Raw genomic sequence first — 57,671 nt, forward strand, 5'->3', positions numbered from 1 at the left:
CAGATGCACCAAGTGGTCTTACCATAGCGCCCAGTCCTGCAATTCCAAACAATTGCAATATGCTGTAGTAGATATCTTTTGCATAACAAAATTCTCTACTAATTATATTAACCAGATCAATAAAGAGCATATGTTCATACCATATTGCGATTCTACAGAGTATTGTTGCAATCAATACTCTTGTTTGTTGATTGTACACTTAGTTTAATTTGTAAATGTCTACTTATTTTTATTTTGGCTGCTTTTTAGAACTTTGCAACTCAAGCGTATGGCTTATATGTAAATATTATTAAAATTGGAACTTGCATAACCAGCCATTCTGGGATCAAATAAAAAAATCTGGTCATCCGCTGGAATGACATGGTGGAATGTCCTTCTTGTCATTCCAGTACTCCTTTTCTTGTCATCCCAGTGTATGAGCACTGGGATGACACCTCTCTTAAATTACTTTAGCTACAAATATCAAGAAATTTACCAAGTAGAAAAAAGACAAAAGAAAACCCCTATTAGCTAGCTCTAATCCTGAAAATTGGCCTGTCTTAAACAGCCCGTTTCAGCTTATATGGTTAAAAAACTGGAAGTTTTGTAAAGAAATAAGATGCACATAGTGCAAAAAATTAAAAATAAGACGACAACTGCGTTATGCTTTTGTCGTTTAATCTCCACAGACGAAGATAAATAGTATAGCGTTATCCTTATGGTAAGGGAGCTGAAAAAATTTATAAAGCAGGTTCTTTCATTAGTTTTTTTGCGAACATCAAACAATTACTTAGAAAAATTGGAAAGACCATTAAAATATTTTTTTACTTTTTATTCTATATATTTCAACATATTACCTTTAAGTACTAATAATTATGGCATTATTAATAGTTGAGTCGCCAGCAAAGGCAAAGACGATAGGTAAATATTTGAGTAAAGAATTCAAAGTGGCTGCATCTTTTGGCCACGTCAGAGATCTGCCAGCGAAGAATGGTTCTGTTGATCCTGATAATGACTTTGCCATGAAGTATGAGATTATTGAAAAAGCAGAAAAGTATGTAAAAGAGTTAGTCAAGGAAGCTAGTAAAACATCAGATATATACCTTGCAACAGATCCAGACAGAGAAGGAGAAGCAATAGCTTGGAATGTGATAGAGGCACTAAAGGAAAGAAAAGCAATCAATGATGAAAGCAACATTCATAGAGTAGTCTTTAACGAAATAACAAAAAGAGCAGTGCAAGAAGCTATAAAAAATCCACGTGAAATTAATATGGACTTAGTGCGTGCACAGCAAGCACGCAGAGCTTTGGATTATCTAGTTGGATTTAGCTTGTCACCGCTGCTGTGGACAAAATTGTCGGGAAGCAAATCTGCAGGGCGAGTGCAGTCTGTTGCATTAAAGCTTATATGCGAACGAGAGGATGAAATCAGTAAGTTTATAACACAGGAGTATTGGAGCATAAAGGCAGAAATGCAAAATAGCAAAGATGAGGCTTTTTTTGCTATGCTAAGCCACTATGACAATAAAAAGCTAGAAAAATTTGATATTAAGAATGAAGAAGAGGCAAAGAACTTAGTCAGGGAGATCGAGTCAAGGCAGTATGCTGTAAGCACAGTAGAACGCAAGCAAGTTAAGAGAAACCCGCTTCCTCCATTTATCACCTCAAGTCTTCAGCAAGATGCAGTGAATAAACTGTATTTTAATGTGAAAAATGTTATGCGAGTAGCGCAAAATTTATATGAAGGTATCAATATTGGTGGTGAAATCGTAGGGTTGATAACTTACATGCGTACAGATGGGTTTCATATTGCAGATGAGGCTATAAACTCAATTAGAGGGTCAATTAAGTCGTTATATGGTGATAAATATTTACCGCAGTCTCCTCGTAAATATGTAAAAAAGGTCAAAAATGCTCAAGAAGCACATGAAGCAATCCGGCCAACTGATATTAATAGAACGCCTGGTAGTATTAAGGATTACTTAACGCCAGAGCAATTTAAATTGTACGATTTAATCTGGAAAAGAACCATTGCAAGTCAAATGGAATCGGCGATTCTTGATCAAGTGGTAGTTGAAATTAGTTCTATTGACCAGAAAGTGATTCTGCGGGCAAGTGGATCAAGTATATTCTTTGATGGTTTTTATAAAGTCTATCAAGATAACATGGAAGCCGAAAATGAAGGCCTGCTACCTACCATGAAGGAAGGGGAAGCATGTAAGCTGATTTCAGTTGAGCCAAAACAGCATTTCACTCAACCGCCACCTCGTTATAGTGAAGCAAGTATCGTTAAAAAAATGGAAGAAATCGGTATAGGTCGCCCGTCAACTTATGCAACAATTATTTCAGTATTACAAGATCGTGAGTATGTTTCATTGGATAACAAAAGATTTATTCCAAGCAGCCGCGGTAAAATCGTTACTATATTTTTAGAAACTTTTTTTCAGCGTTGTGTAGAGTATGACTTTACAGCACAAATGGAAGAAAGGCTTGATTCAATCTCAAATGGACATGCAGATTGGAAAAAAGAACTAGGCTATTTTTGGGTGCCATTTTTTAATCATGTAAATTCTGTTAAGCAAATGACACATGATGAGATTTTTAGTGGTATTCATGATTTGGTAGTCAATTGGTTTTGCTCAGAGGAAGGAAAGGAAGAAATAGGTAAAAAATGTCCTAATTGCTCTGGTGGTATATTGAAATTAAATTTTGGAAAAGCCGGTGTGTTTCTTGGATGTTCTAACTATCCTGAATGCAACCATACAAAAGAAATTACGGGCAGTAATGACAATTCAGAATATCCAAAAAGTTTGGGTATAGATGATGTGACAGGCCAAGAGGTAATGATCAAAAAAGGTCCTTTTGGACTTTATCTGGAGTTTAATAGTGAGTCAGAAAAGAAAAAAAAGATTTCTGTACCAAAAGATATAAATGTTAATGATATTGATCTAAATACCGCCACTCGATTACTTTCCCTGCCGAAAATAATCGGAGAGCACCCTGAAACTGGAAAAGAAGTAAAAATAGGTCTTGGACGATTTGGGTACTATATTCTCTATGATGGTCGATACTTTTCTCTTAAAAAAAGCTCTAAGGAGGTATTAGACACACAATTAAACGAAGCTATACAAATTATTGAGAGCAGCCCACGCAAAGAGCTAAAATCTCTTGGTTTTAATGAAAAGGGAAAAGAAGTTTTTATCTGCAACGGTAGGTACGGATTCTATATAAAATGCGGTAAAACAAACGTTGCGTTGGGCAAGAATGCAGATATTGAAAGTATAGATCTGAAGAAGGCTTTAGAGTTAATTAAGAATAAAAAGTAGACTTCTTGCATAACCATATGCTTTTTATTGTTGTTCCAGCGCTACACGCTGGAACTGAGAAAAAAAGAGCCTTAATTACAAGAAAGAAAATATTCAGATAACGAGAAAGTTGTCACCTGGTTAGCAGCTACAGTCGTGTGACGCAGACGTGCTAACAGGAAAATAGTCTCTATCAGAGTTAAGCTTTGCTTGCAAAATGAAAAGTGAGTCCAGCTTCTATACCATGTGTGTGAAAAGAGCTGTTCTGTATGATAGTAGTCATTTTATCATTACCTGCTTGTTGAACCATTTTTTTTGCTTCATCATCAAACTTTAAAGTTTCTGGTTTGTATTCAATGCTACCAATAACACCAAAACCTCTATATCCGATATGCATATTTACATCTTCATTTATATGATAATCAAAGCCAGCCTTTAATTGACCTGCAGGTCTTATTGATGATTTTTCAAACATCGTCATTTTTGTTGCACCAATTCCAATACCGACATAGGGAGAAAAAGAGAAACTATCACTTTTCCAATAATGATAAACATTTGCCATTACAGATATGTTCTCAATTTTGTCATGGTTAATAGTTGATCCATATAGATTACCGCCTTCTATGTACGCTATTGTCATCTGGCCGCTTGTTAAACCAACATTATCCACTTTCACAGAAGAATACATTCCTTCTAATTCAGCTCTATAGCTATTATTACCTAATTCCCCTGTATAACCAAGTGATACATTTGCAGCAAAAGGTGGGTTATAATCTCCTTTATACTTACTTATTAACTGACCTTCTGTTTTCTGAGATTCTATGTCATTTATAGATACACGGTTATCATCTGTAGCATCCTTATCCCCAATTTTTGCTTTCAACTTACCCAAGTTAAAATATTGACCGTAATATCCACTACCAAAGTAAAATCCTTCCGTTTCACTTGCAAAAGATTGTTGTGACAACAATAAAGCAAGTGCTGTAACTGCTAATGTTTTTTTACTCATCATGACTATTCCTCTAGTTAAAATAGCTAATCTAGTACTAATTAATTAAAAATGACTTAATATGAAAAAACTAATTATTTTCTAAGCTAAAAAATAGGTAAAATTAACCTCTATCCTCGATTTTATTGCCTTCTAGTTTGTCCTCATCTTCAAATTTATCATCATCGTCAAATTCATCATTACTGTCTTCATCATCAAACCCATCACCACCTTCAAACTTATCATCAATATCCTCGTCTTCAAATCCATCTTCAATCTCTGGCTCATCGTATATTGCATCTTCAGTTTTAGCTTCAACAGGATAATCAGCAGCTTCAATAGCATTACTCTCTTCTTCATTACTAATCTTATCTTTGTTAGCAGCAGAAAAGACCTTGTTTGGATTATATGGCTCTTGTGTAGGCACACGTGTTGGTTTAATCAGCCTTCTTGTGAATGTGCTATCACTATAGTACAAAATTTTCTTTGACTTAATTGGATAAGTCGATTCTATCAAAATTATCTGATCATCACGTGGCAGCATAATAATTTCTTGAGGTAAGAGCAATGCTCTCTGTGTTTCAGAGATATGCAATGATCTTGATGCAGGATTCAAGTCTAAAAATTTAGGTTTGTTTAATGATTCTTGTTGTACAGTTTTGTTTCCTATAAGCTGAGATATCAAATTAGCCGTTTCAATATTATTGGCTGCAAAAGTTATTCTATAGGTTGAGTTTGATAAAAAGGAGTTCATTCCTGCTTCTTCATATATTCCTTTAAGCTGTTCAGTATCTTGAACAATTAAAAATAACCTTACTCGATAGCCACGAAAGTATGCGATGCCCGTTTGAAATTGCTCCATTTTTCCAAGTGTTGGAAACTCATCCATTAAAAATAATACGCCGTAAGGCTCGTCATCCGATGGCAATTTTCTACATAAAAACTCAGTTGCCTGTTGGTAAAAAACCTGCATTAAAGGCCTGAGCCTAGTTAAGTTATCAGGAGTTAAACCAACATAAACTGTAGTTTTCTTCTTTTTAAAATCCAAAATATTAAAATCACTTGATGCAGTTGCAGTATCGATCAATGGGTTTGCCCACAATTCAAGCGACGAGTTCATAGTTGACACAACACCTGATCTTTCTTTGTCAGCCTTTTGCAAAAAAGCTGCAATGTTCATATACGCTACCGGATGTATTATTTTACCCATTGTGTCCAAAACTACAGCAAGATTGTAAACTACGTCATCGCTACGCATCGTACGCACAACCTCACCAAAAGATTTAACTTTCTCTGGTGCAGCAAGTAAATATAGTACCACCCCAACAAATAAGCTTCTTGCTTCGTTTTGCCAAAAATCTTGTTCAGGCATGATTAGGTTAGCTATTTTTTGCACATCGTCAACCATCTGTCCAGGTTTTTCACTAATCCATTCCAGTGGATTATAACAATGGCTTACCCCATCTGGCTGCGCTGGGTTCCATACATATACTTTTTGTCCTTGTCGCTCTCGCCAACCACTTGTTATTTCATAGTTTTCTAATTTTATATCATGCACAATTACCGAATCATTCCAAAATAACAAATTAGGAATTACAAAACCAACACCTTTACCAGAGCCTGTAGGTGCAAAGAGCAATGAATGCTGAAACCCATCAGCAATAAAATATCCTCTCTTATCTTTACCAAGCAATAGACCTTTTTTGCTTCTTAATCCCGCTTTTCGTATGTCTTTCTCTGATGCCCACTGTGAATCTCCATGAAGTGATTCTTTCTTTTTAAATGGCCGCCACTCAATTAGTCTTTCTCTCACATTCCACAAAATAATCATCAAAACAATTTGAGGCAGTAGAGAAGATACAACTAATTTAATTTTGAGCTCAAAGCTATATAGCTCTGGATGATGCCAACAATATTGTATATGATCAAAAATTGTCGGCCAGAGAGCTTGAGGAAAAGGTGTCAAGCTAGGATTAATTGCTCTAAAATCTACACCATCTGGACCGTCAACAAACAGGTAGAATAATATACCAGACAAATAGAAGCAAAATTCAAGTATGCTAAAAGATACTACACCTCCTATGAGAATATTGCGTAGGTGATTTCCATTACTCATAAACTACTTTTTCTTAACTTAGTATAAATTTAAGTATTTTCATTTGAAGATCTAGTAAATAATATTTCAGAAATGCTTCTTTTTCCACCACTGGTCCTTTTGAGTTGAATAACAATGTCAATTACATTTCTAATGTATGGTATGATCTGATCTGGGGGAATGCCAAGATTTGCTTGCATAACCATAAGTTTTATTTGCTCAAGAGCCATTGCCGGACTATCCGCATGAAGAGTTGATATTGACCCTGGGTGGCCAGTGTTTATTGCCCTGATAAAACTAAAAGCTTCCGCTCCACGGAGCTCACCAACTATTATTCTGTCTGGTCTTAAACGTAAGCACGCTTCTATCAAATCTTGAGTGGTTACTTTTGCTCTGCCCTGCCCTCCTTTAGAAGCAATAAGATGTACTCTATTCGGATGATCATTCAAAACTATCTCTCTTGCATCTTCAACAGTAATAATTCTTTCTTCAGATGGAATAGCACGCAAAGTAGCATTAGTAAAAGTGGTTTTACCAGTGGAAGTTCCACCACTAATTATGATATTTTTCTTATTTATTACAGCATATTCTAAAAACTCTTTTATTTTTTTTTGTTTCAGTAGCAAATCTAGGTGACGATCTACTGTATTATCGTTCACTCCTATAACAGTTTCAGAAAAAGCCCCCATTTTTTCATAATCATCCAATGCCAATTGCATAGAAGAAGGTTTACGAATTGAAATGACTACTTTATCAGGCTCACATGCTGGAGGAAACACTATCTGTATACGATAACCATTTGGTAATGTAGCTGAAAGCAGCGGTGTCTCTTCGCTCAGTTTTTGTTCTGTAGCTTGAGCAATCAACCTGCTAAGAGATTTTAAATGATTAAGATCAAATATTTCTAACTTTTCGCATCTTATTTCACCGCGATTTTCAATCCATACTTCCTTCGGTTTATTTATTGATATTTCATTTACACCTTCCTCTTGAAATATCCCTTGTAATGGCTCCAAGTATGTATCAAGTGCAGCATAGTTCATTTCAGTTATTTAATATTGACTGTGGAGGAAATACTATATCTTGGTTAACAAATACTTTCAATGCAGTTCCTTGATTAACATAAATAGTTGGTTTTTTATCTACACTCCTATCAACTATATCTCGCATGTCTTTGGAAAAATCATTGATTGACTTCCCAATTGCTTCATCATAAACAGATTTGCTTCTTTTCTGAGTTTGCCTCAACAGTTGACGTACATCGTCTAAAGTTATACCGATATTGTCACTAGTAATTGTATCAACTCCACTAGCTCCAGAACTTTTTATCACACTTACTATTTCTTCCTTTATTATTCTCAGCAAATCCTGATCACTTTTACCATTTCGAATTTTTTCAATAGCCCTAACACCCAATTTCCATTTTTCGTCTCCTACCTTCCCAACTTCAGTTTTTATAGAATTCTCCAATCTCTCAACAATATCCCCTTTGAGAGAAGAAATATCTATTTCAGTTGCAGTAATAGACTTCACTGCATCCATGGCAGTTAGCGCATCGATAAGATTAGAGGCTTTTTCTCCTACAACAGCTGAACCAATCGAAACACCAGCAAGTGCCACTGAAGAGAATAATGCACTTGCTATTTTATTATCAACTATTCCAGCTATCCCTGCCCTTCCAAGCTCATCGGTACCAGATGATGCAATAGCAACATCTATACCATGAGGAAGAATGATCCTATTCCAATTTATGTTCACGCGGGCTTTTGCAACGTTTGAGTCAAATGAATAACCACCTATTAACCTTGAACCTTTTGGTATTAAAATTGTATCACCAGTTTCTGCATAAACGTCTCTACTAACAACAGCACGGAGCATTCCTTGTAAGTCAGAACTTATTGCAGTTTCAAGAATAGCGTCAATAACTTTACCTTGAATAATCATTAAACCAAGCTTTTCAGCTTTGGTAGCTTTGCTCGATTGTGCTGAGGTATTGGATAAAACAGCATCTGTAGCTTTACCTTCCCCACTACTACCTGAAATTGCTAACATTTGTGCACTACGTCTGTCTCTAGGATAACCGCCACCCCCTATTGTAGGAAATGAAGTAGGCAAATTGCTAATAACATTACCAGAAGGAAAATTTTGCTTTGGTAAAACAGGTATATTTGACAAGGGAATTTCTTTTAGTTGATCTTCTTTTTTTGTCACTTCCTCTTTTTTGATTTGTTTTACTTCTGGTATGACTTGTGGAATAGGAAGAGGAGGTAAGGGTGGCAAGAGATCAGTTGCTATCCTCTCGGAAACTACTACATTATCTGGAACTTGTTCTAACTTTCCTTTCAATTCTTGAATGTTTTGCTTTGTTTCCTCTTTTTTAACAATCTCTGGACCCTCTTTATTAGAAGGACTAAAATAAAGATAGTACACTCCACCAACTAAGAGCGCTACCATAACTACCATCAATGCCTTATAACCTTGATTATAGCCAACTGTTACTACCTTGCTTTCTATCTCTGATTCATCTTCTACAATATTATGCCTTTCTTTACTCATATTATATGTACCACAACTAAAGTGACCTATTTATAACTTCAACTTCACTACCTTCATAACGCATTAATAGCTTTTTATGTACTCCTTTTATTACAACATAATCATCAAATAACAGCCTTTTACAGGATTCGCCTTCTATAAAAATCTGAGGAATTTTATTACTATTTCTAAACTTTAAATAGGTTAAATAACCATCATCGAATAACTCAATTGGAACTATATCTACGTTACCACCTTCATCAATATATGTATAGTTGTACCTCGTATTATTTTCTTGTATTATTTTTTCTGGCTTTTCTGTAATGTATTGCATTTGAGTAGGTAAAGAAACCTCATCTAAATCAACATCAAATTCATCTTCTTCTTGAGGATAATAAAAACGTATTACGTAAGATATATCCTTTTCAACGGAATAATCATGATCCACTTTTTTAGCATCATTATCTGGGTATTTATCGTAATTTGGTCTTGAAATTAGATCAAAAATGTAATTTCTCTTTTTAGTTGTCGTAATAATCATGTTAGTGCGACTACTGACTTCAAATGGCATGACAAGCAGTTTATTATCATAAGGATTAATTTTCCAACTTGATGCATCACCAACAGCAATATTTTTGACTTTTTCCCCTGCTGCAAACTCAATATAAGAATAGTAACCTTGACTAAAAATTACTGTAAACACCTCATTAGGGCTATATACAAAAGTCTTTATTCTACTATCTACAGAAATAGGTTTATTATTAATAGATGCATTTAAGTTGCCACTTATTAGTAAAGCTAAAACTAACAATATCCTACACATATTCATCATCTACTCTATATGAAATAACTTGAAACCCTAACGGGTTAATATATCTTTGCTGACCATTCATTTCAAGCGATGCATATTTATACGACATCACAACTATCTTATTTTTCCTTGAGGAATTTCCATCTTTTCGTGTAAATTCTATAGAAAATCTCACTTGAAGAGCATCGTTACCTAATTTTTGAATTGAACGAATTTTCAACTCACCTTTAGCATATGAATATAAATTAAAAAGGTCATTCATATTCTGCGATTTTATATAATTGCTAAATTCACTATATACACTAGGCGAAGAAAACAACCTTACTTTTGTATAATAATTATAATTATAATTATACGGGTCAAAAACTTCCCTTGCTTTTATATACTCTGAAATAAAATAATCTCTCAGAGTTTCATTTGCAGAATATTGTTTTACTGTAACAGGATCAACCAACTGCACTATTCCTGACTTTTTGTCAATTTCTATAACGAATGGCTCAATAGTGCTACTTGTGCTAATTTTAAATATAGCTAATATGCTTACAGAAATTGCAACTAGTAATATTAATGTAAATAAAAATAAAGTATTTCTCTGAGCAACAACTGTGCTATAGCGACTTGAATTCCAATTTATATCCTTATCTAATGACTCATTACTTTTTTCTTGTTTTAAAAATTTCAGCATCTCAATATTCTTAAAAATCTTAACTTATATTAATTAACATAGCAAGCTAACAAAGTAGTTATAACAAAAAAGCTAATAAACCCTTAATCCATGGCCTAACTTGCCAAATTTTGTTTCCATATATGAATCATTATATTCATTGCGTTCCATAATAAGTGGTATACAATTTGTAACTTCTATATCGTTATTTTTCAACTCTGATAACTTTCTACCATTGTTTGTAAGTAATTGTATTTTGTTAATGTTCAATTTCTTAAGTATTTTAGCTGCAACAGCAAAGCTCCTTTCATCATCTTCAAAACCCAATACTCTATTTGCATCAACAGTATCAAGATTATATTTTCTTTGCATACTGTATGCTCTTAGCTTATTAGTCAAACCAATACCTCTCCCATCTTGCATCAAGTATAATATAATGCCATTCCCAAAGTCAGTCATTATTTGAATCGCTTGATGTAACTGGCTTCTGCAATCACATGATAAGCTGTCTAATAAGTCTCCTGTATAGCATGAAGAATGAATTCTCACTAATGGCTCATTATCTTTATCTGGATTGCCAATGATAATTGCATAATGTTCTCTTCCGCCACTTTTGGTTCTATAAGATATGATATCTACTTCTTGAGTCTGCTTTAAAAATAATGATGTTTTGCACACTTCATACACACTATGATTTCGTTGAAAATCATTCACAAGTAACGTATTTAGTGCAATAATGTCATTTTCTTCACACCAATTTTGCATTTCATGTTTATTCTCAAAAGTCATATCAGCCACTAATGCGTATGGCAATAACTCTGAGAACTTAAGCAAGGCAACAGCATACGCATCTATTGTCTTTGAGAATTGCAATTCTTTTATGCTATCTTCCTTTGAACAGTTTATTAAATGGAGCAGTTCATCAAAATTGCTTATCAATAGACGTTTGCTACTATGTTCTTTACTCTGACATATGTATTTTACCTTACTTGCAGTCAAAGTAACATATACATTACCTGATATAAGCTTATATTGACTAAATAAATTTTTTTCTAAAGTTTCAGCAGCAGCAAGCAATAGATAGTTATTTTCATCATCATATATTAAAATTGGAAGACCACGCCTGATTTCGCTGATAGCTCTTTCTACCTTATTGCTACTTTGATTTCCTATAAACATTTCACCTACACCAAACAACTTGGTGCGGTCGAGAAGACTTGAACTTCCAAGGCTTTGTGAGCCACAGCGACCTCAACGCTGCGTGTCTACCAATTCCACCACGACCGCACTTTATTCTAGTTTCTATATAATTACTTTAAATTACTTAATCATTTTAGGATTTTTCATCTAAAGTGTCAATCTGGTACTAGGATAATTTAGGAAATACCTGTATAATTTAACTATGAATTTTATGGTTACAAACTTTAATCATTTAAGATAATCTTGCTACTAATTCTTAATTTAGGTCTTTATACAAATGAAAATAGCTAATATCTTCATTTTTTTAATTCTATCTCTTACAATTAGCTTTTACCCCACTCATGCACAAATATTGTATACATGGTCTCAAATCATTCCAGAAAATAAATTAAGCATACGTGCGATTATAGACAATAACATGTGTCCCATTGCTTACGTCGATAATAAGGCAGTAGAAATGCTAAGTCGCAGCTCAATTAACAATACCGAAACAGTTTGTGAACTGATAGTAGAAACAAATGCTCAAAATATAAGCATTGATAATATAAAAGTTCCCGTATTAGCAGAAAAGATCAGCAAAATTGCCTTCATTGGCGATACAGGATGTAGAATAAATATGCTATTTCAGCAAGAATGTAATTCTGTAGATAACTGGCCTTTGAAAAAAAATCTAGATTCAATCTCTTTTCATAAACCAGATTTAATTATCCATGTTGGTGATTATCATTATAGACAAACAAAATGTAGAAACACAAAAAAGTGCGGCGATATTTACGGATATAGCAAAGAAGCTTGGTACGCTGATTGGTTTGAGCCTGCAAAAGATATTTTAACACAATCTCCTTTTCTTTTTGTTCGTGGAAATCATGAGAGTTGTAATAGAGCTTATGAAGGATGGTTCAGATATTTAGATTCATACCCCTTTTTCCCTAAAAAATGTGAAGATCTTATTTCCAGTTGGTTCTTAGATGCTGGGCCGATGAAGTTTTTTATCTTCGACTCTTCATCCGGTGAGGAAATTTTTACAACCCAAAGCACAGTTGATGCTTTTGAGAGGCAGTTTGATAAATTGATACAAGATAAGCCCACGTGGTTTTTGACTCATAAACCGCTTTGGAGATCTCCAAAAAAAGAATTTTTGACATTAAAAAGCCATGGTAATCTTACACAAATTGAAGCTTTTGGAGATAAATTTCCAAGCAATGTTACTACCGTAGTTTCTGGCCACATTCATATAGCCCAGATTTTATTAATGGATAATGTTCCAGATCAGATTATAGTTGGAAACGGCGGTGCATTATTACACGCTCAAGATCAAGAACCTGTTTATCAAAATGTAGAATTTAACTATCCAAATAGTAGAAATTACTTAGCACACGAAGTTAGAAATTTTTTCGGCTTTGGCTTTGCAATATTAAGTTTAGATGATCACAAATTTACTTTCTATAACCAAGATAATAAGGAAATGTATTATGCAAACTTAACGAAAGACTTTAAACTCAAAACAAATTTAAATTAGGACTATTTGTTGTTATCGATTACTGACCTTACCGAGAAAAAGTAGAGAAGTAGAAATGTGAGTTGACAAAATAAGAGAAATATAGTATGTTAATGGTAGTAAGAGTATTTAAAATTAATTATGCCAGTAGCAGTAAATACACCATATAACATACAAAGAACGTAGAAATTTAAAAAGGCAAGAGATATTTTACTAGCCCCTGTGAGATGGCTAGTCATTGGTTTAGCTGTAGTATTACTCATAGCATTTATTGTTTTTGTCATAGCGTTAACTCTAGTCGCTCAAGCATTGAGTAAGCTATATGTTCTTGCAGGAGGAAAATTACCAGAATGGTTAGAGCAAAGAACTGAAACATTTATGGAGGCAGTGCGTGTCCCACAAACAACGCATGATACTAATGTAAATGATGCAATTAATATTAACGTTCAAAAGCTAAAAGAAAACTATGGCGAGCCTGATGTTGATGATAAGTTTATAGAGGAAATAGAAGGATTTATTGATCAGTTAGAGTGCATAGCAAATGGCATAGAAAAAGCTGTGGATAAAGATCAACTCACAGAAGATGAGAAAAAACATGCACTTAAGTGCTTGTAGCGTATAAAAAACAACCCTGATACACATAGTGGAAGCGGATTAACATTGAAGCAAGTTTTAAATTTGGTTTGGAAAGCTTGTAAAGATGAAAATAAAAAAAGTGCTGATGATAATATAGATATTAATACCCGAATATCACAGAGAAAATATCAACTGGTTAAACATTTAGTAGAATCGCAAACAGAATATGGAGTACTTGTTGGCAGTGCATGTTTTACTGGTACCTTTAACAATATTGTCTCTTCCTTGTACACTTTTGAAGAATTTTTCTTCTTGCAAAGAGCGGATAAGGCTACTGTAAAACAAGAATTTGAAAATGATCTACAAAAAAAAAGGTGAAGAATTATTTAATCGGCTTTCCAATGATAAAGAAAAAAAAGAAGTTGCAGAAGCTTTAAGTAATCCTTCTACAAATTTCTTTATTAGCTTTATAGAATCATTTAAAAATCACTCTGCACGTGCAGTTTTAGGCGATAAAAGATGTGATGAACTAATAAAAGAGTATTTTGGTAATCTTCAATATAAACCAACAATATCTTACTTTATAAAGTAATCACTTCACCATCGGCAAAGTGATTCCACACTGATTCATATATTTTCCTTTCATATCATCATATGACTTCTCACACTCACTTTCGCCGCTTAAAAACACAAATTGGCATGCTCCTTCATTAGCGTAAATTTTTGCAGGAAGTGGAGTAGTGTTAGAGAATTCAAGTGTGACGTGACCTTCCCATCCAGGTTCTAAAGGGGTGACATTTACTACAATACCACATCTTGCATAAGTTGATTTGCCAACACAAATTACCAGTACATTCCTTGGTATACGAAAATATTCCACCGTGCTGGCAAGTACAAAACTATTTGGTGGGATTATACATACATCTGTTTCCTTATCTATGAAACTATTATCAGAAAAATTCTTGGGGTCTACAATAGCTGAATTAACATTAGTAAAAATCTTAAACTTATTACTAACTCTTGCATCATAGCCATAAGATGATAATCCGAAAGATACAACACCCTTACTGCTTTTATGATTCACAAAAGGCTCTATCATTCTAGAGTTTTCAGCCTTTTCCCTTATCCATTTATCTGGCATAACTGCCATAATTGTCCTTTAAAGTTTTGTAATACTTATAATAATATGTAATAGAATTTAAATGTAAACCTGAATTAGCGTTACACTCTGGAATGGCAAAGTTTCCAGTATAAACTACCTATACAAAAATAAATTGGCAATATTTCAAGCCTGCCAAGCAGCATCAAAAACGATAGAAATAGCTTTACTCCACCACTAAAGGAGGAATAATTACCTGAAGGACCTATGAGGTTACTAAATCCTGGGCCAGAATTTGTAAGCATTGCAGAAACAGAGCTGATGCTAGTTATAAAGTCTGCATTGCTCAAGTAAGACATCACTATTGATGATATAGTGAACGTTAACATGTAAATCGCAAAAAACGTAAAGACGGATTGAACTTCATCATTTTCCAGTATTTTACCATTGAGTTTTACTCTATCGCTTTCACTTGGATTTAATAAAGAGCTAAAGTAATTCCTTATAGACTTTAGAAAAATGACTAAACGGAAGATTTTGATTCCACCACTAGCAGAACCACCACATCCACCAATAAAAGCTAAAAAGAAAGCTAAGACTGAAATAAAGCTCCAATTCAAGTAGTTGCACATTACATAGCCAGTTGATGTGATAAAGGAGGTAATGGTGAATGTGCTGTACCTAAATGATAAAAATACTCCTAAGTCAAAATTTTTATATAACCAAAAACAAGCAAGCAAAGATGAGATAACAACTATCTTAATAAAGTAAGAGACCTGTTCATCATAACAAACGTCTAATCGTCTTATAATTTTTAAATAGCTCAGAAAAGGTAAAGAGCCTAAAATCATAAAGATAATTGTTATGACCTCCAATATAGGGTTATTGTAGTAGCCTATAGAATCGTTATAGTTAGCAAATCCACCAGTTGATACAGCGGACATTCCTTGACATACTGCGTCAAATAATGGCATGCCAGCTAGATAGTAGGAAAATATGCACAATAAAATTAGGCAGTAATATATTTCTGCAATATGTATTACTACGCTTCGCGTATGTGGTAACTTTCTTTTAAGAGCATCTGAGTACTCAGAATAGAGTAAATTATTTAAGCTCAAAACCTTAAATATGGGAAAAATTGCAATTCCTACTGTAATTATTCCAAATCCTCCTATACCATGCAGCATTGCTCTCCACAGTAGTATCCCTGGAGATTGTTGTTCAATTTCGCTGAGCACAGTTGCCCCTGTGGTTGTAATCCCAGATACTGCTTCAAATAGTGCATCAACGTAGCTTAGACTATCAAGATAGAATGGAATAGCTGCAAATAGAGATAATACAATCCAGGTACAGGTAGTAATCGCAAAAATTGCCGGCATTCCATGTAACTTACTTAGTTTACCCAATAAAATAAAAATTGCACTAAATGTGCAGGTAACTATAAATCCAACCAGAAAATTTTTCCATTCGTAACCTAGATAATTATTAGTAATAGCAGGAATAAGCATTGCTACGCCAAACAACAATAGAAAAATTCCCACAATAAACGCAATTGAACGTAAAACTTGCAGACTTTCCATAGACAGTACTGTGAAAGCTATATGTTATTAAAACTTCAACCGCTTTGCTAATTTTTTCTCTTGACTTGATTATAAACACGTATAATTATAGCGCTAAATTTGCCATAAGAGGTAGAGGTAAGGTATGTTATTAACTGGCAGACAAAAAGAAATTCGAGATTCATTGTATCTTGCAATTTTTAATGAGAGTCTTCAAGAGATTCAGAATATATTCAATAGTAATTCTAATAGTGATGTGCAAAAAATTTTGAGAAGCCAATTCCCGAGTGGTTGTACAATCTTTGATGTTGCTAAATACATAGGAAATGAAGAAATCATTCAGACACTTCAGCAGAAAGCTAATAAATACACTGATGCTTTATGGAATAAGCGTAAAGAAACTAAAAATTCATTACGTCTTGCAGTTGTGAATAGCAATCTTCGAGAAGTCCTAAACATACTCAAAAAAATTAATTCTGAGGAGAATGTAGATTATACCCAAAAGGTTTTAAGGAGTAAGTTCGATGATAATTATACTATCCTAGATTTTGCTATTTTAAAACAAGAAGGAGATATCATTAAGGCATTTTGGGATAAAGCTGATAAAAACACTCGTGTCTTCTTGAGTGATAGTGCAATCAAATCAGCTAATTATAGTTCAAATTTTGATGTTAAAAAATTTATTCCAGAAATTGAGAATTATAATATAAAGTGCACTGAAAAAGCTACCAAACGAACTTATGAAGAATCTCATCAGAAAAATGATATTCGTGATAGAGCTATGCAAAAAGTGGAAAATTTAGGAAGAATAGGTACCCTTCATTGCAAATTATGTGAAGCAATAGATTATTTAGATGTTAAAAAAGTTAAAGCAGTATTAGAAGATTATGATACAAATCTAGCAATGATTTTAAATAGACCTATACATTCACAGAGCAAAACTACCCTTTTACTTTATCCTCTGCAAGTTGGTCTTAATAAACGATATATAGGTGATGGTAAAGGATTGAAACAAGAAGATCTGAGAAATATAAAAGAAATTACTAAACTTCTTTGGGATAAAGCTTCTCCTGATATTCGCGATTTCTGGTTTAAATTCCATCAAGATCAACAAGAAGAAAGTACAAAAAACACAAAAGCAACCTTTGAAGCTCATTTGAAGAACGCTTCTCCTGATATTCGTTACTTGTGGCTTAAAAATCAAAGAGCTCCTGAAAATCAAGATGCATCTGTAATAAAACTTCTTAAAGGTGAGCAACAACGACATGCTAAGATAGGTAGTGAGAAGTGGCTTGAAGATTTCATTCAAGAAGTTAAAGATTACACAGAACAAAAAAGCATAGAAGAAAACCTTGAAATAGCTACAGAGAAACCTACAACAAAATCTGTTCTACAAGACGCACAACTTTCTCAAATAAATAGAACTTGTTGTATTTTGTAGTAAATAAGTTCTTAGGAAATCTAAGTATGATAACAATAAAAACAAGAAATTTAAACGTTCTATTTTTAACCTAGTATCCAGAATAAAAAAAATATCAAAGTCATCATATTATATCACGAACCTTTTCCAAGACTTTTTTTATATTTTCGCTTGAAAGTGGAATTAAGCCAAGCCTAGATAAATATCCACCTTCAGTACTAATAGAGTCTACAACTTCTCTAATGAATTCCCTTAATCCATCAACAGTATCTAAGTGTTCTTTCTTTATATAAAGATATAAAGGCCTTGCTAACATATACTCCCCCGATGATATATTTTTATAAGTTGGCTCAATTCCTGCGATTGTGCTTCCTTGAATCTCATCTTGGTTTTTCGCTAAAAAGCTGAAGCTAAATATTCCTAAAGCATTTTTATTGCTCTTCAATTTTTGTATTATTATGTTTTCATTAATTCCAACTTCTATATACCTTCCATCATCTCTGATATTACTACATGCTTTCTTTCTTTTTTCTTGGTCTTGATAATTCTCTTTGAAAATCCTTGAGTTCATGCATGAATATTGATCAAGCATAATAAAATTAATCAAAGTTTCATGTGTACCTGTATTTTGATGTGGACCATAGATTTTAATTTCTGTTTTTGGTAGAGCTTGATTTACATCAGACCAAAATTTCTTGTTATTCTTTACTAATCTATCATTGTCTTCAGAATATGAAGATAAAGTTTCAAACAGGTCATTTTTTGTAAAATCAAATCTATGGCTTTGATTTGAATTTGCAATAACAATTCCATCATAGCCGATTATGATCTCTATTACTTCATTCACTTTATTTCTTTTGCATAATTCTCTCTCTACTTCCTTCATAGGGCGAGATGAAGTGGTGATATCTGGTGTGCCTTTCCCTATTCCTGAACAAAACATTTTGAACCCTGATCCACTTCCTATCGATTCTACAACTGGAGTTTTAAAGTGAAATATACGACTGAATTCCTCAGATACAAATGAGATAAAAGGAAAAACAGTTGAAGATCCAACAATTCTGATATATTTTCTGGCATCAGCATCTGAAAGTGGCACGAGTAATACAAATGCAAAAATAAGGAAAAAGCGTTTCAGCATCGTTTTTGCTCAAGAGTGTAAAGTTAATTATCGTAATAAAAATCAAACTGAAAAGCTTTTTTTTCTAGATTTTAGAAGGTATAACGATCAAATGTGTGCGTAATGATGAGATCTGAATCACAGCATTCATACAATTACACCTGTATCAAATACTCTTATGTTTTTCAATACTGAAGAATTCTTCCATATTAACTTAATGATGTAATATATCCTTTTCTTTAATAGATAAGTCATCATAGACTTTTTTTACATTATCATCAGTAATGTTTTGTATTTCCTTTTTGGCAACATGAAAATCATCTTCTGAGATTTCCTTATTTTTCTTCATTTCCTCTATTTCTTCCATAACATCTCTGCGTATATTTCTAATTGCAACTCGTGCATTTTCAGAAAATTGATGCAATAATTTCACTAATTTTTCACGAGTTTCTTGCGTTAAGTCTGGAAGAACTATACGTATAGTATTTCCTTCAACAACAGGATTTAAATTCAGGTTAGCATTGATTATCGCATTTTTTACTTCACCGATAACAGTAGCATCCCAAACTTTAACTGATAGAGTTTTGTTATCTATAGCTGAAACGCCTGCAACTTGGTTCAGTTTTTGATGTCCACCATAGATATTTACAACTATACCATCAAGTAATGATGAGTTAGCTCTACCAGTACGTACACCTTTCATATCATCATGAAAAGACTGAATAGTTTTTAGCATTCTTTCTTTTGTTTTAGCTTTTATTTCGTTTAACATAAATTACCTAATGTTTATAATCTGATACTATAGTATAAGTACCTTGACCCTTAATAATATCGACCATTTTTTCTCTTTTTAAAGAAAAAACTATAATCGGGATAGAATTCTCACGAGCAAGTGAAATTGCTGATGCATCCATAACTTTTAAATCACGAGTTAGCAAATCTGTATAAGAAAGCCTATCATACATCACAGCATCCTCATTTTTTTTTGGATCAGCAGAATATACACCTCTTACTTGCGTACCTTTTAGAATAACATCACAATTCATTTCAACAGCACGTAGAGCTGCAGATGTATCTGTGGTAAAAAATGGGTTACCTGTACCTGCTGCAAAAATGACAACTCTACCTTTTTCTAAATGATGAATAGCCTTCCTTCTTATATAAGGCTCACATATGGTAGTCATAGGTATAGCAGATAATACCCTAGAAACTATAGAGCTTTTTTCTAAAAAATTCTGCAAAATTAAAGCATTAATGACAGTGCCAAGCATTCCAATATAATCACTGCTTGCTCTTTCACAGCCACTTAAAGATGCTGATGCACCACGAAAAATATTCCCACCACCAACAACAATACAAACTTGAACTCCGAGATTACAAACTTCAACTATGTCTTTGGATAGTTTATCTATCACTTCCATATCATGGCCAAATAGCTTTGATCCCATCAAAGCCTCCCCAGAGATTTTGAATAACACTCTGGGGTATTTTACTTCTGAAGTTTTGTTACTTATTTGCATCATCCAAAGTAAGTAACTTATAATTAGCTAATTTAACAGCACTTGATTCTATAAAATCAGCAATCTTCATTTTATCATCTTTTATAAACTTCTGCTCTAGCAGAACAACTTCTTCATAGTATTTAGCCATTCGTCCATCTACTATTTTTTTCGCTACCTCTTCAGGTTTATTTAAGCTCTTTACTTGCTCCTCAATTATAGAACGCTCATTGTTTAATTTTTCTTGATCTAAATCATCTATAGATAAAGCTTCAGGTTTCATAGCAACTACATGCATAGCTATTTGCTTTCCAATCTCTTGTTTATCACCAGATGATTGCAATGCTACTAAAGCACCAATCTTACCTAAGCCATGCACATCACCATGTACATAGCCAGCAATAATCCCATCCTCAGTCTCTAGGTAGCAAAGATTGCTTAACTCTAACTTCTCACCAAGAACCGATGTACCACTCATAATAGCTTCCTGCACTGTACCAACATCTTGATATTTGGCATTTTTTAACTCATCAAGATTAGTACAACGTTCTTGACAAGAAATTGATGCTAAATTTGAAACTAATGCTATGAACTTCTCATTTCTAGCAACAAAATCAGTTTCACAATTAACTTTAACCAATACACCATAATTTTTAGCCAAGCACATAGCAATAAGCCCATCTGAAGCTACTCTATCAGACTTTTTGTCAGCTTTAGCAAATCCTATTGTACGTAACCTATCAACGGCTTTCTTAATATCACCATCACACTCTTCTAACGCTTTCTTACAATCGCTTAAGCCAAGCCCTGTTCTATCGCGTAATTCCCTTATACTACTTGAATCCATCTTCATTTACTTACTACTACCTCCCTTTCTGTTTCATCCTTCATACGCTTCTTTTTAGTTTGTACAATACCCCCTTCTTTTTCTTGAATAAGCTCATCATCCTTAACTCTAGACCTTGTCAAACTAGACTCTATTCCAGCTAATATAGAATCAGCAGCTAATTTACAGTATAGCTCTATTGATTTTCTTGAATCATCATTTCCTGATATAGGATAGGCAATATCATCTGGGTCAGAATTGGTATCAAGTACTCCAACTACAGGAATACCTAATTTTTTAGCCTCTTTAACCGCTATATGCTCTTTGTTAGTATCAATAATGAATAAAATATCAGGAACTGCTCCCATTTCTCTAATGCCACCCAATTCTTTATCAAGCTTTTTTCTTTTCTTTTCAATATTTCCTAATTCTTTTTTTGTTAAGATACTATCTTCATCATTTAATATTTTCTCATATTGTATCAAAGTTTTTATCGAAGAAGAAACAGTGTTCCAATTAGTAAGCATACCACCAAGCCATCGATCATTTACATAATATTGACCACAACGAACCGCTTCACTTGCAACAATATCTAAAGCTTGAAATTTCGTACCAACAAATAAAATGCGACCATCTTGAGATGCAACATCGTATAAAGCTTTCATAGCCGCCTCTAACAATGGTAATGTTTTTCGTAAGTCTATTATGTGTATACGATTCTGTTGATGTACACCATATATATATGGGGCCATTTTCGCATTCCAGCGACTAGTTTTATGGCCAAAATGCACACCATATTCAGCTAAATCACGTATAGTGACTTTAGGCAAATTTGTCATATTTACTCCTCCAAATAGTTTATCCTCCATGGCATAACCCTAACGGGACTACTTGCATAAGCCATGTGTGAAATTAAGTTATTTACATAGTAATAAAAAAGACAAAAAAGCGCAAACAAAAAATATTGACAAGTAGCAACACGTTGATTAGCTTTAAGATTGCAAACGTTAAAAAGCAATGGGGGGTGTAGCTCAGTTGGTTAGAGCGCATGCCTGTCACGCATGAGGTCGTGAGTTCAAGTCTCATCACTCCCGCCATTACAGCAGAAACACCTTAAAATTACTTAAGTTTCTTATTAATTTGAATTAATTTCTTTCAGAGACTTGACATGATATTGTAATTGCTGCTTAATCTATTTAACTTTATCGTTAATAATTGGGATTAAATATGTTCATTTCTGAGGTTTTTGCGGCAGATGCGACTAACAATGTATCAGCATCTGTTGCTAGCTTTATTCCACTCATTTTAATATTTGTAGTATTTTATTTTATCATTATTCGCCCCAATCACAAAAAACTAAAAGAACATAGAAGGATGATAGATCAAATAAAACGTGGTGATACGGTTATTACTTCTAGTGGAATAATAGGTGAAGTAAACAAAGTTGACGAAGTAAATGCACAACTAATACTAGAAATAGCACCAAAAATTGAAATAAAAATCCTAAAGTCTGCTATATCTGAAATCTTAAATAAAGAAATTCAAAAGCCAGTAGCTAAATATATTGAAAAAAGCAAAGTTGAAAAGAATGGCAAGAAAAATAAACTAGAGGAAAGTAAAAAAGACAAAAATGCTTCATAATTTAAGAAGTGTGTGGAATATTAGGTATAGTAAGTAGCGGTGATTCAGTAATACCAACTTTACTAACCGCGTTGCAAAAATTGGAATACAGAGGTTATGACTCTTCAGGTATAGCAATTATAAATAATAGAGGTAAGATAGAAGTAAAAAAATCAGAAGGTAAAGTTGAAAGATTGTGTGAAGTTGTTCATGAAAGCAAGATATCTAGTAGCAAAGTTGGTATAGCACATACTCGTTGGGCTACACATGGAGCTCCAAATCTTAAAAATGCTCATCCCATTTATATAAATAATGTTGTTGTTGCTCATAATGGCATAATTGAAAATTACAATATATTAAAAAAGGATCTGGAGGAAAAGGGAGTATCTTTCCACACCGATACTGATACAGAAGTGATACCAAACATATTAACTTCATATCTTGATGAAGGGTTATCACCAGTTGATTCTATATTACAGTGTCTAAACAATTTACAAGGTTCACTTGCTTTGGCTTTATTATTTGCAGAATATCCAGATACTTTATTTATTGCAAAAAGAAATTTGCCTTTAGCAATAGGATATAACTGTAATAAAGTGTTTGCTGCTTCTGATACTAATACTTTGAATTCATTTGTAGAAAAAATATTGCATTTAGAAGATAATGATATTGCAGTAATAAAATCTAACGAATTCAGTATATATAATAATGGTATACAAGTTAAACGCAGAACAGAAAATAGCAGTCCAAGAAATTTTCTAATTAGTAAAAATGGTTACCCTAGCTTTATGCTAAAAGAAATTTTTGAGCAACCGTATGCATTAAACAAAACAATAGATCAATTTTATAAACAATATAAAGAAATCAACAAAGAATTATTTTCTGAACTAGGTTACATTACTATAGTTGGATGCGGTTCATCCTATTTTGCTGGACTAATAGCAAAGTGTTGGCTGGAAAGTATTGCTCAAATTCGGGTATATCTAGAAATCTCGTCAGAATTTAGGTATAGCAGCGTCAAGCTCGAAGAAGGTAGTATTGGCTTATTCATTTCTCAATCTGGTGAAACTGCAGATACTATGGAAGCACTACGTTATGCGAGATTGCAGAAACAAATGATCATTAGCATAATTAATACATTTAATAGCAGCATAGAAAAAGCCTCAGATATTGTATTGCATACTCTTGCTGGACCTGAGATTGGTGTTGCTTCGACAAAAACCTTTTCTACGCAGCTTGCAATTTTAGCATGCTTTGCTGTAGAGCTTGGAAAAATAAAAGGTATACTGGGTAGAGAGAGGATAAAGGAACTAAGCGGTGCTATTAATTACATTCCCGAACATGTAGAGCATGTTTTGAATGTGATGGAAATACAACATATATCAGGCAGTATATTAGAGCACAATAATATAATTATAATTGGGAGAGGAAGCTCATATGGAGTTGCAATGGAAGGTGCATTGAAGATAAAAGAGCTTTCATATATCAACACAATTGGTATTGCAGCGGGAGAAATGAAGCACGGTTCTATCGCCTTGATAGACTCTACTGTACTTGTTATCGCAATTATTCCTTACGATAATTTATTCTTTAAAACTCTATCCAATATACAAGAGATTATTGCAAGAAAAGGTAAAGTAATTGCCTTTAGCGATAAGCAAGGAGCACCGCTCTTAAAGGGAATTTGCATAGATGTGGTACAACTTCCAGAAGTTGACAATTTTGTTTCTCCAATTATCTACAGTGTTGCTATGCAATTTCTTGCTTATTCTATTGCAGAAAAAAAAGGGTTAGATGTAGATTGTCCGAGAAATTTAGCTAAATCTGTCACAGTTGAGTAACTTATTTAAAGTGAGTTGCTAATTAACAGCTCTAATTGTCAGTTATAAATTACTGAATTTTACTAATAAATTCAGTAGCCCTCTGCGAAAGAATATGTAACTAATGTAAGGATGAGAGAGGCTAAAATCCACGCCTCAAATTAACAAGATTTGCCATTATGGTTACCAGACACAACTTAACCTAGCAAGCAAGAATTAACTAACAGAAAAATTAAAAACTAATATCAGTCTCTTATGTAGAGCTACTAATATTTTTCTAAAAAGCAATATGTTTTCTATTCAGGAAAGTCTACATCGCCATAACAATATTTACTAGAATGAGGTCTTGTCTCACTGTAAAAACGCAACCAATGATCAACGTCTATCTGAAGATCTTCTAATGAATTGTAGATTGTTTTACAAAAAAAGAGGAGTTAATGAGAGTTCAGTAACTTGATGTAGAGTTGTACTGCCTTTTCATATTTGAAGCAAGTTGTTATTCCATCTCAAACCATAGCATAAAGTAAATATGGCAATTTATACTAAAATTTTCTGTTTATGAGTTATATTATGTAAAGATACTATTTGACCTTGAGCTTTAAAGATATTATGTAATAGCATTATTTAATATGCGATGTTTATTATGGTTAAAGTAAGTGCTGGTGAAAATTCAAAAAAGCTTAAAGATGGTAAAAATCAGCCTATGTTACCAAAAAAGTTCAAAGGCAGTCAGTCTATGTCACCAAAACGGAGTCAGAATTCTGGTGAAAAGATATGGAGTGCATTTCACGCATTAATGAACGTAATATCGGAGCTAGAAGAAACAAAGGTTACAGTGGAACTAAAAAAAGACACTGAAATATCAGAAGAACAATTGAATAAAATAATAGCATTAAAAAATCAAGTAGAAGAAGAAACAGAGCAAATAATGATGCCATGTTTCAAGAAAATAATAGTAGGATTGAAAGGAACAAAAATAGAGAAATTGTCTACGGAGCTAAAAAAGCTGGCAGAAGTACAAGGTGAAAAAATACAAGAGTTATGTAAGAGACTAAAATCAGGTACTGGAACAGAAGAAGATCAAAACAAACTCAAGAGAGCAGTAAAAGGATTAGCAAAAGAGTGTTCCAAAGAGCTCACAAACTACGTATCTGATTCAAATTCGATAATGTTGTACACTGCTGTTATTGGTGTTGGTCTTGCTGTTGGGCTGGTAGCAAGTACTATACTTGAACATACAACTAGACTAAGTATATTAGCAATAATTGGCATAGCTACAGCATCTGCACTCGTAGCTGGTGGTGCTACATATGCAGCACTAAGACCTAATACTAAAATAGATGAATCAAAAGAAGTCCAAATAAAGAGTTCTCATCACTCACTTTCCTAATCACACTTTAATTCAAACTTTATCAGTTTTATTCAAGTTGCTTCTAAAAGGAGAATATCAATGGTGTTCTCCTTACTGATTTGGTTAAAATGCAGAAAACGCCTATGTCAAAATTTACACAGATGTTAAGTGCTGCCACTAATTCCCAGTTAGTACAATTTGTGTATCTTATTGACATATTTAATTTATTCTGTTACAATTTTTAGTAATTAGATTGGGGTAAAACAATGAAGAGTTTTAAATGGCTACTTAATCAAGTAAGACTTTCATGGATTAGCTTAATATCAAAAGTAAAGAGCTTTTTTCAAACTAACGATACACATCATCAAACAACCGCTAGCAATGGAAATGACCATACAAAAAAAATAAGTATAGAGAATAAAATAGAAACGAAAGGTAATGAGATTGATTTAGAGGATGAACAGGATGTGTTTGAGGATGCTCTAACAGGAGAAGAGCTAGATGAAGAAGAATTTTTTTATACTGTTGAAAGTTTTAATGAACAGGAAGTTAATGCTAATAGAGAAAAAAAGGAATATGAAAAAAATAAGTACTATAGTCTACAAGATGGTCTACAAGAAAAAAATGAATTTGATCACACAACGCACACTCTTACACTTGCTTTTGAAATTGAAAAGCCATTTCCAGACTCTGACCTTAGTAAATTTAAATTGTGCGAGCTTAAGCAAAATCGTGGTAAATACACATTTACTCTAGAGGATGACCAGAAAAATCGTATAGAGCTACACTCTGAATACCTTAATATGTATTTTCCTAAGTATTTTGAGAAACACAGAAAAAAAGGAGCATACATTGAACTTTTTTCTCAAGAAGAAAATGGAATTAGCAATGATATTATCATCCCATTAGAAGTTCCAAAAGAGGTAGAGATACTTACTGAAAAATTCGGCCTGATGAACTTCATAAAAGCAAATATACAATCTCAAATACCAGATTTTCCGGGAGATATAAATCTAAAAGATTGTAAAGATCATGTAAACTTCTATCTTAATTCAAATAATACTATATCTCTTTTTCTAACGTCAGCACCGATAAAATTTTCAGCTAAATTATCAGGTACTCCAACAGAAACAAACTGGCCAATAAAAGATATTCTATTCAGAGGTAGTTTTATTAATCAGCATATTGATAAGCAAACTAGAGTTGAAAAAGTGATTGAGCCTTATATTGATAAGCATTCTATAGTTGAAGAAGCTTTTGAAGTAGTTAACGTAGAATGTGCATCAGAGCTGAAGATTTCTCAACCTAGCATATAGCCTTATATTCTTTCATCAGCATGATATAATTTTGTGCAGATTGTGTAATATGTTTAATTTCCTCATCTGACATTTTTTTGAAGAATTGTGCTGGCCTGCCAGCCCATATTTCTCTACTTTTTATCACTTTCCCATGCGTTACCAGTGAGCCAGCAGCTACCATAGCTCCGGACTCCACAATCGCATTATCCATTATGGTAGAGCCCATACCAATAAATGCTTTATCATGCACTGTGCATGCATGTAACATGCAAAAATGTCCAACCGTCACCATACTACCAATAATCGTGTCGCCGCCTGGATTTCTATCTACATGAATTACGGTGCCATCTTGAATATTAGTTTCATCACCTATTTTGATTGATCCAACATCTCCTCTGATCACACAATTAAACCAGATACTCGCATTCCTTCCTATTTCAACGTTACCTATGATACGCACACCATCTGCGATAAAAGAACTTTCATCCATTTTTGGTTCATAATTTTTGTATTTTAAAATGTGATAGCTCATAATTTAAATAAGGTTTAATACATACTTGGATTCCAGTAGTCAAGTTACTCGGGTAAAGATATTCTTGACTTATGATCCTTATGCTCCTAAAATCTTTATTTTTAGCTCTATTCATAATGTCAGTAACAGTACTTAGTGTACTTCAAATAATATTAGTTGTTGTATTGGTAATTTTAGTGCTCCTGCAGCCACCTGGAAGTAGTTCATTAAGTGGCTTTAGTAATTCACAACAGGGAATGAATTCAATAATTCCGGTAAAGTATTATGAAAATCCACTCAGTAGAATAACTTCTATAGTTGCTGGACTGTTCATTATAAATACACTGTTACTATCAGGATTATGTTCAAAAGATGTACATAAAAAATCAATTGCAGAGAAGATTATATCAGAAAAGAAGCAAGAAGGCCAATCAACTTCTGTTCCATTTGAAAATTAATGAAAGAAACCAAGTTTATCTTTGTTACAGGTGGGGTTGTTTCATCACTTGGTAAGGGTTTAGTTGCTTCAAGTGTGGGAGCACTTCTTCAAGCTCATGGATCCAAGGTTCGCATCAGAAAGCTTGACCCATATCTCAACATTGATCCTGGAACAATGAGCCCAGCTCAGCACGGGGAAGTATTTGTTACTGAGGATGGTGCTGAAACTGATTTAGATCTTGGACATTACGAGCGTTTTACTAAAATTAAAGCAACCAAGGACGACAATATAACAACTGGTAAAGTATATAATAAATTATTAAAGAAGGAAAGGTGTGGTGATTATCTGGGTAAAACTGTACAAGTTATTCCTCATATAACAGATTTAATCAAATCTTTCATTTTTAATGGTACAGAAGATTTAGATTTTGTAATATGCGAAATAGGCGGAACCGTAGGTGATATTGAAAGCCAACCGTTTTTGGAAGCTATACGTCAAGTTAATTATAAACTAGGAAAGCAAAGAGTTATCCTTATTCACTTAACTTTAATACCATATCTCACTGCAGCACAAGAATTAAAGACAAAACCGACACAGCATTCAGTTCGAGAGTTAAACTCTTCGGGATTACAACCAGATATTATATTATGTCGCAGTGAAAAAGAAATTTCCGATAACCAAAAAGAAAAGATAGCCAATCTTTGCAATGTTTCTTTATCTAACGTAATACCTGCTCCTGATGTAAACCATATATATGAGTTACCGTCCTTATATAATCAATGTGGGCTCGGGACACAAATTTTGGATCACTTTCACTTAAGTAAGCCAAAACCAAGCTTACCTGAATGGGACCAAATAGTACACTCTATGAGACATCCAACACAAGAAGTTATCGTTTCCATAGTAGGAAAATATACTGAATTTCCTGACGCATATAAATCACTGATTGAAGCATTAAACCATGGTGCAATTAGTAATAAAGCTAGAGTGAAGATAAATTGGGTCAACTCAAGAGAAGAGAATGGAAAATCTATAGATGCAAAGTTTATAAGAGAAAAATTACAAAATTCTCATGCAATCCTTGTACCAGGGGGATTTGGTGATAATGGAGTAGAAGGTAAGATATTAGCAATAAACTACGCCCGTATAAATAACATTCCATTTTTGGGAATATGTCTTGGTATGCAGCTTGCAGTGATTGAATTTGCTCGTAACGTTATTAAGCTTGAAGATGTACACTCTGAAGAATTTTATACTTGCAAACACCCAATCATCAATCTCGCTGATGGTAAGAACGTTGATCTTGGTGGAACCATGAGACTTGGAACATACAAGTGTAATATAAGTCCAAATTCAAAAATGGCAAATGTGTATAGTAGTGTCACTATTTCAGAAAGACACAGACACAGATATATAGTTAATTTAGATTATAAAGATGATATAGAAAAGAATGGACTGATATGCAGTAGTATATCGGAAGATAAAACATGCATAGAGGCAGTAGAGTTAGAAAATCATCCATGGTTTATTGGTGTGCAATTTCATCCAGAATTTCAATCAAGACCATTTTCTCCTCACCCTCTCTTTACATCATTTATCAAGGCAGCTATTAATAATAGAACTTAATATAGGTTACAAGAGGTAAAATGCTTCCAGGATTTTTTTTAAGCGATGAGAATAAAATTAACTCTGGAACTACAATAATAAAAAAGGACTGAATAGATATAGAGAGAATACTAGATAAATTAGAAGAGGAACAAGCCATAGAAGATATGATTGATATAGAGGAAATAGGTAAAGTAAAAGAAGTAAATAAATTTCAGTCAAAAAAAGAAGTAGAGAAATACTTAAAACAAGAAACATATGACTGGTATTTAAAGCAACTGAGCAAAATTCACAGTGAGAATAATTACGCTAATTTGAAAGGAGTTGCTAAGCTAAAAACAAGAAGTAAAATTTACAACTTGCGAGAGATAAGAAAATTTAAAAAAGAAATCATTGTAAATAAGTAACGAATGTTCAAGTACCAATACATGGAACTTGCCATAGAGCAAGCAAAACTTGCTCAGAAAGATGGCGAAGTGCCAATAGGTGCTGTAATAGTTAATGGAAACAATATCATCTCCTCTGCACACAATATATCTAATGATCCAACTGCACATGCAGAAATGTTAACAATTAGACAAGCATTTTCAACTTCCACGCTTTATGAAGCTGAAATGTACGTAACGTTAGAGCCGTGCCCGATGTGCGCTCAAGCTATCTCTTTTGCAAAAATTAAACGTCTGTACTTCGGGGCTTACAATCCCAAAGGTGGAGGAGTTGAAAACGGCACTAGAATATTTCAATTCTGTAACCACATACCTGAAGTTTATGGTGGAATATTAGAAACAAAATGTTCTCTTTTATTAAAAGATTTCTTTGAGAATTTGAGAACTTAGTTTAAGATCTGTGAGATTGTTTCAATATTTTTTGAGTAAAATCTGTATTATAACTCTTTCGTATATTTGACCAAATTGCTCATGCAACGTACATAAGGGATGTTATTACGATAACTCCGTTGGAGAAAAATTTACTCAAAAGGGAGCTTCTTATTAACATTTCTCAACGTTCTGTTCAACAAACTAGAACTTCCATATTTGAATACGTAGAAATTAGATTTCTTGCATTACTGTAATTCAAAGAGTTCCAGCGCGTAACGCTGGAATCTAGATTTTCTTGCTAAATCCCAGACTGGCTGGTTATGATAAAAAATCTATTTTTTATCATAAATAACTTAAATATTATATTATAAACTCTGCTAAATTTATTCTCACAACAAAAACTTCTTCTCTACTTTTTTTTTGAGTAAGGTCACCAACTCTATTTTTCTACAAAAGTGTTCTCTGAACTACAAAATCCAGAGAACATTCTCTCTTATATCAACTCATTATCAATGGGAAAAGAACTAACCTCATTATCATAAGAGTAAGGAGTTGTTCTTTGCACATTATCAAAGACAGTTTTTAATAGTACTTCCTTATCACTATCCCATGCAACTTTCTCCATAATTGAAGTATAATCTTTACACTTTTGATCATTTCCATAGTCCTTGATTTTACCATTAAGCTTTAGATAAGGCTTTAATGAATTATAGTCTACTTGAGTATTATTGCCCTCTTTATCTATCATATTCCCTGCGTGATTAACAATTATCAATGGTGCAACTTGTTTCGCTTTCACAATACTTACTCCATTGGAGTCTTTGATGAGATCAGGACATGATTCTCTAGAAAAAAAATTCTTGTTTAATTCTTTATTAGCATAATCATTGCCATATTGGCAGAAACTCTTAACCTTCTCCTCCTGACAAGCTAACTCTAGTGGACTATCAATACATTTAAAACATTTCGTATTACCAAAGTGGGCTGCTGAACTCATAGTATCAGTAAAAGCAAATTAAAATTTACTGCACTATAAATACCCTCTGATCCCTTTTCTATATATGGTACAATTTTAGAATTACTATACATCTCAGGATAGAGTTCTTTTAATAAATCAGATGTATTAAAACCTTGAGAACCTATCTTATTATTCGATTTATACAAATGAGCATGAGGCCCACAAATTTCTGGCAGGCTACGCTCTGGTGTTATTTCTCGAGATGTAATTTCTCCACTTTCATTCCCTCCTTCATTGGTAACATGTTTGCCTCCATCATTTTCATTCCCTCCTTCATTGGTAATATGTTTGCCTCTATCATTTTCATCCCCTCCCCTAATACTAGGTTTATCTGTACCGATTCCTTTCTCATTTTTACATTCCTCAGCTGCTTTTTTATACCACTCAGTCTCTGCTTTTGCCATGTCAATTTTACACTTTAAAAGCTCTTCTTTTACTCCTTAAATCTTACTCTGCATCACTTCTTTTTTCTCCTGTTCAATTTTGCACCTCAAAACTTCCTCTTTTGCTAGTTTAGCTTCTAATTTTGCTTGTTCAGCTTCTGCTTTAGTATCATCACGCTTTTCCTGATTAATTGCCTTTCCACCGTTTTCTTTCATCTTCTCAGTATCTTTTTTACACTGTATTAACTCATCTTTTACTGCCTCAGCTTCATTCTTAGTTTGTTCTACCTTCTCTCTTTCTTCTTGAACTTGTAATTTTAACTTATTAACTTCTGCTTCTAATTGTGTAATTTCTTTTTGTGATTCCACAGCATCTTTTTTACACTGCATTAACTTATCTTTTGCCTTCTTAGTTTCATCTCTACAGTCACGAAGTAAATCTTCTTCTTATTTCTTATCCTCTTCTCCCGCAACCTGATCTCCTAGATTTTCGACTTGCTCACCCTCTTCACCATAAAAAAGTTTGTTGTTATATAAATTACTATTATTAACTTGATCGCTATAGATATTGTTTGACATTGTGACCTCCTATACAGTCAAAACTGGAATTAAATTAGAGTATAAAAGATGAGAATTCAACATGGGTAAAAGAAACCACAGCTCAGGAAATCTAAGGTTAACTCAGAAATTATTATAAGCCAAAATGATTAAAAATTTTACAACTTATATTTTAGATCTAGCATGATAACCAACAATTATTCAATTTCCACCTTACTCACCAGCTTGACACAGTCCATCTTTATTCATTAGAGAGCCGTGATTCCTTCTCCAATGATTAATCACTTGTCAGTTTTGAGTGTAGTAGTTGATAGCCTGTACGTAAATACGTTGCTTTTGTTCTTTAGAAATTTTTAGTCTACTATCTTTATCCAGAAAAAAATTGTAAAATTTCTATAGTTATGGTATAATTATAAATACCGCTTGCCAATAAGCTGAGTATAAAAATGCCGTTCGGACAAATCATTATATATAGTACGGAACTACTTGCTGTAACTGCAGTATTTCTCTTTTTGAGAAAAATATACAAAAATCATATTAGAAAAATTATATTTCCTCTAAAAGTTCTCAAAGAAGAGTGGAAAGAAAATAGAAGATTTAATGAATTGTATCAAAAAAATAAGCAAAAAGAGTTAATGAAACAACAGGAAATGATAAGGGAGAAACAAAAGAATATGCAAGTTTACAAAGAAGATCTAGAAATAGTTGATATAGCAAAACCGTTAGGTAAATGGACAAAGATGGTTATGATGGGTAATAGTTTAATGAAACATTTTGCACAATTGATACACATAGAAGGTGATAAGAAAGGATTTTGGGAGCTATTTATAAAAGCTCAGTCTTCAACTAAGGGTAAACATAAAGGAAAAGGCAGATGAAGTATCCGTTGTATAACCTGGTTTCTGGCATTAAACTTCTTAAGTGTTATAGCCAGTCAAGTATAAGGGTATCATCCCAATGCGTGACACTGGGATGGCTTTGTTGCATCGCTGAGATAAAAAGAACTGGCAGTTACTGACGAAATTCACTATAAAACAGGCATTTAACCTACGAAAGAAAAATATGCCAACTAAAATGAAGGTCAGTAACTGCCATGAATATAACAGATTTCTGCAAGAAAGAGGAAATATTTTTCATTTTATTAATGAGGCAATAGAAAATTGGTACGAAAATAGCCCCAAAATGCGAGGTGGAAATTATATTTATAGTAATAAAGTTGTGATTTTAGTGCATATAGTCGCTAGTCTCTTTAGAATTGGCTTAAGACAAACGGTAGGGTTTATAAAAGGATATTTGCAGCAAGTAGGAAAAGGCTCTTAGCAGTCATTAGCTATTCGCAGGCTTCAAGAAGGTTTAAAAAGCTCAATATTAAGATCAATGATTGCAGAGTTAATAAAAACAATATGGAAGATATTGAAATTGCCATAGACAGTACAAGTATCAGTATTTATAATAATACCCCTGGTCACAGTAAGTGTATTAAACAAGATTTGATCTGACAGGCATGAATTAACTGACAGAAGAATCGACGAAGTCAAAACCGATATCAGAATCTATTTTAATGTTATCAATATTTTTTTGGTAAGCAATATGCATACTATCAAAAAAGGTCTGCATAGGCATAGCAATATTTACCGGAATGAGGTCTAGCTCTATTGTAAGAATGCAACCAATCTAACTGAAGTTCTTCCAAAGTACTATAAATCTTTTTCCTAAAAATAATATTATAACATTCATCTTGCATAGTTCTATGAAGCCTTTCACATATACCATTAGTCTGTGGAGAGTAAGCTTTGGTTCTAGAATGATCAATATTTTCTACTCCCAAATATAACTGGTACGCATGATTTCCTGGCTTGACACAATACTCTGTACCCCTATCAGTTAAAATGCGTAGCAATGGAACTTTCTGTTCATCAAAAATGGTATATTGAGAAGATCTGCAGCTGTGATAGCAGTTTTCTCCGTATAAAGCTTAGCGAAAGCCACTCTAGAGTAGGTGTCAATAAAAGTTTGTTGATACAAATACCTTTGATATTACCTACATAATAGGTATCTTGACTACCTAAGTATCCAGGGTGTTGTGTCTCAATTTCGCCATTGGCCTCTTTATTGTTCCTTAGTTTTTTCTAAAGCAGCAACTTGCTCCTCTGTCAAAATTATACCGTCTTGGACCACCTTTGCTTCCAGCGCCTTCAACCTCTTTTTAAAATTTTCGAGTTTGCCATATTGACCTTATCCCACTAGCAGATATTAGAATTCCTTTTTTCTTTAATTCATTAGCTGCTCTTTCTTGTCCATATGCTGGAAACTCTAATAAATACTGCTTCTTCTGTATCCTTTGTTACTCTATTGGCAAGTAATGGTTTGCTTTTGTTTATCTCATATAATGCTTTTTCCCCTCCTGTTTCATACAGCTCTTTGAAGCGGTAAAATGTATCCCTTCATTACTTTACACGCCTGTGATACATTTCCTAATTGCTTTGCAAGTTCTAGAAACCCCAACTTTGGTTTTAGTATTTTTTCTTGTGTTTTACTCATATCTGACACTCCTTTAAAATTTATTTATATTTTTATCTTACTTTGTTAATCTGTCAGATCAAGTCTAAACTATTACACAATAATCCCAGCTTTAATGATCTTCTTTTCTATGGTTTATAGATGCAACAGAACTGTATTTTCTCCTAGCTTTCTAAACTAAAAATAACAACGCAGTCTAAAGTTGTATTATATAGGTGTTTTAAGTATTATATACTTCTCTAAAATATTCGTTCCTTCATGCTATTTTCTCTTGAGTACTGTATTTTATTTGCCCAATAATTACCGCTATTCTGAGAATCTTCCTTGACAATTTTTTCAGCATTTTCGGAAAATTGACATAGCTTCTTATGCTTTTCAAAATACCCCTGCTTAATAGCGTCATAAACTGAGTATCCACCAAGTAAACAATCTTCTCCTATTTCTTTCTTATTCTTTAATTGATCAAAGTTCTTTCTGTCCTCTTCACTTATCTCCACTCTTATCTTGTTGCTATTTTTGTCGCTAGGACTTAATTGAATATTGACTTCTCCTACTTCAGTGGTAAAAGTCATCTTGATACTGCTTTCTAAGATGTCTGTATAGTTCCTTTTTCCCTCTACACTCTTGACTGTTACTATACTTTTTCCAATCTGTAACACATAAAATTTTAATTATGGATTACTTGTAATTTTTGCAGGTTCAACAGCACTATCGTGTGAATACTCTATAAAACAATATTTATTATCTCTGCATATTCTTAATACAGATTTGATCTGGTTGCTTTTGTTTATAACACTTCCATATGCTAAAATTTTTAGCTCATCTTTAACTTCTTGACATTGTATATAAATATGATCATCAAATTGGAAATTTTCATTATTCATAAATGCTTCAGTTGCATACTGCATTTCATCATGATAAAAGAGATCTCGTCTTACCTTTCCACCTTTTAATAACAAACTCTCAACAATTTTTTGTATTGTATCTAAATTGTTAATTGATAATCCATCTGCATCGCTATAGCTATACCCCCCTTAGATGTTGTGGTACTGGATCTTACACGCACAATATTATCAAGAATACCTGTTATTTCTTCAAATATAAGATTTGTCACAGTCTCGCCACAGTTACTATAACATAAGTTTAGCCTTATCCCTTTTTCTAAGTATTTATCTGTTATATATTGAATGAGGTTTAAAGCACTCTCTGTTTGCCTATATTTCTCTTTAACGTTTTTTACTTTCTCATAAAACTCATCCATCAGCTTTCTATCATCATTACTTTCAATTAACAACATGTCTAAATTTGCTAAAATTGAATTATGCGCAGTTCTTTCATCGCCATTTGCTGAAATTGGATCATGTACAGTTTTTTCATCATCAAAGAAATCATCATCTTCTTCATCGTCAGAAAAATCATCATTTTCGATAAGAGAGTCATCATCCGAAGATGTCAGATCCATTAAACCCCAATCACCTACATCATCATTTCCATCTGGAAGATATGAAGAGCTCCATGAATCTTCATTATTTGGCTCTTGAGAAAAAGAGCCCTGAAATTTACCTGTAAACATTACATTCTTTATTAAAACATTTTCACAACAGTGTAACTCTTTAGATGATGGACTTATTTTTGTATCACAAACTTATTTAGGATTAAAGATACCTTTGACTTTCCACCATTACAAAAAGAAATTATATATTATATAAAATAAAAAACCTAATGCAAGTATAATTTTACTCATTTTAGTGTTTTTTTATATTTTCTCTTCTTGAAAAGATACTGACCTTCCAGAAAAAGTGGAGAAAAAGTTGGAACGTTTTTAGTAAAAAATGTTTTTACAAAGGGGTGTAATATGACAAATGGAAGAGAGTATACAGCAGAATTCAAAGAAGAAGCTGTAAAACTTTTCAGAGAAACATTTTAAAACATTCATCTCATTTAGCATCAAGTAAAATTTACTTATTTACTTTTCCTAAAATCGCAAAAAGGTACGTATCCTTGCGAGAACGGCTTAAATAAAAGCAGCATTGTGCAAATAAAAGTGTAAAATTTGTAACAAAGCTAAGCCGATCAGTTCATATCTAAATTTGACTAAAGTAGTCTATTATGGCTAGTTATAAGGTATAACAAAGTGATTATAAATAAAAGTTCATATGGATCACGTGGCAGGCCAATGCATTCCAAAACGAAAAGTTCTCGTGCGACCTGAAAGTCGTGAAATCGTGATGGTTCAATCCCATCCGCCATACCATCTGGCTGAAATCGTTATCCACATTTTGTGAAATTGGCAACTTCACATGGTGCAAGCATGGATAAAAAGGGAGTAATACTAAACCTTATGGTAAATCCTTCCAAGAAGAGTTAGATATGGTTACGAAAGAAACCCATGTCTGAATTGACATAACCCATAATATGCGAAATAAGGTTGAAACGCATAAACCAAAAGGTATGGAGAAATATAGGATGATCAAAATTTTTATGTTTGATCAAGATGTTTCCTGTCTCCTGGCAAAAAGTAGGAACCTAAGTCTAATGTGAAACGATTTCATGGAACGGAGTAACCACATGGAAGCTCTTATTATCCCTTGTTTAAAAAGGATAACTAAGAAGGTGGCCCACTAAATGCTTCTACGTGGAGGGATTGTTTAAGAAGCTAATGCCTAAAGTAATATTTGGGATATGCAGACGTAAACACTGTAGTTTGGAAGGTAAAGTTGTGAATAGTAGTAAGTATGTTATGAACCAACAAAATGTTAGGTATGAATGGAATTTGGCGCAAGCTAGAGAAATCTTCATTTAAGCTACAAAAACGAATTTACCGAGCTTCACAATGTAATGATATCAAAAAGATGCATAATCTTCAGAGGTTATTACTAAAGTCAACAAGTGTAAGAATGCTCGCAGTTAGGAGGATAACTCAGGACAACAGAGGGAAAAAGACAGCAGGTATTGATGGAAAGTCCAATCTTAATAAAAAAGAAAGATTGCTGTTAGCAAACTCTTTGGATATAAGAGAAAAGGCAAAGCCATCAAGACGGGTGTGGATTCCAAAATCTGGTAGGTCATCGGAGCATCGCCCGTTGGGTATTCCTACTATATCTCTTGTAGAGCAAGACAAACACTTGTAAAAATGGCACTAGAACCAGAGTGGGAAGCAAAACTTGAGCCAAACACATATGGTTTTAGACCTGGAAGATCGTGTCATGATGCAATAGCAGCTATATTTATCGCACTTGGTCAGAAAACAGCATTTATACTGGATGCTGATATTTCCGGATGTTTTGATAACATCGATCATAACGCACTGTTAGAAAAACTCAATACCACACCAACTCTAAAGAGAATTATAAAAGGATGGTTGAAAGCAGGCATTATCGAAGATAGAAAGTTTAGTCCCACCAAACGTGGCACAATTCAAGGTGGAATAATTTCTCCATTACTTGCATGTGTAGCACTATATGGACTAGAACAGAATATCAAAGAAGAGCTTAAGGAAGAACTTTTCCAATATGCGAAAAAGAAATATGGTAGGGCGTCTCGCAAGCAGGAGCAAAATTCAGTTAGTGTAATTACGTACGCCGATGATTTTGTGGTTTTACACGAGAGCGAGGAACTTGTGATGAAGGCAAAGGTTCTAATTGAAAAATGGCTAAAACCCGTTGGATTAGAATTAAAGTCATCAAAGACAAGAATTGTACATACACTGAAATCCCTAAATGGGGAAAAGCCAGGATTTGATTTTCTTGGCTTTTCAATAAGGCATTATCAAACACGTCAAAATAAGAGAGGTTACAAGTAAACCAAGTCGTAAATCTATAAGTCAACACTTGTTATCTATTACACAAAGTGCAAGATGTTATAACCACTTCCATCTTTAGAGTAATATCAGCCTTGTTCTGTATAAGATAATTAGCTATATCTGAGTGATAGTTTTTTAAAGCATAATATAAAGGAATTGCACCCTCTTTGTTCTTTTGATTTATATCAATTGTTTTACTATCTCTTCTACCTCTACTTTTTCTTTTTCTACTTTCCTCTTTTCTTTCTATGCTACATCCCTTGCTTGTACTACTCTCGTTACTATGCTCAGCTTTAATCTATCAATCTCTTAGTCTTTGCATTCTGGTACATTCTCTCTTTCTTTCTTCTCGCCTTCAATAAAACTTCTGCTTAGCTTCTCAAACTTATCTACAAGCTTTGATAATCTTTCAAAGTCAGGCTCTTTTATTTCTCTCTTCAACTCTCTATACTATTTACATAGGTTCTTAAATTTTGTTGTATAACCTTCATTTAAAACCAGAAAAGTATATTGGCACTCTAAAAACTTCTGCACTTCCTTATTTTGTTTTATTCTTTTTCTTGATATGTCTTGATCATCTGCTTCATCGTATAGTAGATTAAGAGCTTTTGTTTTTGCTTCTGCTTCTTCTGCTCTTCTTTCTGATATTTCATTCTTACTTCTTAACTGCTCAATTTCTTTTCTAGTTTCTACTGATTTTTTCTTTAGATTCTTAGTCGTTAATAAGTTCTCTTTCATAAATAGCATGTCCTCTTCACTCAACTCTACCTCCTTTAACATTTTTTTCTTATTTGCTTCTCGTAAAATCTCTACCATTTTATACCTTTTTTACTCCTGTTAACCTGCGAAATTTTTCATCATCTAACTCTTCTGCTATTTTCACCTTTTCCCTCACTCAAAACCCACCATTTTACTCTCTTTTTAACTTTATTCTAGTTTCGAAAGAGGTTCATTGACGCAAGAGTCTGGAATCCTTCATTTCATTAAATTTAGCATAAGCTCAGTTTGCTTGTAAATTTTTCTGGATGCCAGTGTCCGGACACTGGCATGACATTATAGAAGCTGAAATTCCAGTATCAGCTACTTAGATAACACCAAAGGGGCTACTCGCATTTTTTAGGCCTAAATCACAGTTCTCATACAGTAAGGACTGAACATTTTTCGTATAAGTTACCTTTATAAACAAATGTTTGTACAGCTGTAACACCCACCTTAAAAACTTCAGAAAAACTGGCCTATCGTTTTTAACCTATTTAAATTTCCAAAATTAATCTATTTGGATCTTCTATGTAATTTTTTATTTTAACAAGGAAAGTCACTGCTCCTTTACCGTCAACTATTCTATGATCGTAAGAGAGAGCAATATACATCATCGGTCTGATTTCAATTGAGCTACCTATAGCAACTGGTCTATTTTGTATTGAGTGCATGCCAAGTATTCCAGATTGTGGAGGGTTGATTATTGGAGTAGAAAGGAGTGAGCCGTATACGCCACCGTTTGAGATAGTAAATGTTGCACCTTCCATTTCCGATACTTGCAGCTTACCTTCTCGTGCTTTTTTGCCAAGGGCAACTAAAGTTAGTTCAATTTCAGCAAATGACATTTGATCAGCATCACGAATAACTGGTACAACAAGACCTTTGTCAGTGCCAACAGCAACACCTATGTCATAGTAATTTTTATATACAATTTCATCACCTGAAATCTCAGCGTTAATCTCACGAATTTCTTTTAGTGCTTGCACTGCTGCCTTTATAAAAAACGACATGAAACCCAGTTTTATTCCATATTTCTTTTCAAAAGTTTCTTTATACTTTGCCCTCAGATCCATGACGTTTTTCATGTCAATTTCATTGAACGTGGTCAGTATTGCAGCAGTATTTTGCGATGCTTTCAAACGAGCAGCAATGACTTTCCTTATTTTGCTCATTTTCACTCGCTCTTCTCTTCTCTCTCCACTTACTACACTTTTTGGCGATTCATATTGTTTTACCGGAGGTTGTTCAGCTTTACTCATATGGTCTATCACATCCGCTTTAGTTATTCTGCCTCCCATGCCAGTTCCTTTTACATTTTCTGCACTAATTGCATTTTCTTCCATAATTTTACGAGCTGAAGGGGCATCTTTTTTATCAGGGCTTTCGCCTTTATCTTCTTTTTTCACTTCTTCTTTTACTTCTCCTACAGCAAGTTTTGCCAGTAATTGATCAGGGCTAATTACATCATCTTCTTTCACAAAAAATTCAGTTATTTGTCCTGAAGCTTCTGCAGTTAGTTCTAGCGCCGTTTTATCAGTTTCAATTTCAAAGATCAAGTCATCTACTTTTACTGCTTCGCCGATATTTTTCTTTATTTTTACTATACCTTCCGTAACTGATTCACCACCAAGAGTTTTTGGCGCTCTGATTTCTATAATTTTGCTCATAAAATAACTTCTACATAAAACTTTCTATAAATTTATACATGAAAAGAAACATAAATAAACTAATAAATTCATTAGGCCTTTTATCATAATGCTTGATTATTTCCTCCTAATACATGCAAAATTAAAATACTAAGTAAATTGAAATAAGATTATGGCTTTTGATAAAGTAGGCAACTCAGAATATTTAGATAATGAAAAACTTCAACTGATATGTAAGGCTTATAGTGGAGAATTACTATCAAATCAAAGAATTGTTGATAGCATTAATTCAATGGATTACAGTAAACTTAAAGTCTTATGCAAGTATAGCATCATATGTAGAAGAAATCTATGACCATAAAATATCTGCAGCAGAGATATCTGGAATTACAGATAAATTACTACCTATAATCAATGAATGGTGTAGTCGTCCACTACAATCAATATATCCGATAGTATTCATGGTTTTTTAAGGTGAAAGAAGACGGTTGTTGTGTAAGTAAGTGCATGTATAACATATTGGGTATAGATCAAGAAGGCAAAAAGGATGTATCGGGTTTTTATTTTTTCTTTGTTTGTTAAAAATTTAGATTTTTGGTAATCGTGATTTAGAATTACTTCTAAAATAACAAAAGAATCTTTGTCATTATGCTATATACTAGTAAATAGTAACCTGTCGCTGTCACTTAATTTAGCTCGAAAATATTTAACATCTCCATCGCCTTTTATTAATTTTATACCTCCCAGGTTTGTATATTTATTTTCCTCTAAATCTTTAATGATTTCATTGAGCTTTTCCCTTAAAGGAGTTTTACCATTATCTAAATCATGACCATTAAACTCATCACAATAAAATACATCTCTCATACTTCTCACCTCACTTTAATCCTCACTTTTACCCACAATTTTGAGAGGTCATGATGTGAAGCATAACTATGCTCTCCTTAAGATTTTCATAGCCCCGCCATAGAGTCATAGCCCCTGGTAAATTATCACTTTTTCTATTCATAAATCCACCTAATTTTCCTAACCAAATAATAGCTTGTTTTATTTTTGGAGGTTCTTCTGGCAATGTAGCTACTTTATGCTCACGTATGAAAAGGGCCTTCCACTCTTCATTGCTTAAAATTTTAGTACAGGTTTCCATGGGATTTGATAAAGCGACTTTTGTTAAATATAAAATTTTAAATGCAATAATGCTCTTTATAGCAATTAATTTCTGTAGCCTTTCCTTTCTAGTTAAACGAGAGCTTTATATTTTACATCCTGATTTTAAAACCCTGAAATACTCCTCAATTTTCCATCTTAGCTTATACCAATTTATCCTTTCTATAGCATCTAAAGTGCTATTAACTGGTACATTAGTCAGCAAAGTCCAATCAATAGCTTCCAATCCTTCAGGAGGATTTGTTTCTTTTGCACTTACCACATATACAGGGATTTTATCACTTATTTTATGCACTGTGTCTTTTGATCCATAAATTGAAGAAGATCTGATAGGTATATAGCCTTTCATATACTTAACTTCAATATTAGCTTTCCTTGATCTTTGGTTTCTATCTTTATTAACTTATAGAGAAATTTTCTTCTTTACTGGCAGTTGAGTGATGCGTGTTTGCAAATCTGTTTTTCCAATTTCAGTACAGATAAATCTTCTATTAGTTCGATTACGGATGGCTTTGTTGCATAGCACTGATAGGCATGTAAACCACAGTGAATTTAGGAAGATAATTTAAATTTAGCCATACCTATATCAGTAAATTTGTTTAGCAAGTAGCACTTAATTAACAGCTCTTTTTCACGATTTATCTCTGATTTATTTTTCAAGCCAAACCCAAATATTTGCTTTAACCTATAGAAAAAGACTTCAATATAAGATCGTGCTCCATACTTAACTTTTTTCTTCCATTCATTAATACCATCTTCATAGTTCTAATATGACCTAATTCTACTAATATACTTGTTTCTTTCTGATAAGTAATCAGCTAAACAAATTTTAGTATCCTTCCTAGGGCGAATAATAGGCACAATATTGTATTTTCTGCATTCTTTATACACACTTCTTATATCATAAGCCGCATCTGCTCGAATAGAACAAATGTTATATTTATTACTGACTTCCTCTAACATATCGTAGACCGGCAAATAGTCCACAGCAACACCACTAGTGTAGTTCATGCTTATTGCTTTCTTATCATTTACGTTTAAAACAACATGTAATTTTCTTACTTGACCATAACCACTGTATTTTCTTTTTCGAGTATTAAGCTTACTATGCCCACCGTTATTACTGTAGATACTAACTCTAGTGCTATCTACGTCAATTTCAATATTTTCCAAATCATCTTTATTGGTTCTATGGTCATCAATCTTCAAATTAAGCTTTTTAAATCTTCTGGAAGCTTGTGTATAGCTTATAACCTTAAGTTTTTTGCCTATTTGTACCATATAACCTTTTACAAAACCTACAGCTTGTCTCAGGCCAATTCTAAAAAGATGAACTATTATGTGTATTAAAATTACAACTTTATTACTATAAATGTTATTACCACCTGCAACTTTTGGACTGTTTTCGTACCAATTTTCTATGGCTTGATTAACAAAATGAAAAACATTTCCTCTTTTTTTGAGAAACTCGTTATATTCTCTTTGGTTACTTACTCTCATTTTTTGCGGCATAAGTTGTTTGAAAAATGCCTATTTTACAACAAAATGCGTTAGTAACCATATATTTAAAAGCTTTTCTCCTTACAATAACCTCAATCAACACTAGCTATGCAACAAAGCCATCCGTCCTTTGCTGACTATTAAGGCACTGTGCAACAGTAAACCCATTTTATTCTTCGTATAAGCTTTAGAAATACTACCTAGCCTCTTGGTTTTTATATGAGAGTCAAAATCCAAATAACTTGTATCTTGAACTGAAAAAACAAACTGATTTCCTTTCATTCTCTCCATAGTTTCTTTGTAATGGGAAGAATAAATTTCCTTATCCTTAAGCTTTTCATTGCTAAATAATCTGTATGCACCCTTAGCTTCTTTCCATCCACTACAGCTTTGATTAATTGATCCAGACGCCTTACCCTCTATACAATATCCTGTTTTAATAAGTCTCTTATTAAGTCTTGTATTTCCTAAATTAACGTGTTTTAACTCTCTTTCCAGCCATTTATCCCCTAAGCCATCAGTATATTGCACATTTGTACTTACTTCACTCATTTTAATCCCAAATTTATTTGGTATCCATTTTACTCACTTTTTTATTTGTGGGTAAAAGTGAGCGTAATACTTGAGAGTCTAAAAAACTGGTATTAACTTACAGAAAACCAAACTTGCTTAAAACTACTTAACTAGTTATAGTTATGAGTTTTAAGGCAGTAAAATGACAGCTTTTTTTCCTTTGGTTATTTTTTTAATCTTATACCTTGGAAGTGGTATCTATTTTTCCTTTATTGGAATTGATAATCCGCTTCGCCAAGTTTCACCGATAAATTGCCTACTACCGGCGCTATTTTTTGCTGTTGCACGCAATGCAGATAAAATTCAACGTAACATCGATACTGTCATTGAGGGTATGGGTGATAAAAACACCCTTACTATGTGTTTAATTTTTCTATTTTCTGGAGCATTTTCTGTGGTGACTCAATCAATTGGTAGTGCAGATACTGTTGCTGATTTAATTCTCAATTTCCTTCCAGCAAAATTACTACTGCCTGGAGTATTTTTGGCTTCCGCTTTTATATCAACTGCAATTGGTACGTCTATGGGAGTTGTTGTACTAATGGTACCAATAGCTGTTAACTTAGCGAAAGTGGGGCTTTTGGTCTTGAAATAGGAACTGCAACTGTAGTTGGAGGTGCCGTATTTGGTGATAATCTTTCAATGATATCTGATACTACTATTGCATCTATTTCTTCACAGGGGGCCACGATAAAGGATAAACTTAAAGTGAATTCTAAAGTAGCATTTGTTGCCAGCATTATAACGCTTGTCTATCTGGAAATTATGGCAGATAGTACAAAAATTATTCCTACATCAAATTTAGATTATTTATCAGTAATAAAGATTATTCCTTATATTTCTTTAATAATCATGGGGTTATTTGAAGTTACTACTTTAGTAACAATAACTATAAATATAATTGTTGCTAGTGTATTAGGGATGACTTTTTTTGACTATACTATCATTCAACTCTCTCATGACATATATGACGTTTTCAAAAAAGTAAACGAGATAGTAATATTTGCTCTATTTATTGGCGGATTGAGTCATATAATGTACAAGCAGGGTCAAAAGGCATTACACAAACTTATTGATGAAAGCAATATCACAAAAACTAAAGCTGAATTTGTAATAGCGGGCATAGCATCTATGTTTACTGTTTTAGTTGCTAATAATACCATTGCTATTTTATTAAGTGGCGATATTGCAAAAAGGCTCGCGCAAAAGCATAATATTCCGTCATACCGTATTGCATACTTGTTAGACATTTTTGCTTGCGTTACAAAAGGCATTTTGCCTTATGGTTCCCAGCTGCTGCTAGCAGGTAGCATTGCTTCTGTCTCACCTATTTCTTTGTTAACACAAGTTTATTACTGCTTTATTTTAGCAGCAGTTACAGTAGGTGAAATAATCATCAATGGCATACGTTGCGCGGCTACAACTTAATGTACGAAGATTTCTCTTCATATTACATTTTTGTGCCCATAAGAAACGAGTTGCCATTTTCATCAGCTACTTGGATAATAGATATATTCACAAAATTGTTCCATTTTTCTCAATAGGTTTTGGTTTTCTTTTCCCCTTATTAGCAGAGCATAAAACTTAGCTTTTTAATAAATCTCATTTTAACTCCAATACACTAACTATGAAACAATCTATATTGCCATCAAAAACGGAATTTATATTGCCAACTTCATGTCCAGTCCTTAAATCCTTTACCATTTGATATGGATGCATAACATACGATCTGATCTGACTGCCCCAACCTATATCGCATTTCTTGCCATATTCTTCGGCCATTTTCTGTTCTTTTTTTTCCAATTCAATTTGATATAAACGTCCTTTAAGTAGTTTAAGTGCTTCATCTTTATTTTTATGTTGAGAACGACCATTTTGGCATTGAGCTACAACACCTGTTGGAATATGCGTAATACGTACCGCGCTTTCAGTCTTATTTACATGCTGACCACCTGCTCCAGAAGCACGGTAAGTGTCGATCTTTAAATCCTTTTCATCCACAACAATATCTATTGAATCTTCAATCACTGGAGTTACTCCTACACTTGCAAAACTGGTATGACGTTTACCATTTGCATCAAATGGTGATATTCTAACCAATCTATGAACTCCACTTTCGCTTTTTGCCCACCCGTAAGCTTTTTCTCCGATGATCTTTATTGTTGTAGATTTTATACCAACTGCATCACCATCTAATTTTTCTACAACTTCAACTTTAAAATTGTGATAAATTTCTGCCCATCTTGTATACATGCGCATGAGCATCTCAGCCCAATCATTGCTCTCTGTTCCACCAGCTCCTGAGTGGATTTCTAAAAAGCAGTTATTGTTATCTGCTTCACCAGTAAATAAAGATTCTGTCTCTTTAAGTTTGATTAATTTCTCTATCTTTACTAACTCACCTTTAACTTCAGAAAAAAATTCTTCATCATTCTCATCAATAGCAGATTTCATCAAGCTGATAGCATCGTTGTAATCGCTTTCTAGCTTTGAAAACGATTCTATGTCATGCTTAATTTTAGAGCGTTCTTTTAAAATTTCTTGTGCTTTTTGATTGTCTTGCCACAGATTATCATTCGATGCTTGAGAATCCAGCTCTTCAAGACGCAACTTCAATTTTTCTATGTCAAAGACACCTCCTAATAAGAGAAATACTTTTATTTAAGCCTTGAAAGTATTCAAGGATTTCTGGATGGGTTTTCATTATACTTTAGACTTTAATATATTTATTATCACTAACAATAACAGCAAACAAAATAGAAATTTAACCATATAATAGTTAATTCAAAATAATTTTATTATACTTGAATGTTCAATAAAATCAAGTGTGTATATTTATTAAAAAAATAAGGTAAAGTAATGAATATTAAAACAAGTTCTCATTATGGTTTAGACAAAAAGGCTATTGATGATTTAATAGAGTCTCTCGATAATCAAGAATTAGAGAATGTTCGTAATATTGTAAAAACGATAGATAGCGTTCAGTTAGCTTATTTTTTATCTACTTCGATCAGTGATCACAGGGAGAAATTAGTTAATATCCTCGATCAACATTTGTTAAGTGATGCCTTAGTACATGTAGTACCAGATTTACAAGTAGAGATCATAGAAATATTGGGAATAGAAAATACAGCAAAGTTACTAATGCTTCTTGATATAGAAGACATAGTAGCTATAGTGAAAGATTTAGATAGAAAGTCTATAGAAAATATACTTAACTACTTACCCAATGCAACTCAAAAATTAGTAGAGGAATTGTTATCATACCCAGAAGAAAGTGCAGGAAGGTTGATACATAAAAATATGGTTATAGCTCCATATTATTGGACGATAAATCAGCTAATGGAATTCTTGCGCAATTATAAAAAAATACCAGAAACATTTTACCAAATCTTCATCATTAACTCGAAATTAGAACCTATAGGTAGTTTCAACTTAAATAAGGTAATATCTCACTCAGGAGAAACAATAATAAAAGAGATAATGAGTCAAGATATAAAAATAATTAAAACTGGAATGGACCAAGAAGAAGTAGCAAGAATATTTAAAGATTACTCTCTATTATCAGCTCCAGTAGTAAATAAGAGTGGTAAAATTATCGGTGTAATCCTTATTGAAGATGTAATCAAAATTGTTCAGCAAGAAGCAGAAGAGGATGTACTTAAAATAAGCGGTGTATCATCTAAATCTGATATAAATGCTCCTATACATAAAACTATAATTAAAAGGTTACCTTGGTTATTATTTAACCTCTTAGCTGCAACAATATGTTCTATAGTAGTTGGCTTTTTCGATAACGTAATAGAAAGTTTTATAGTACTACCAATAATTATGCCAATAATTGCATCAATGAGCGGAAATGCAGGATCCCAAACAGTAACACTAACTATCCGGGCAATCGCAACAAAATATCTAACTGAGCAAAATGCAAAAAGAATACTGATGAAAGAATTTTTAATAGGTCTTATAAATGGAGTGATTTTATCTACAATTTCGCTCGTAGTATTAGCAATAAGGTTCCATAGTTTAAAAGTAGAGATCATTTTCGTAGTTTCCATGATTGCAATGTCGATTATTGCAACATTTATCGGCACTTTCATTCCTATAATGCTTCATCGTTTAAGATCCGATCCTGCTGTTTCATCTTCAATCTTAACATCAGCAACAACTGATATTCTCTCAGCTCTTATATTTTTTGGTCTAGCCACGATCTTTTTATAAATAGCTGAATCTTACTATATAAAAAAATTGCTTTACCAGCAACGTTATCATTACTCACAGATACATTGAAGAAGAAAAATAACAGTTGATAAAGAAATAAAAGTACATGAAACTGAGCTGCTTTAGTTTTAAAATAAAAACTAAAATGCTAAAGTATGCAAAAAAATTCTTGCTTTGCTAGATCTTTTTAGCTACAATGCAGTCTGACGTAATGAAAACATGGGGTGTGAGTTAGATGCATTGTATTATGTATATCACTCAGAAAGCAATTCTCGATTTTTTAAGAGTATATCTATTTTAGTCAGAAGTCAAAAGAAAAGCACACTGTTACTCAGCAATTAAAGTTACTTAGGATTACCGTAAGGTTTCTACAGCAAATTGGTTTGGTACAGCTGCATAAGAATCAAATGTTGAAATCAATCTTCAGAAAAGAGGTTTACGACAAAACAATCAAAATATGAATATTAAAATATAGGCGGTTTTATGTTAGGTAAAGAAAATATAGGAGAACAAGTAGCAGATAATCAAATGGATTATGTATATGCTGGATCAGCAATAGTTGATTATGAAAATATATTATCTAGTGAAGAACTTCAGTGTGGACGAAGTCAGGAGAGCCATAGAGTAACAAGATCTTCATCTATAGGCAGCAGTAGTACATCGACTGATGATGAAGAAATGTTTAGCTGTATAAGCATTACAAGTGATGAAATAGTGAAAAAAAGCAACTTTTTTTGTTAAGACTTTTGTTAAAGAATTCGAGGAAAAACTATCTGAATGTTCTAAAGAAGCAAAACCAGGTTCAAAAGTACGTAAAACAGGTAAAGTAGTAGCTAAGGTTGTATCAACTGTGGGTAATTATATTCCACCAAGTGTGGAGAAAATAGGTACTTCTCAAGTTATGGAGTGTGTGAGTTTTGTTTCTACAAACCAACATAGGAAAAAAGCAAAAATATTTTCTACAATAGTTGCGCCTTCAGAAGGTAACTTAAGAAAGATTTTAATAGAAGCTGGCTTGGAAATTTTTCAAAGTTTTGAGAAGCAATTCACTAAAATTGTGGATACTAATCAGTTGTCTTGTAATAGGGGATTGAGAAGTTAGCAATGGATACTGTATCCAGAGTAATAAATTACACTACATCTTGCAACGAGAAAGGAGAATTTCCCAATCTTCACATAACTAAAGGTGTTATTTTAGGTAAATCAAAAAGAAAGTACCCGTTTACTACACGTACTGGACATCAAGTAAAAGATAAACAAAGTGGTGAAATGTTGATGACTTCAGAGTTATATGAAAAGGTGGGAATAGAGAAAGCAGAGGGTGAGATTATTAAGTATTATCAATTGAAGGAGCATGACTTTGCTGAAAAATACGGCTATCGGCTTCCCTTTACGTGGGAATTAGAAAATTGGGAAGAGTTAGAACAAAAATATGTACTTAGTGCAACATCTAAAAAAAGAGAGTATGTGCGTATTTTAGATGAGGAAAAAAAGAAAGGATTGGCTAGTAGTATATTAAAAGAGATCAATGAAAACGATTCAGCAAAAAAAAGGATATACAAGAACTGCGTGAAGAAATCAGAAATTTACGAATACTTCATGAAAAAGAAGGTAAAAATACATTTTCCTTTAATTTGGGCTATTTACCAAAATTCTTTATAAAAAGAGAAGTGATGTTAGACGAATTAAAAAAGAAGTTAGATAGTAAAAATCAAGAAGTAGAACTGTCACGAATGGTCTTGATTAATGGAGAATATGGAACAGGAAAAAGTGAATTAGCTAGAAGCTACGCATATAGTAAGGAGAGTAATATTTGGACAAAAGTTATATGGATAAATGCTAAAACATATGACACTCTTTTCAATTCATTTCGTAATTTAGCTAAAGAATTAGAAATTCCTACAGAAAATGATAATGATATGGATTTTAATGTTGTTCGAGATAGAGAAATAGAATCTATTGTCAAGGATGTATACCAGTATTTTCGAGACGTAAAAAGTCTTTTCATCTTTGATAACACCAGTAAGTATAAGGAGATCGAAAAATTTTTACCATCCTATTTTCCTAATTTGTTTTTTCATGGAGAAAAGCCTTACGTTTTAATTACTTCTCGTAGCAAGAATTGGGAAAAAGAAATAGAAAAGACACAGTTGAATGATGTATTTTCTCTAGGAGAAGCTATAACATTTATTGAAAGGGCCTTAGGGATAAAAGATAAATTAGAGAATCGCTATCTAGTAGAGTTAGCAGAAGCGTTGAATTATCTACCATTAGCTTTGGTGCAAGGAGCAGCATATATAAAACAAGAAAAGATTAGTATTAGCGAATATCTAAAACGCTATAATGAAGCAATACAAAAATCAAATCCTGATCTTTTGGAAGCATTAGGTATCACCAAAGAATTATTTACAACTTTTAAGCTTAACCTTAATAAAATAAGAAGAGAAAAAAATGTTGGGCAGCAATCGCATGATATTGTATCATATATGGCTTACTTGGATCCCAATCAAATTGATATAGAAGAAATTTTCCTCCAGAAGAAATCAGAAAAAGGTAATCAACAAGTTTTGGATGCTCTTAATCTACTCAATAAGTTTTCAGTGATTGAGCTAGAGGAGTAAATAGCAAGAGTTCATAAAGGGATACAAAAAACAGTAAGAGTAGAGAAAGAACGAACAGGAATAGAAGAAGAAACTTTAAGAGAAATGATGACATCATTTTGCCTTACGAATCCAAATCACGTTAAGTCTGTTTGGAGTCATGCAAGTAAATATAGTAGATTAGTTAATGAATTTATTGATTCTATTTATGATGGAGGTACTATCTTACATTTGCTAGCCAAAGATGGTAATGAAAAGGTTATTAAGCTGATATTAGAGAAAATATATCCTGATAAATTAAGTAAAGTTATTAATGCTATTGATGAAAAGAATTTTACTTCTTTAGATTATGCTATCATACATGGTCACTTAGGTACTGTTCAGCATCTTGTAAGGAAAGGGGGTGATGTAAATCTAAATAACACAAAAGGTATGAATCCTTTGCACTTTGCTGCCGTATATGGTCACTTAGATATTGCTAAATACCTTGTAGCGCAAGGGGCTATAATAAAATCATTAAACAAAGATAGTATGTGTCCTTTGCACTTTGCTGCTATATATGGTCACTTAGATATTATTAAATACCTTGTAGAGGAAGGAGCTAGTATAAATATAAAGGATAAAAATAACATGCGTCCTTTGCACTTTGCTGTTATATATGGTAGATTGGATGTTGTGAAATATCTTGTAGAGAAAAGAGATAATATAAATCTACGTAGCAAAGAAGCTGAGAGTCCTTTGCACTTTGCTGTTATGCATGGTCAGTTAGATATTATTGAATACCTTATAGAGAAAGGAGCTAGTATAGATAGACAAGATGAAAAAATATGAGTCCTTTGGACTATGTTATTGTATATTCTAACTCAGAAGAAATTATTTATTATCTTGAAGATATGTACTTAGCTCCAGACTTAAAAACACAATCACATAAAAGAAACCTAGAGACATTTGATGAACATACACTACCTAAAAAAAGAAAATTAAAAAATATAAGTGAAGCATTGCAATTTGAAGATAAAAGCACAGTTAACTTAACTCATAGGTCACCTATGTCTTCATTTAACAGCGTTGCTGTAGAACATGTGAATAACAAAAACTTAAAAGGAAGCTAATTTTACAGTAAGCTATTTAATTTCATGAGGGAAATATTTAAAAAACCCGAGAAATAAAATAATGAATTTATAAAAACAAAAGTTCGCACGAATCAAGTGGCAGGCCAATGCATTCCAAAACGAAAAGTTCTCGTGCGACCTGAAAGTCGTGAAATCGTGATGGTTCAATCCCATCCGCCATACCATCTGGCTGAAATCGTTATCCACATTTTGTGAAATTGGCAACTTCACATGGTGCAAGCATGGATAAAAAGGGAGTAATACTAAACCTTATGGTAAATCCTTCCAAGAAGAGTTAGATATGGTTACGAAAGAAACCCATGTCTGAATTGACATAACCCATAATATGCGAAATAAGGTTGAAACGCATAAACCAAAAGGTATGGAGAAATATAGGATGATCAAAATTTTTATGTTTGATCAAGATGTTTCCTGTCTCCTGGCAAAAAGTAGGAACCTAAGTCTAATGTGAAACGATTTCATGGAACGGAGTAACCACATGGAAGCTCTTATTATCCCTTGTTTAAAAAGGATAACTAAGAAGGTGGCCCACTAAATGCTTCTACGTGGAGGGATTGTTTAAGAAGCTAATGCCTAAAGTAATATTTGGGATATGCAGACGTAAACACTGTAGTTTGGAAGGTAAAGTTGTGAATAGTAGTAAGTATGTTATGAACCAACAAAATGTTAGGTATGAATGGAATTTGGCGCAAGCTAGAGAAATCTTCATTTAAGCTACAAAAACGAATTTACCGAGCTTCACAATGTAATGATATCAAAAAGATGCATAATCTTCAGAGGTTATTACTAAAGTCAACAAGTGTAAGAATGCTCGCAGTTAGGAGGATAACTCAGGACAACAGAGGGAAAAAGACAGCAGGTATTGATGGAAAGTCCAATCTTAATAAAAAAGAAAGATTGCTGTTAGCAAACTCTTTGGATATAAGAGAAAAGGCAAAGCCATCAAGACGGGTGTGGATTCCAAAATCTGGTAGGTCATCGGAGCATCGCCCGTTGGGTATTCCTACTATATCTCTTGTAGAGCAAGACAAACACTTGTAAAAATGGCACTAGAACCAGAGTGGGAAGCAAAACTTGAGCCAAACACATATGGTTTTAGACCTGGAAGATCGTGTCATGATGCAATAGCAGCTATATTTATCGCACTTGGTCAGAAAACAGCATTTATACTGGATGCTGATATTTCCGGATGTTTTGATAACATCGATCATAACGCACTGTTAGAAAAACTCAATACCACACCAACTCTAAAGAGAATTATAAAAGGATGGTTGAAAGCAGGCATTATCGAAGATAGAAAGTTTAGTCCCACCAAACGTGGCACAATTCAAGGTGGAATAATTTCTCCATTACTTGCATGTGTAGCACTATATGGACTAGAACAGAATATCAAAGAAGAGCTTAAGGAAGAACTTTTCCAATATGCGAAAAAGAAATATGGTAGGGCGTCTCGCAAGCAGGAGCAAAATTCAGTTAGTGTAATTACGTACGCCGATGATTTTGTGGTTTTACACGAGAGCGAGGAACTTGTGATGAAGGCAAAGGTTCTAATTGAAAAATGGCTAAAACCCGTTGGATTAGAATTAAAGTCATCAAAGACAAGAATTGTACATACACTGAAATCCCTAAATGGGGAAAAGCCAGGATTTGATTTTCTTGGCTTTTCAATAAGGCATTATCAAACACGTCAAAATAAGAGAGGTTACAAGTAAACCAAGTCGTAAATCTATAAGTCAACACTTGTTATCTATTACACATAAGCTTAAAGAGTTGCAAGCAGCACCACAAGAAGCTGTAATAAAAGAGCTTAATCCAATAATTAGGGGTTGGAGCCAATATTATACCTCTGTAGTCTCAAGCAAGGTCTTTAACTTATTAAGGTTGTGTGATTCATAGATGTTATTACAATAAGAATATAAGGTCAAATAGAAATTTGGATTTGCAGTAGTTTATAGACCTTATTACAATTGCAAAGGATAAATTAGTTAATCTAGGGTTAAACTACGTCTGAGTTGGATAAAACTATACAAAAAGTTTGGTCATGCAGGAAAGAGCATTATGGTATTTCACGTTTTACCTTACGTAAATGGTACAAACGTTATGAAGAGTTAGGTGAAAAAGGATTAGTAGATCTCAGTAGTAAGCCTAAAACTTCACCTTTGCAAAAGATCAATGAATCAGATGAGCAGCTTATTCTTCATCTAAGACAAACTAGAAAGCTAGGGGCAAGAAACCGAGTTAAGACGTCTATATGATTTATCCTTGTCATTGGCTACTATACACAAAATTTTCAAAAAACATAGTGTAAGTCTTCTGCATGTTAAACGTCATTATCGCAAACATGTCAAGCGTTATAACTGTAAAGTACCTGGAGAGCGTGTGCAGATGGATGTGTGCAAAATATCGTCAGGGCTTTATCAATATACTGCTATAGATACGTTATAAAATTGTTGCATTATATTCAAGAAGTACTTCAAAAAACACTTTAGATTTCCTAAAACAACTAAGAGAAAGAATACCTTTCCATTGCCAAAGGATTCAAACTGATAGAGGGCAAGAATTTTTTGCTTATGAGGTGCAAGAATGTTTGAAGGAATGGAAAATTAAATTTCGTCCTATTAAGCCGTTTTCTCCACACTTAAATGGTAAAGTGGAAAGAGCACAGCGTACAGACTTAGATGAGTTTTACAGTATCGTTACCATCAAGAGCTCTGAATTGCAAATTAAACTTAGGGATTGGGAAGAGTATTATAATAAACACCGCCCTCATAGCGCTCTTCAAGGAAAAACTCCTTGGGAAAAATATAAGGAACTGGAAAATACGATTCCTTGCTTAAGTGAAAAACTATATCTTATCAAAAGAGTCGTTTGTCATGCAAAATTGTAAACACAATCAGAAACTACAATCACTTCAAAAATGCAAATCTCTTAACAAGCCAACTAGTTCAGACTCAATCTGACAAGTCAATTGTAATAACATCTATGAATCACACAACTAAATTATAATACTGAAAATAATTCAGAGTCAAAATTATTGCTAGGAGTACAAGGATTAATCTCAGAATACGAATGTGCAAAGATAATGGAAAGAAGTCGAAGGGGAAAACTCCATGCAGCAAGGAAAGGGTGTATAAGTGTAATGGGCTTATGGATACCGCTATATAAATCATGTAGTCAGAGAAGAAGCAAAGTTTGAAGTTGAAGAAGAGGAAGCAAAAGTAGTGCGTAAACTGTTTGAGTGGATAGGTCAGAGCTTAAAAGAAACTACAAGAAGGCATATTACTGCTCCAAAGGGCAGAAGAAATTGGCATTCAGGTACAGTGTGTAGAATGTTGAGGAATCCAGCATACAAAGGACAAGCAGCATTTGGTAAAACGAATCAATAAAAAAAGAAGTGAGAGCAATATGGAAAGTGAGGAAAAAAAGTTATTCCATTTATCAAACTGAGAAAAAGAATTGGATTCATATAGAAATACCAAATATAGTTGAAATTTGATATAGTACAAGAGCAACTATCTGAAAATAGAAAAAGAGCAAGAATGCAACGAAGTGGGAGAAGGTACCTATTACAAGGGCTAATTGTGTGTCAGTGTTGTAAATACATTTATTATGGAATGAGTAATGTTAAAGGAGGAAGAAGTTACTATCGATGCCCTGGAAATCGTTTTGGTGGAAATAGAGTGTGTAACAGCAAATCAATACAAGTTGATATACTAGAAGAAGCAGTATGGGAAGAAGTAAAGATGGTACTCAAAGAACCAGAAGCAATGACTAAGGAATATCAGCTCAGACTCGTGAAACATGAAAGTACAGAGGCAAAGGATGAAATTGAAAAGCGTGCAAATAAAATAGAACAAGGTATAGAAAGATTAGCTTATGTATATGCAAGAGGTCATATAACGAAGGAAAAATATGACTTAGAAGTTGAGAGCATGGCAAAGGAGTTAAAAGGAATTAGAGATCAAAGGGAAGAAATGGTCGATGAAAAGAGGCTACAGAGGGAATTAGATTTTATCACAAGTAGTGTAGAAAGTTTTTCCTCTGAGGTTGAGTTGGAACTTAATCAGGCGGATTGGGAAACTAAACTTGATATAATAAGAAAATTAGTTCAACGCATTGAAGTTGATGATGATAACGTGCATGTAGTGTTTCGGCTGAAAGAACTCGCTCTCGAAAGGCAAAAAAAAAGTGTTCAACATTGTATCGGGAGTCCAGTGTCAAGTACTGAAATGACACCAGAACGAACTAATGGTAGTAAATTAAAAAAAATATCTCTTATCATTCATGGACTGATTTGCTTTTGTTTTTTACTCTTCACTTTACTTGAATCAAATCCCTTCACTAAAATGCCAGGCATCGAAACAGATGGTCTTGGTTTTAATCCGATATTGCAGGATATAGGCCTTGCTATTCATCCACCGATATTATATTTGGGGTACCTTGGATTTAGCGTTCCTTTTTCGCTCTCTATAGCTGGATTAATTTTAAATACTGAAGGAAATGTTTGGGCCAAAATTGTCAGGCCTTGGGTACTTATTTCTTGGTCGCTGCTCACTTTGGGCATCAGCTTGGGTAGCTGGTGGGCATATCGTGAACTCGGTTGGGGTGGATTTTGGTTCTGGGATCCAGTGGAAAACGTTTCTTTGATGCCGTGGCTAATTGCAGTGGCGCTGACACATTTGTTGCTTGTTGTACGAAATTTCAATACTTTAAGGAATTTCGCTATTTTACTTACGCTTACAACTTTTATATTGAGTGTGACTGGAACATTTCTAGTCCGATCAGGAATACTCACCTCAGTGCACACGTTTGCAGATGACCCAAGATATGGACTGTATATATTAGCTCTACTTGGTGTAATTACAGTCAGTAGCTTAGTAATATTTGTAGTGTTTACGAGAAAGAATCACACATCTTTCCAGTATTCGATATTGGAATCTGAAAAGAAATCTGCTACTCAAGTGACAGAAGGTAGAAGATTCTTTTCATGCCTTACGATGATGCTGATGAACAATTTATTATTCATCACTGCCTTTTTCATCGTGTTCGTTGGCACTTTATACCCTACAGTGCTTGAGTATTTAACCGGTGAATTAATTTCAGTTGGAGCACCATATTACAATTCTTTATTTAACTCTATTGCACTAGCTATTCT

Annotated in this window: 65 protein-coding genes, 2 tRNA genes and 4 pseudogenes (2 of these 71 running past the window's edge); 36 read left to right on the top strand and 35 right to left on the bottom strand. The window is 33.4% G+C overall.

Translation table 11 applies throughout. The annotated features are described in order from the left end of the window. Window positions 1-199, bottom strand: partial view of an MFS transporter gene (locus tag AAE962_RS05285; protein WP_343288861.1) — the beginning only. The gene continues 1,073 nt to the left of window position 1, outside the view; the window shows 199 of its 1,272 coding nt (coding positions 1-199); it begins with the start codon at window positions 197-199; the stop codon falls past the left edge of the window. 655 nt (window positions 200-854) lie between these two features. Between AAE962_RS05285 and topA the strand changes: the two genes are divergently transcribed. Further along, entirely contained in the window at window positions 855-3,305 is a 2,451-nt protein-coding gene (gene topA, locus AAE962_RS05290) for a type I DNA topoisomerase (protein ID WP_343288862.1), read from the top strand. 178 nt (window positions 3,306-3,483) lie between these two features. On the opposite strand, the gene AAE962_RS05295 is transcribed toward topA, so the two are convergent. From AAE962_RS05295 to AAE962_RS05330, 8 genes are all read right to left on the bottom strand, one after another. After that, window positions 3,484-4,296, bottom strand: coding sequence for a P44/Msp2 family outer membrane protein (locus tag AAE962_RS05295; RefSeq protein ID WP_343288863.1), 813 nt, complete (start codon window positions 4,294-4,296; stop codon window positions 3,484-3,486). Window positions 4,297-4,396: 100 nt separating this feature from the next. After that, window positions 4,397-6,388, bottom strand: coding sequence for a type IV secretory system conjugative DNA transfer family protein (locus AAE962_RS05300; RefSeq protein ID WP_343288864.1), 1,992 nt, complete (start codon window positions 6,386-6,388; stop codon window positions 4,397-4,399). Window positions 6,389-6,417: 29 nt separating this feature from the next. After that, window positions 6,418-7,410: a P-type DNA transfer ATPase VirB11 gene (gene virB11, locus AAE962_RS05305; RefSeq protein ID WP_343288865.1), complete on the bottom strand. Its 993-nt coding sequence runs from the start codon at window positions 7,408-7,410 to the stop codon at window positions 6,418-6,420. Between the two features lies 1 nt (window position 7,411). Beyond that, the gene (locus AAE962_RS05310; protein WP_343288866.1) at window positions 7,412-8,923 is read right to left on the bottom strand and encodes a TrbI/VirB10 family protein; all 1,512 of its coding nucleotides are present in this window, start codon (window positions 8,921-8,923) and stop codon (window positions 7,412-7,414) included. Between the two features lie 16 nt (window positions 8,924-8,939). After that, window positions 8,940-9,731, bottom strand: a complete 792-nt coding sequence (gene virB9 / locus AAE962_RS05315; protein WP_343289588.1) for a P-type conjugative transfer protein VirB9 — start codon at window positions 9,729-9,731, stop codon at window positions 8,940-8,942. Then, the gene (locus AAE962_RS05320) at window positions 9,718-10,398 is read right to left on the bottom strand and encodes a type IV secretion system protein (protein ID WP_343288867.1); all 681 of its coding nucleotides are present in this window, start codon (window positions 10,396-10,398) and stop codon (window positions 9,718-9,720) included. Before AAE962_RS05320 ends, virB9 begins: the two co-directional genes overlap by 14 nt. 72 nt (window positions 10,399-10,470) lie before the next feature. Continuing rightward, window positions 10,471-11,556, bottom strand: a complete 1,086-nt coding sequence (locus AAE962_RS05325) for a GTP cyclohydrolase II (protein ID WP_343288868.1) — start codon at window positions 11,554-11,556, stop codon at window positions 10,471-10,473. 20 nt (window positions 11,557-11,576) lie between these two features. Then, window positions 11,577-11,664 (bottom strand) — tRNA-Leu (locus tag AAE962_RS05330). A gap of 190 nt (window positions 11,665-11,854) precedes the next feature. Here AAE962_RS05330 and AAE962_RS05335 point away from each other — a divergent pair. The 4 genes from AAE962_RS05335 to AAE962_RS05350 all read left to right on the top strand — a co-directional run bounded on the left by AAE962_RS05335 (window position 11,855) and on the right by AAE962_RS05350 (window position 14,243). Beyond that, window positions 11,855-13,096 (top strand): metallophosphoesterase, encoded by a 1,242-nt coding sequence (locus tag AAE962_RS05335; protein WP_343288869.1) that lies wholly within the window; start codon window positions 11,855-11,857, stop codon window positions 13,094-13,096. 201 nt (window positions 13,097-13,297) lie between these two features. Further along, window positions 13,298-13,690, top strand: coding sequence for a hypothetical protein (locus AAE962_RS05340; RefSeq protein ID WP_343288870.1), 393 nt, complete (start codon window positions 13,298-13,300; stop codon window positions 13,688-13,690). 45 nt (window positions 13,691-13,735) lie between these two features. Next, on the top strand, window positions 13,736-14,029 hold the full coding sequence (locus AAE962_RS05345) for a hypothetical protein (RefSeq protein WP_343288871.1): 294 nt from the start codon (window positions 13,736-13,738) through the stop codon (window positions 14,027-14,029). Beyond that, entirely contained in the window at window positions 14,007-14,243 is a 237-nt protein-coding gene (locus tag AAE962_RS05350) for a hypothetical protein (protein ID WP_343288872.1), read from the top strand. The genes AAE962_RS05345 and AAE962_RS05350 overlap by 23 nt, the downstream gene beginning before the upstream one ends. Here AAE962_RS05350 and dcd read toward each other — a convergent pair whose 3' ends face one another. Then, window positions 14,244-14,801: a dCTP deaminase gene (dcd, locus tag AAE962_RS05355; protein ID WP_343288873.1), complete on the bottom strand. Its 558-nt coding sequence runs from the start codon at window positions 14,799-14,801 to the stop codon at window positions 14,244-14,246. It abuts the gene before it with no gap. Window positions 14,802-14,872: 71 nt separating this feature from the next. Next, the gene (locus AAE962_RS05360) at window positions 14,873-16,330 is read right to left on the bottom strand and encodes a TrkH family potassium uptake protein (RefSeq protein ID WP_343288874.1); all 1,458 of its coding nucleotides are present in this window, start codon (window positions 16,328-16,330) and stop codon (window positions 14,873-14,875) included. Between the two features lie 124 nt (window positions 16,331-16,454). Between AAE962_RS05360 and AAE962_RS05365 the strand changes: the two genes are divergently transcribed. Then, window positions 16,455-17,750: a hypothetical protein gene (locus AAE962_RS05365; protein ID WP_343288875.1), complete on the top strand. Its 1,296-nt coding sequence runs from the start codon at window positions 16,455-16,457 to the stop codon at window positions 17,748-17,750. Between the two features lie 103 nt (window positions 17,751-17,853). On the opposite strand, the gene AAE962_RS05370 is transcribed toward AAE962_RS05365, so the two are convergent. From AAE962_RS05370 to rpsB, 5 genes are all read right to left on the bottom strand, one after another. Continuing rightward, a complete protein-coding gene (locus AAE962_RS05370; RefSeq protein ID WP_343288876.1) occupies window positions 17,854-18,870 on the bottom strand; it encodes a substrate-binding domain-containing protein in 1,017 nt (338 codons plus the stop codon). A 193-nt stretch (window positions 18,871-19,063) separates the two neighbouring features. After that, a complete protein-coding gene (gene frr / locus AAE962_RS05375) occupies window positions 19,064-19,621 on the bottom strand; it encodes a ribosome recycling factor (protein WP_343288877.1) in 558 nt (185 codons plus the stop codon). 7 nt (window positions 19,622-19,628) lie between these two features. Then, window positions 19,629-20,372 carry a UMP kinase gene (gene pyrH / locus AAE962_RS05380; RefSeq protein WP_343288878.1) on the bottom strand — a complete coding sequence of 248 codons (744 nt, stop codon included), beginning with the start codon at window positions 20,370-20,372 and terminating at the stop codon, window positions 19,629-19,631. Beyond that, the gene (gene tsf, locus AAE962_RS05385) at window positions 20,356-21,201 is read right to left on the bottom strand and encodes a translation elongation factor Ts (protein WP_343288879.1); all 846 of its coding nucleotides are present in this window, start codon (window positions 21,199-21,201) and stop codon (window positions 20,356-20,358) included. The genes pyrH and tsf overlap by 17 nt, the downstream gene beginning before the upstream one ends. Continuing rightward, window positions 21,198-22,013, bottom strand: coding sequence for a 30S ribosomal protein S2 (rpsB, locus tag AAE962_RS05390; RefSeq protein WP_343289589.1), 816 nt, complete (start codon window positions 22,011-22,013; stop codon window positions 21,198-21,200). Before rpsB ends, tsf begins: the two co-directional genes overlap by 4 nt. A gap of 181 nt (window positions 22,014-22,194) precedes the next feature. Here rpsB and AAE962_RS05395 point away from each other — a divergent pair. From AAE962_RS05395 to glmS, 3 genes are all read left to right on the top strand, one after another. After that, a tRNA-Asp gene (locus AAE962_RS05395) sits at window positions 22,195-22,271 on the top strand. Between the two features lie 130 nt (window positions 22,272-22,401). Further along, complete coding sequence (gene yajC, locus AAE962_RS05400) at window positions 22,402-22,815, top strand: preprotein translocase subunit YajC (protein WP_343288880.1); 414 nt, start codon at window positions 22,402-22,404, stop codon at window positions 22,813-22,815. 8 nt (window positions 22,816-22,823) lie between these two features. Next, a complete protein-coding gene (glmS, locus tag AAE962_RS05405) occupies window positions 22,824-24,635 on the top strand; it encodes a glutamine--fructose-6-phosphate transaminase (isomerizing) (protein ID WP_343288881.1) in 1,812 nt (603 codons plus the stop codon). A gap of 256 nt (window positions 24,636-24,891) precedes the next feature. Here the strand turns inward: glmS and AAE962_RS05410 are convergent. Continuing rightward, window positions 24,892-25,045 (bottom strand): annotated as a pseudogene (locus AAE962_RS05410) (IS481 family transposase); the annotation flags it as partial. A gap of 212 nt (window positions 25,046-25,257) precedes the next feature. Between AAE962_RS05410 and AAE962_RS05415 the strand changes: the two are divergent. Both AAE962_RS05415 and AAE962_RS05420 read left to right on the top strand, forming a co-directional pair. Further along, on the top strand, window positions 25,258-26,004 hold the full coding sequence (locus tag AAE962_RS05415; RefSeq protein WP_343288882.1) for a hypothetical protein: 747 nt from the start codon (window positions 25,258-25,260) through the stop codon (window positions 26,002-26,004). A 227-nt stretch (window positions 26,005-26,231) separates the two neighbouring features. Continuing rightward, window positions 26,232-27,281 carry a hypothetical protein gene (locus AAE962_RS05420; protein WP_343288883.1) on the top strand — a complete coding sequence of 350 codons (1,050 nt, stop codon included), beginning with the start codon at window positions 26,232-26,234 and terminating at the stop codon, window positions 27,279-27,281. On the opposite strand, the gene AAE962_RS05425 is transcribed toward AAE962_RS05420, so the two are convergent. After that, entirely contained in the window at window positions 27,271-27,795 is a 525-nt protein-coding gene (locus AAE962_RS05425) for a gamma carbonic anhydrase family protein (protein ID WP_343288884.1), read from the bottom strand. The genes AAE962_RS05420 and AAE962_RS05425 overlap by 11 nt on opposite strands. Window positions 27,796-27,911: 116 nt before the next feature. Here AAE962_RS05425 and secG point away from each other — a divergent pair, with 116 nt between their 5' ends. The 4 genes from secG to AAE962_RS05445 all read left to right on the top strand — a co-directional run bounded on the left by secG (window position 27,912) and on the right by AAE962_RS05445 (window position 30,654). Next, complete coding sequence (secG, locus tag AAE962_RS05430) at window positions 27,912-28,232, top strand: preprotein translocase subunit SecG (protein WP_343288885.1); 321 nt, start codon at window positions 27,912-27,914, stop codon at window positions 28,230-28,232. Next, entirely contained in the window at window positions 28,232-29,839 is a 1,608-nt protein-coding gene (locus AAE962_RS05435) for a CTP synthase (protein ID WP_343288886.1), read from the top strand. The genes secG and AAE962_RS05435 overlap by 1 nt, the downstream gene beginning before the upstream one ends. Before the next feature lie 146 nt (window positions 29,840-29,985). Continuing rightward, complete coding sequence (locus AAE962_RS05440; protein ID WP_343288887.1) at window positions 29,986-30,225, top strand: hypothetical protein; 240 nt, start codon at window positions 29,986-29,988, stop codon at window positions 30,223-30,225. A gap of 21 nt (window positions 30,226-30,246) precedes the next feature. Beyond that, entirely contained in the window at window positions 30,247-30,654 is a 408-nt protein-coding gene (locus AAE962_RS05445) for a nucleoside deaminase (protein ID WP_343289590.1), read from the top strand. A 475-nt stretch (window positions 30,655-31,129) separates the two neighbouring features. On the opposite strand, the gene AAE962_RS05450 is transcribed toward AAE962_RS05445, so the two are convergent. The 4 genes from AAE962_RS05450 to AAE962_RS05465 are packed head-to-tail and all read right to left on the bottom strand — an operon-like array spanning window position 31,130 to window position 32,616. Next, window positions 31,130-31,633 carry a hypothetical protein gene (locus AAE962_RS05450; RefSeq protein ID WP_343288888.1) on the bottom strand — a complete coding sequence of 168 codons (504 nt, stop codon included), beginning with the start codon at window positions 31,631-31,633 and terminating at the stop codon, window positions 31,130-31,132. Beyond that, a complete protein-coding gene (locus tag AAE962_RS05455) occupies window positions 31,630-32,058 on the bottom strand; it encodes a hypothetical protein (RefSeq protein ID WP_343288889.1) in 429 nt (142 codons plus the stop codon). The genes AAE962_RS05450 and AAE962_RS05455 overlap by 4 nt, the downstream gene beginning before the upstream one ends. 36 nt (window positions 32,059-32,094) lie before the next feature. Next, window positions 32,095-32,427, bottom strand: a complete 333-nt coding sequence (locus AAE962_RS05460; RefSeq protein ID WP_343288890.1) for a hypothetical protein — start codon at window positions 32,425-32,427, stop codon at window positions 32,095-32,097. A 57-nt stretch (window positions 32,428-32,484) separates the two neighbouring features. Beyond that, window positions 32,485-32,616: a hypothetical protein gene (locus AAE962_RS05465; RefSeq protein ID WP_343288891.1), complete on the bottom strand. Its 132-nt coding sequence runs from the start codon at window positions 32,614-32,616 to the stop codon at window positions 32,485-32,487. 425 nt (window positions 32,617-33,041) lie between these two features. On the opposite strand from AAE962_RS05465, the gene AAE962_RS05470 reads away from it, so the two are divergent. Further along, window positions 33,042-33,473: a hypothetical protein gene (locus tag AAE962_RS05470; RefSeq protein WP_343288892.1), complete on the top strand. Its 432-nt coding sequence runs from the start codon at window positions 33,042-33,044 to the stop codon at window positions 33,471-33,473. A 184-nt stretch (window positions 33,474-33,657) separates the two neighbouring features. Further along, window positions 33,658-33,915 carry a transposase gene (locus AAE962_RS05475; RefSeq protein WP_343288893.1) on the top strand — a complete coding sequence of 86 codons (258 nt, stop codon included), beginning with the start codon at window positions 33,658-33,660 and terminating at the stop codon, window positions 33,913-33,915. A gap of 189 nt (window positions 33,916-34,104) precedes the next feature. Here the strand turns inward: AAE962_RS05475 and AAE962_RS05480 are convergent. From AAE962_RS05480 to AAE962_RS05495, 4 genes and pseudogenes are all read right to left on the bottom strand, one after another. Then, window positions 34,105-35,136 (bottom strand): annotated as a pseudogene (locus AAE962_RS05480) (integrase core domain-containing protein). Window positions 35,137-35,354: 218 nt separating this feature from the next. Continuing rightward, window positions 35,355-35,774, bottom strand: coding sequence for a hypothetical protein (locus AAE962_RS05485; RefSeq protein ID WP_343288894.1), 420 nt, complete (start codon window positions 35,772-35,774; stop codon window positions 35,355-35,357). Between the two features lie 12 nt (window positions 35,775-35,786). Further along, window positions 35,787-36,074: a hypothetical protein gene (locus AAE962_RS05490; RefSeq protein WP_343288895.1), complete on the bottom strand. Its 288-nt coding sequence runs from the start codon at window positions 36,072-36,074 to the stop codon at window positions 35,787-35,789. Between the two features lie 26 nt (window positions 36,075-36,100). Continuing rightward, window positions 36,101-36,688 carry a hypothetical protein gene (locus AAE962_RS05495; RefSeq protein ID WP_343288896.1) on the bottom strand — a complete coding sequence of 196 codons (588 nt, stop codon included), beginning with the start codon at window positions 36,686-36,688 and terminating at the stop codon, window positions 36,101-36,103. A gap of 1,189 nt (window positions 36,689-37,877) precedes the next feature. On the opposite strand from AAE962_RS05495, the gene AAE962_RS05500 reads away from it, so the two are divergent. Further along, window positions 37,878-38,246 (top strand): reverse transcriptase N-terminal domain-containing protein, encoded by a 369-nt coding sequence (locus AAE962_RS05500; protein WP_343288897.1) that lies wholly within the window; start codon window positions 37,878-37,880, stop codon window positions 38,244-38,246. Window positions 38,247-38,248: 2 nt separating this feature from the next. Further along, a complete protein-coding gene (locus AAE962_RS05505; RefSeq protein ID WP_343288898.1) occupies window positions 38,249-38,917 on the top strand; it encodes a reverse transcriptase/maturase family protein in 669 nt (222 codons plus the stop codon). A gap of 309 nt (window positions 38,918-39,226) precedes the next feature. Here the strand turns inward: AAE962_RS05505 and AAE962_RS05510 are convergent, their stop codons facing one another. From AAE962_RS05510 to odhB, 3 genes are all read right to left on the bottom strand, one after another. Then, a complete protein-coding gene (locus AAE962_RS05510) occupies window positions 39,227-39,358 on the bottom strand; it encodes a hypothetical protein (RefSeq protein ID WP_343288899.1) in 132 nt (43 codons plus the stop codon). A gap of 9 nt (window positions 39,359-39,367) precedes the next feature. Beyond that, the gene (locus AAE962_RS05515) at window positions 39,368-39,733 is read right to left on the bottom strand and encodes a hypothetical protein (RefSeq protein WP_343288900.1); all 366 of its coding nucleotides are present in this window, start codon (window positions 39,731-39,733) and stop codon (window positions 39,368-39,370) included. Window positions 39,734-40,170: 437 nt separating this feature from the next. Beyond that, window positions 40,171-41,343 (bottom strand): 2-oxoglutarate dehydrogenase complex dihydrolipoyllysine-residue succinyltransferase, encoded by a 1,173-nt coding sequence (gene odhB / locus AAE962_RS05520; protein ID WP_343288901.1) that lies wholly within the window; start codon window positions 41,341-41,343, stop codon window positions 40,171-40,173. Window positions 41,344-41,585: 242 nt separating this feature from the next. Here odhB and AAE962_RS05525 point away from each other — a divergent pair. Further along, window positions 41,586-41,886: pseudogene (locus AAE962_RS05525) on the top strand (transposase); the annotation flags it as partial. Between the two features lie 87 nt (window positions 41,887-41,973). On the opposite strand, the gene AAE962_RS05530 reads toward AAE962_RS05525, so the two are convergent. From AAE962_RS05530 to AAE962_RS05550, 5 genes are all read right to left on the bottom strand, one after another. Further along, window positions 41,974-42,189 carry a hypothetical protein gene (locus tag AAE962_RS05530; RefSeq protein ID WP_343288902.1) on the bottom strand — a complete coding sequence of 72 codons (216 nt, stop codon included), beginning with the start codon at window positions 42,187-42,189 and terminating at the stop codon, window positions 41,974-41,976. A 28-nt stretch (window positions 42,190-42,217) separates the two neighbouring features. After that, on the bottom strand, window positions 42,218-42,469 hold the full coding sequence (locus AAE962_RS05535) for an IS4 family transposase (RefSeq protein WP_343288679.1): 252 nt from the start codon (window positions 42,467-42,469) through the stop codon (window positions 42,218-42,220). A 105-nt stretch (window positions 42,470-42,574) separates the two neighbouring features. Further along, window positions 42,575-42,838, bottom strand: coding sequence for a hypothetical protein (locus AAE962_RS05540; RefSeq protein WP_343288678.1), 264 nt, complete (start codon window positions 42,836-42,838; stop codon window positions 42,575-42,577). 416 nt (window positions 42,839-43,254) lie between these two features. Beyond that, window positions 43,255-44,001, bottom strand: a complete 747-nt coding sequence (locus AAE962_RS05545; protein WP_343288737.1) for a transposase — start codon at window positions 43,999-44,001, stop codon at window positions 43,255-43,257. A gap of 90 nt (window positions 44,002-44,091) precedes the next feature. Next, on the bottom strand, window positions 44,092-44,541 hold the full coding sequence (locus tag AAE962_RS05550; RefSeq protein WP_343288903.1) for a transposase DNA-binding-containing protein: 450 nt from the start codon (window positions 44,539-44,541) through the stop codon (window positions 44,092-44,094). A gap of 163 nt (window positions 44,542-44,704) precedes the next feature. On the opposite strand from AAE962_RS05550, the pseudogene AAE962_RS05555 reads away from it, so the two are divergent. Continuing rightward, window positions 44,705-45,990: pseudogene (locus tag AAE962_RS05555) on the top strand (Na+/H+ antiporter NhaC family protein). A 174-nt stretch (window positions 45,991-46,164) separates the two neighbouring features. Here AAE962_RS05555 and prfB read toward each other — a convergent pair. Continuing rightward, window positions 46,165-47,266 (bottom strand): peptide chain release factor 2 gene (gene prfB, locus AAE962_RS05560; RefSeq protein ID WP_343288904.1). Its coding sequence is split into 2 segments (ribosomal slippage): window positions 46,165-47,199 and window positions 47,201-47,266, totalling 1,101 coding nucleotides; the frame shifts between segments, so codons are not numbered across the junction. Between the two features lie 155 nt (window positions 47,267-47,421). Here prfB and mgtE point away from each other — a divergent pair. From mgtE to AAE962_RS05625, 15 genes are all read left to right on the top strand, one after another. Next, on the top strand, window positions 47,422-48,783 hold the full coding sequence (gene mgtE / locus AAE962_RS05565; RefSeq protein ID WP_343288905.1) for a magnesium transporter: 1,362 nt from the start codon (window positions 47,422-47,424) through the stop codon (window positions 48,781-48,783). Between the two features lie 483 nt (window positions 48,784-49,266). Continuing rightward, window positions 49,267-49,524 (top strand): hypothetical protein, encoded by a 258-nt coding sequence (locus AAE962_RS05570; RefSeq protein WP_343288906.1) that lies wholly within the window; start codon window positions 49,267-49,269, stop codon window positions 49,522-49,524. Window positions 49,525-49,633: 109 nt separating this feature from the next. Beyond that, window positions 49,634-49,885 (top strand): hypothetical protein, encoded by a 252-nt coding sequence (locus AAE962_RS05575; protein ID WP_343288907.1) that lies wholly within the window; start codon window positions 49,634-49,636, stop codon window positions 49,883-49,885. A 2-nt stretch (window positions 49,886-49,887) separates the two neighbouring features. Beyond that, the gene (locus AAE962_RS05580) at window positions 49,888-50,445 is read left to right on the top strand and encodes a hypothetical protein (RefSeq protein WP_343288908.1); all 558 of its coding nucleotides are present in this window, start codon (window positions 49,888-49,890) and stop codon (window positions 50,443-50,445) included. A gap of 11 nt (window positions 50,446-50,456) precedes the next feature. Further along, a complete protein-coding gene (locus AAE962_RS05585) occupies window positions 50,457-51,404 on the top strand; it encodes an NB-ARC domain-containing protein (RefSeq protein WP_343288909.1) in 948 nt (315 codons plus the stop codon). 84 nt (window positions 51,405-51,488) lie between these two features. Further along, window positions 51,489-52,214: an ankyrin repeat domain-containing protein gene (locus AAE962_RS05590; protein WP_343288910.1), complete on the top strand. Its 726-nt coding sequence runs from the start codon at window positions 51,489-51,491 to the stop codon at window positions 52,212-52,214. Continuing rightward, window positions 52,211-52,495: a hypothetical protein gene (locus AAE962_RS05595; RefSeq protein WP_343288911.1), complete on the top strand. Its 285-nt coding sequence runs from the start codon at window positions 52,211-52,213 to the stop codon at window positions 52,493-52,495. Before AAE962_RS05590 ends, AAE962_RS05595 begins: the two co-directional genes overlap by 4 nt. A gap of 693 nt (window positions 52,496-53,188) precedes the next feature. Continuing rightward, window positions 53,189-53,557: a reverse transcriptase N-terminal domain-containing protein gene (locus AAE962_RS05600; protein ID WP_343288897.1), complete on the top strand. Its 369-nt coding sequence runs from the start codon at window positions 53,189-53,191 to the stop codon at window positions 53,555-53,557. A gap of 2 nt (window positions 53,558-53,559) precedes the next feature. Further along, entirely contained in the window at window positions 53,560-54,228 is a 669-nt protein-coding gene (locus tag AAE962_RS05605) for a reverse transcriptase/maturase family protein (protein ID WP_343288898.1), read from the top strand. A gap of 58 nt (window positions 54,229-54,286) precedes the next feature. Next, window positions 54,287-54,412: a group II intron maturase-specific domain-containing protein gene (locus AAE962_RS06775; RefSeq protein ID WP_410543843.1), complete on the top strand. Its 126-nt coding sequence runs from the start codon at window positions 54,287-54,289 to the stop codon at window positions 54,410-54,412. Window positions 54,413-54,528: 116 nt separating this feature from the next. Further along, complete coding sequence (locus AAE962_RS05610) at window positions 54,529-54,771, top strand: helix-turn-helix domain-containing protein (protein ID WP_343288912.1); 243 nt, start codon at window positions 54,529-54,531, stop codon at window positions 54,769-54,771. A gap of 320 nt (window positions 54,772-55,091) precedes the next feature. Further along, the gene (locus tag AAE962_RS05615; protein WP_343288788.1) at window positions 55,092-55,403 is read left to right on the top strand and encodes an integrase core domain-containing protein; all 312 of its coding nucleotides are present in this window, start codon (window positions 55,092-55,094) and stop codon (window positions 55,401-55,403) included. A gap of 147 nt (window positions 55,404-55,550) precedes the next feature. Next, entirely contained in the window at window positions 55,551-55,712 is a 162-nt protein-coding gene (locus tag AAE962_RS06780; RefSeq protein ID WP_410543828.1) for a hypothetical protein, read from the top strand. Between the two features lie 25 nt (window positions 55,713-55,737). Further along, the gene (locus AAE962_RS05620; protein WP_158619483.1) at window positions 55,738-55,902 is read left to right on the top strand and encodes a recombinase family protein; all 165 of its coding nucleotides are present in this window, start codon (window positions 55,738-55,740) and stop codon (window positions 55,900-55,902) included. 99 nt (window positions 55,903-56,001) lie between these two features. Then, window positions 56,002-57,671: the 5' portion of a cytochrome c-type biogenesis CcmF C-terminal domain-containing protein gene (locus AAE962_RS05625; protein WP_343288913.1), read on the top strand. The gene runs 742 nt beyond the window's last position; only the first 1,670 of its 2,412 coding nucleotides appear in the window; the start codon lies at window positions 56,002-56,004; its stop codon lies off the right edge, out of view.

Origin of the sequence: Wolbachia endosymbiont of Encarsia formosa, from assembly GCF_039540065.1 — a bacterium.
In the GTDB taxonomy this organism is placed as follows: domain Bacteria; phylum Pseudomonadota; class Alphaproteobacteria; order Rickettsiales; family Anaplasmataceae; genus Wolbachia.

Coding starts and splice junctions, on each gene's coding strand:
- AAE962_RS05595 (WP_343288911.1), top strand. CDS start 52,211: ATGAGTCCTTTGGACTATGTTATTGTATATTCTAACTCAGAAGAAATT.
- AAE962_RS05310 (WP_343288866.1), bottom strand. CDS start 8,923: ATGAGTAAAGAAAGGCATAATATTGTAGAAGATGAATCAGAGATAGAA.
- pyrH (WP_343288878.1), bottom strand. CDS start 20,372: ATGATGCAAATAAGTAACAAAACTTCAGAAGTAAAATACCCCAGAGTG.
- AAE962_RS05435 (WP_343288886.1), top strand. CDS start 28,232: ATGAAAGAAACCAAGTTTATCTTTGTTACAGGTGGGGTTGTTTCATCA.
- odhB (WP_343288901.1), bottom strand. CDS start 41,343: ATGAGCAAAATTATAGAAATCAGAGCGCCAAAAACTCTTGGTGGTGAA.
- AAE962_RS05445 (WP_343289590.1), top strand. CDS start 30,247: ATGGAACTTGCCATAGAGCAAGCAAAACTTGCTCAGAAAGATGGCGAA.
- frr (WP_343288877.1), bottom strand. CDS start 19,621: ATGTTAAACGAAATAAAAGCTAAAACAAAAGAAAGAATGCTAAAAACT.
- AAE962_RS05585 (WP_343288909.1), top strand. CDS start 50,457: ATGTTAGACGAATTAAAAAAGAAGTTAGATAGTAAAAATCAAGAAGTA.
- AAE962_RS05505 (WP_343288898.1), top strand. CDS start 38,249: ATGGCACTAGAACCAGAGTGGGAAGCAAAACTTGAGCCAAACACATAT.
- AAE962_RS05455 (WP_343288889.1), bottom strand. CDS start 32,058: ATGGCAAAAGCAGAGACTGAGTGGTATAAAAAAGCAGCTGAGGAATGT.
- AAE962_RS05415 (WP_343288882.1), top strand. CDS start 25,258: ATGGTTAAAGTAAGTGCTGGTGAAAATTCAAAAAAGCTTAAAGATGGT.
- AAE962_RS05295 (WP_343288863.1), bottom strand. CDS start 4,296: ATGATGAGTAAAAAAACATTAGCAGTTACAGCACTTGCTTTATTGTTG.
- AAE962_RS05465 (WP_343288891.1), bottom strand. CDS start 32,616: ATGTCAAACAATATCTATAGCGATCAAGTTAATAATAGTAATTTATAT.
- virB11 (WP_343288865.1), bottom strand. CDS start 7,410: ATGAACTATGCTGCACTTGATACATACTTGGAGCCATTACAAGGGATA.
- topA (WP_343288862.1), top strand. CDS start 855: ATGGCATTATTAATAGTTGAGTCGCCAGCAAAGGCAAAGACGATAGGT.
- AAE962_RS05470 (WP_343288892.1), top strand. CDS start 33,042: ATGCCGTTCGGACAAATCATTATATATAGTACGGAACTACTTGCTGTA.
- AAE962_RS05300 (WP_343288864.1), bottom strand. CDS start 6,388: ATGAGTAATGGAAATCACCTACGCAATATTCTCATAGGAGGTGTAGTA.
- AAE962_RS05335 (WP_343288869.1), top strand. CDS start 11,855: ATGAAAATAGCTAATATCTTCATTTTTTTAATTCTATCTCTTACAATT.
- AAE962_RS05530 (WP_343288902.1), bottom strand. CDS start 42,189: ATGAGAGATGTATTTTATTGTGATGAGTTTAATGGTCATGATTTAGAT.
- yajC (WP_343288880.1), top strand. CDS start 22,402: ATGTTCATTTCTGAGGTTTTTGCGGCAGATGCGACTAACAATGTATCA.
- AAE962_RS05420 (WP_343288883.1), top strand. CDS start 26,232: ATGAAGAGTTTTAAATGGCTACTTAATCAAGTAAGACTTTCATGGATT.
- AAE962_RS05325 (WP_343288868.1), bottom strand. CDS start 11,556: ATGTTTATAGGAAATCAAAGTAGCAATAAGGTAGAAAGAGCTATCAGC.
- AAE962_RS05320 (WP_343288867.1), bottom strand. CDS start 10,398: ATGCTGAAATTTTTAAAACAAGAAAAAAGTAATGAGTCATTAGATAAG.
- AAE962_RS05580 (WP_343288908.1), top strand. CDS start 49,888: ATGGATACTGTATCCAGAGTAATAAATTACACTACATCTTGCAACGAG.
- AAE962_RS05535 (WP_343288679.1), bottom strand. CDS start 42,469: ATGGAAACCTGTACTAAAATTTTAAGCAATGAAGAGTGGAAGGCCCTT.
- AAE962_RS05360 (WP_343288874.1), bottom strand. CDS start 16,330: ATGGAAAGTCTGCAAGTTTTACGTTCAATTGCGTTTATTGTGGGAATT.
- AAE962_RS05600 (WP_343288897.1), top strand. CDS start 53,189: ATGAATGGAATTTGGCGCAAGCTAGAGAAATCTTCATTTAAGCTACAA.
- AAE962_RS05475 (WP_343288893.1), top strand. CDS start 33,658: ATGCCAACTAAAATGAAGGTCAGTAACTGCCATGAATATAACAGATTT.
- AAE962_RS05460 (WP_343288890.1), bottom strand. CDS start 32,427: ATGCAGTGTAAAAAAGATGCTGTGGAATCACAAAAAGAAATTACACAA.
- AAE962_RS05570 (WP_343288906.1), top strand. CDS start 49,267: ATGTTAGGTAAAGAAAATATAGGAGAACAAGTAGCAGATAATCAAATG.
- AAE962_RS05605 (WP_343288898.1), top strand. CDS start 53,560: ATGGCACTAGAACCAGAGTGGGAAGCAAAACTTGAGCCAAACACATAT.
- AAE962_RS05365 (WP_343288875.1), top strand. CDS start 16,455: ATGTTATTAACTGGCAGACAAAAAGAAATTCGAGATTCATTGTATCTT.
- secG (WP_343288885.1), top strand. CDS start 27,912: ATGTCAGTAACAGTACTTAGTGTACTTCAAATAATATTAGTTGTTGTA.
- AAE962_RS05350 (WP_343288872.1), top strand. CDS start 14,007: ATGATCTACAAAAAAAAAGGTGAAGAATTATTTAATCGGCTTTCCAAT.
- dcd (WP_343288873.1), bottom strand. CDS start 14,801: ATGGCAGTTATGCCAGATAAATGGATAAGGGAAAAGGCTGAAAACTCT.
- AAE962_RS05545 (WP_343288737.1), bottom strand. CDS start 44,001: ATGCCGCAAAAAATGAGAGTAAGTAACCAAAGAGAATATAACGAGTTT.
- AAE962_RS05515 (WP_343288900.1), bottom strand. CDS start 39,733: ATGGTAGAGATTTTACGAGAAGCAAATAAGAAAAAAATGTTAAAGGAG.
- virB9 (WP_343289588.1), bottom strand. CDS start 9,731: ATGAATATGTGTAGGATATTGTTAGTTTTAGCTTTACTAATAAGTGGC.
- AAE962_RS05370 (WP_343288876.1), bottom strand. CDS start 18,870: ATGCTGAAACGCTTTTTCCTTATTTTTGCATTTGTATTACTCGTGCCA.
- rpsB (WP_343289589.1), bottom strand. CDS start 22,013: ATGACAAATTTGCCTAAAGTCACTATACGTGATTTAGCTGAATATGGT.
- AAE962_RS05425 (WP_343288884.1), bottom strand. CDS start 27,795: ATGAGCTATCACATTTTAAAATACAAAAATTATGAACCAAAAATGGAT.
- AAE962_RS05590 (WP_343288910.1), top strand. CDS start 51,489: ATGATGACATCATTTTGCCTTACGAATCCAAATCACGTTAAGTCTGTT.
- AAE962_RS05495 (WP_343288896.1), bottom strand. CDS start 36,688: ATGTTTACAGGTAAATTTCAGGGCTCTTTTTCTCAAGAGCCAAATAAT.
- AAE962_RS05540 (WP_343288678.1), bottom strand. CDS start 42,838: ATGAAAGGCTATATACCTATCAGATCTTCTTCAATTTATGGATCAAAA.
- AAE962_RS05440 (WP_343288887.1), top strand. CDS start 29,986: ATGATTGATATAGAGGAAATAGGTAAAGTAAAAGAAGTAAATAAATTT.
- AAE962_RS05450 (WP_343288888.1), bottom strand. CDS start 31,633: ATGAGTTCAGCAGCCCACTTTGGTAATACGAAATGTTTTAAATGTATT.
- mgtE (WP_343288905.1), top strand. CDS start 47,422: ATGAATATTAAAACAAGTTCTCATTATGGTTTAGACAAAAAGGCTATT.
- tsf (WP_343288879.1), bottom strand. CDS start 21,201: ATGAAGATGGATTCAAGTAGTATAAGGGAATTACGCGATAGAACAGGG.
- AAE962_RS05550 (WP_343288903.1), bottom strand. CDS start 44,541: ATGAGTGAAGTAAGTACAAATGTGCAATATACTGATGGCTTAGGGGAT.
- AAE962_RS05500 (WP_343288897.1), top strand. CDS start 37,878: ATGAATGGAATTTGGCGCAAGCTAGAGAAATCTTCATTTAAGCTACAA.